General features: G+C 71.6%; 34 protein-coding genes and 1 pseudogene (1 of these 35 running past the window's edge). 25 read left to right on the top strand and 10 right to left on the bottom strand.

The features are described 5' to 3' along the window. The 4 genes and pseudogenes from ACFWV2_RS00175 to ACFWV2_RS00160 all read left to right on the top strand — a co-directional run. Window positions 1–304: the 3' end of a cell division protein FtsK gene (locus ACFWV2_RS00175; protein WP_384399311.1), read on the top strand. 1,109 nt of this gene lie to the left of the window's left edge; the window shows 304 of its 1,413 coding nt (coding positions 1,110–1,413); its start codon lies beyond the left edge, outside the window; its stop codon occupies window positions 302–304. Window positions 305–357: 53 nt separating this feature from the next. Further along, window positions 358–1,099, top strand: a pseudogene (locus ACFWV2_RS00170) (DUF2637 domain-containing protein). Window positions 1,100–1,233: 134 nt separating this feature from the next. Next, window positions 1,234–2,697 carry a replication initiator gene (locus ACFWV2_RS00165; RefSeq protein ID WP_384399309.1) on the top strand — a complete coding sequence of 488 codons (1,464 nt, stop codon included), beginning with the start codon at window positions 1,234–1,236 and terminating at the stop codon, window positions 2,695–2,697. Further along, window positions 2,694–2,861 carry a hypothetical protein gene (locus tag ACFWV2_RS00160; protein WP_384399306.1) on the top strand — a complete coding sequence of 56 codons (168 nt, stop codon included), beginning with the start codon at window positions 2,694–2,696 and terminating at the stop codon, window positions 2,859–2,861. The genes ACFWV2_RS00165 and ACFWV2_RS00160 overlap by 4 nt, the downstream gene beginning before the upstream one ends. A 121-nt stretch (window positions 2,862–2,982) precedes the next feature. On the opposite strand, the gene ACFWV2_RS00155 is transcribed toward ACFWV2_RS00160, so the two are convergent. From ACFWV2_RS00155 to ACFWV2_RS00145, 3 genes are all read right to left on the bottom strand, one after another. After that, complete coding sequence (locus ACFWV2_RS00155; protein ID WP_384399303.1) at window positions 2,983–5,208, bottom strand: UvrD-helicase domain-containing protein; 2,226 nt, start codon at window positions 5,206–5,208, stop codon at window positions 2,983–2,985. Further along, window positions 5,205–6,035, bottom strand: coding sequence for a hypothetical protein (locus ACFWV2_RS00150; RefSeq protein WP_384399300.1), 831 nt, complete (start codon window positions 6,033–6,035; stop codon window positions 5,205–5,207). Before ACFWV2_RS00150 ends, ACFWV2_RS00155 begins: the two co-directional genes overlap by 4 nt. Window positions 6,036–6,335: 300 nt before the next feature. Beyond that, window positions 6,336–7,841, bottom strand: coding sequence for a recombinase family protein (locus ACFWV2_RS00145; protein ID WP_384399297.1), 1,506 nt, complete (start codon window positions 7,839–7,841; stop codon window positions 6,336–6,338). A 111-nt stretch (window positions 7,842–7,952) separates the two neighbouring features. Between ACFWV2_RS00145 and ACFWV2_RS00140 the strand changes: the two genes are divergently transcribed. After that, window positions 7,953–8,108: a hypothetical protein gene (locus ACFWV2_RS00140; protein WP_384400341.1), complete on the top strand. Its 156-nt coding sequence runs from the start codon at window positions 7,953–7,955 to the stop codon at window positions 8,106–8,108. Window positions 8,109–8,191: 83 nt separating this feature from the next. Here the strand turns inward: ACFWV2_RS00140 and ACFWV2_RS00135 are convergent, their stop codons facing one another. The 3 genes from ACFWV2_RS00135 to ACFWV2_RS00125 form a co-directional block, all read right to left on the bottom strand. After that, a complete protein-coding gene (locus tag ACFWV2_RS00135; RefSeq protein WP_384399294.1) occupies window positions 8,192–8,854 on the bottom strand; it encodes a hypothetical protein in 663 nt (220 codons plus the stop codon). Between the two features lie 160 nt (window positions 8,855–9,014). Then, the gene (locus ACFWV2_RS00130; RefSeq protein ID WP_384399291.1) at window positions 9,015–10,475 is read right to left on the bottom strand and encodes a metallophosphoesterase; all 1,461 of its coding nucleotides are present in this window, start codon (window positions 10,473–10,475) and stop codon (window positions 9,015–9,017) included. A gap of 264 nt (window positions 10,476–10,739) precedes the next feature. Further along, window positions 10,740–11,846, bottom strand: coding sequence for a LacI family DNA-binding transcriptional regulator (locus ACFWV2_RS00125; protein WP_384399288.1), 1,107 nt, complete (start codon window positions 11,844–11,846; stop codon window positions 10,740–10,742). Window positions 11,847–12,238: 392 nt separating this feature from the next. Between ACFWV2_RS00125 and hisC the strand changes: the two genes are divergently transcribed. The 5 genes from hisC (at window position 12,239) to ACFWV2_RS00100 (ending at window position 21,483) form a co-directional block, all read left to right on the top strand. Next, window positions 12,239–13,336 carry a histidinol-phosphate transaminase gene (hisC, locus tag ACFWV2_RS00120; RefSeq protein WP_384399285.1) on the top strand — a complete coding sequence of 366 codons (1,098 nt, stop codon included), beginning with the start codon at window positions 12,239–12,241 and terminating at the stop codon, window positions 13,334–13,336. A gap of 212 nt (window positions 13,337–13,548) precedes the next feature. Next, entirely contained in the window at window positions 13,549–15,057 is a 1,509-nt protein-coding gene (locus ACFWV2_RS00115) for a cytochrome ubiquinol oxidase subunit I (RefSeq protein WP_384399282.1), read from the top strand. 18 nt (window positions 15,058–15,075) lie between these two features. Further along, window positions 15,076–16,080: a cytochrome d ubiquinol oxidase subunit II gene (cydB, locus tag ACFWV2_RS00110; protein ID WP_384399279.1), complete on the top strand. Its 1,005-nt coding sequence runs from the start codon at window positions 15,076–15,078 to the stop codon at window positions 16,078–16,080. A gap of 62 nt (window positions 16,081–16,142) precedes the next feature. Next, window positions 16,143–19,751 carry a thiol reductant ABC exporter subunit CydD gene (cydD, locus tag ACFWV2_RS00105; RefSeq protein ID WP_384399276.1) on the top strand — a complete coding sequence of 1,203 codons (3,609 nt, stop codon included), beginning with the start codon at window positions 16,143–16,145 and terminating at the stop codon, window positions 19,749–19,751. Window positions 19,752–19,770: 19 nt separating this feature from the next. Continuing rightward, window positions 19,771–21,483: a GAF domain-containing protein gene (locus ACFWV2_RS00100; RefSeq protein WP_384399273.1), complete on the top strand. Its 1,713-nt coding sequence runs from the start codon at window positions 19,771–19,773 to the stop codon at window positions 21,481–21,483. Between the two features lie 103 nt (window positions 21,484–21,586). Here the strand turns inward: ACFWV2_RS00100 and ACFWV2_RS00095 are convergent, their stop codons facing one another. Next, window positions 21,587–22,450, bottom strand: coding sequence for a Cof-type HAD-IIB family hydrolase (locus tag ACFWV2_RS00095; protein ID WP_384399270.1), 864 nt, complete (start codon window positions 22,448–22,450; stop codon window positions 21,587–21,589). A 230-nt stretch (window positions 22,451–22,680) separates the two neighbouring features. Here ACFWV2_RS00095 and ACFWV2_RS00090 point away from each other — a divergent pair, with 230 nt between their 5' ends. Beyond that, window positions 22,681–23,307: a DUF6083 domain-containing protein gene (locus ACFWV2_RS00090; RefSeq protein WP_384399268.1), complete on the top strand. Its 627-nt coding sequence runs from the start codon at window positions 22,681–22,683 to the stop codon at window positions 23,305–23,307. 105 nt (window positions 23,308–23,412) lie between these two features. Here ACFWV2_RS00090 and ACFWV2_RS00085 read toward each other — a convergent pair whose 3' ends face one another. Beyond that, window positions 23,413–23,559: a hypothetical protein gene (locus ACFWV2_RS00085; protein ID WP_384399265.1), complete on the bottom strand. Its 147-nt coding sequence runs from the start codon at window positions 23,557–23,559 to the stop codon at window positions 23,413–23,415. Window positions 23,560–23,690: 131 nt separating this feature from the next. Beyond that, a complete protein-coding gene (locus tag ACFWV2_RS00080; RefSeq protein ID WP_384399262.1) occupies window positions 23,691–23,867 on the bottom strand; it encodes a hypothetical protein in 177 nt (58 codons plus the stop codon). Between the two features lie 304 nt (window positions 23,868–24,171). Between ACFWV2_RS00080 and ACFWV2_RS00075 the strand changes: the two genes are divergently transcribed. The 3 genes from ACFWV2_RS00075 (at window position 24,172) to ACFWV2_RS00065 (ending at window position 26,443) form a co-directional block, all read left to right on the top strand. Next, entirely contained in the window at window positions 24,172–25,167 is a 996-nt protein-coding gene (locus tag ACFWV2_RS00075) for a helix-turn-helix domain-containing protein (RefSeq protein WP_384399259.1), read from the top strand. A 374-nt stretch (window positions 25,168–25,541) separates the two neighbouring features. After that, window positions 25,542–26,234, top strand: coding sequence for a response regulator transcription factor (locus tag ACFWV2_RS00070; protein ID WP_384399256.1), 693 nt, complete (start codon window positions 25,542–25,544; stop codon window positions 26,232–26,234). Then, window positions 26,231–26,443, top strand: coding sequence for an MbtH family protein (locus tag ACFWV2_RS00065; RefSeq protein ID WP_384399253.1), 213 nt, complete (start codon window positions 26,231–26,233; stop codon window positions 26,441–26,443). The genes ACFWV2_RS00070 and ACFWV2_RS00065 overlap by 4 nt, the downstream gene beginning before the upstream one ends. Here the strand turns inward: ACFWV2_RS00065 and ACFWV2_RS00060 are convergent. Continuing rightward, window positions 26,403–27,176, bottom strand: a complete 774-nt coding sequence (locus tag ACFWV2_RS00060) for a 4'-phosphopantetheinyl transferase family protein (RefSeq protein WP_384399250.1) — start codon at window positions 27,174–27,176, stop codon at window positions 26,403–26,405. The two genes, ACFWV2_RS00065 and ACFWV2_RS00060, sit on opposite strands and share 41 nt — an antisense overlap. Before the next feature lie 277 nt (window positions 27,177–27,453). Here ACFWV2_RS00060 and ACFWV2_RS00055 point away from each other — a divergent pair, with 277 nt between their 5' ends. The 11 genes from ACFWV2_RS00055 to ACFWV2_RS00005 all read left to right on the top strand — a co-directional run bounded on the left by ACFWV2_RS00055 (window position 27,454) and on the right by ACFWV2_RS00005 (window position 57,478). Next, a complete protein-coding gene (locus ACFWV2_RS00055) occupies window positions 27,454–28,326 on the top strand; it encodes a TauD/TfdA family dioxygenase (protein WP_384399247.1) in 873 nt (290 codons plus the stop codon). Window positions 28,327–28,408: 82 nt separating this feature from the next. After that, window positions 28,409–29,776 carry a serine hydroxymethyltransferase gene (gene glyA, locus ACFWV2_RS00050; protein ID WP_384399244.1) on the top strand — a complete coding sequence of 456 codons (1,368 nt, stop codon included), beginning with the start codon at window positions 28,409–28,411 and terminating at the stop codon, window positions 29,774–29,776. Between the two features lie 108 nt (window positions 29,777–29,884). Next, entirely contained in the window at window positions 29,885–44,731 is a 14,847-nt protein-coding gene (locus ACFWV2_RS00045) for an amino acid adenylation domain-containing protein (RefSeq protein WP_384399241.1), read from the top strand. Continuing rightward, on the top strand, window positions 44,728–49,404 hold the full coding sequence (locus tag ACFWV2_RS00040; protein WP_384399238.1) for an amino acid adenylation domain-containing protein: 4,677 nt from the start codon (window positions 44,728–44,730) through the stop codon (window positions 49,402–49,404). Before ACFWV2_RS00045 ends, ACFWV2_RS00040 begins: the two co-directional genes overlap by 4 nt. Next, on the top strand, window positions 49,401–50,774 hold the full coding sequence (locus ACFWV2_RS00035) for a diaminobutyrate--2-oxoglutarate transaminase (RefSeq protein ID WP_384399235.1): 1,374 nt from the start codon (window positions 49,401–49,403) through the stop codon (window positions 50,772–50,774). Before ACFWV2_RS00040 ends, ACFWV2_RS00035 begins: the two co-directional genes overlap by 4 nt. A gap of 72 nt (window positions 50,775–50,846) precedes the next feature. After that, window positions 50,847–51,896 carry a cupin-like domain-containing protein gene (locus tag ACFWV2_RS00030; protein ID WP_384399232.1) on the top strand — a complete coding sequence of 350 codons (1,050 nt, stop codon included), beginning with the start codon at window positions 50,847–50,849 and terminating at the stop codon, window positions 51,894–51,896. Window positions 51,897–51,898: 2 nt separating this feature from the next. After that, complete coding sequence (locus ACFWV2_RS00025) at window positions 51,899–53,179, top strand: MFS transporter (RefSeq protein WP_384399229.1); 1,281 nt, start codon at window positions 51,899–51,901, stop codon at window positions 53,177–53,179. After that, complete coding sequence (locus tag ACFWV2_RS00020) at window positions 53,176–53,367, top strand: MbtH family protein (protein ID WP_384399226.1); 192 nt, start codon at window positions 53,176–53,178, stop codon at window positions 53,365–53,367. The genes ACFWV2_RS00025 and ACFWV2_RS00020 overlap by 4 nt, the downstream gene beginning before the upstream one ends. A gap of 9 nt (window positions 53,368–53,376) precedes the next feature. Continuing rightward, entirely contained in the window at window positions 53,377–54,123 is a 747-nt protein-coding gene (locus ACFWV2_RS00015; RefSeq protein ID WP_384399223.1) for a thioesterase II family protein, read from the top strand. A gap of 2 nt (window positions 54,124–54,125) precedes the next feature. Beyond that, on the top strand, window positions 54,126–54,983 hold the full coding sequence (locus ACFWV2_RS00010; protein ID WP_384399220.1) for an alpha/beta fold hydrolase: 858 nt from the start codon (window positions 54,126–54,128) through the stop codon (window positions 54,981–54,983). 239 nt (window positions 54,984–55,222) lie between these two features. Beyond that, window positions 55,223–57,478, top strand: a complete 2,256-nt coding sequence (locus tag ACFWV2_RS00005; RefSeq protein WP_384399217.1) for a M28 family peptidase — start codon at window positions 55,223–55,225, stop codon at window positions 57,476–57,478. Window positions 57,479–57,671 lie beyond the last annotated feature (193 nt).

The following is a 57,671-nucleotide window of genomic DNA, read 5'->3' as shown; positions in this document are numbered from 1 at the left end:
GAAGACCGCCGACGCAGCCGTGGCAGCCCTCGGGGACGACATCCGCGAGTGGCCCGACGCCAATCCGACGACGTTGCAGGACCCCGCCTATGTCGGCGTCGCGGTCATGAACAGCCCTGGCAAGGCGGGCTTCACCCGCCTGCGTACCCCGTACGTCGAAGAGGAGGACGCGGCCCGCATCGCGGCCGAGACCGCCCACCTCACGGCCGACCCCGCCGACCTGCTCTCCGCCCGGCTCCCCGTTGGAATCGACCTGACCAAGTACGACGGCTACGACGGAGGTGAGGAGCCACTCGCCGCATAGCCGAGACGGCCAATCCGCTTATTCCTGCACACTGTTGAGAGGAGGTGAACACTGTGTCTGAGGACCGGATCACCCAGCGCACCGTGACCGTGGTCATGGGCGTCATTGCCACCCTGGCCTTCGTCTTCTCCTTCGGCAACGTCTGGGCACTCGCCCTGCGCCTCGGCATCCCCGAGCCCATCGCGCCGCTGATCGCTCCGATGGTGGACCTGTCCGTGGTCGGACTCCTGGTGGCCCTGCGCTACCTCTCGCTGCGCGGTGTCCCGCCGGAGCAGATGAAGGCCGCTACCCGGCTGATGCACTTCTCCGGCCTGCTGACCCTTGCCCTCAAACATCGCCGAGCCACTGGCCGCCGGCCACTACGGCCGCGCTGCCGTGGACGCCGTGGCCCCGCTCCTCCTCCTCGGCTGGGGAGCCGTTGGCCCCCAACTCCTCCGGGCCTTCCACGCCATCGGCACCCCCGCGCCCGACCCCGTCGTCACGGAGCCGAGACCGGAACCCCGGCCCGTTCCCGCGTCGGTCGTCCCGGCTGAGGAAGACGAGCCTGCCGCCACCCCGGCCCTTGCGGATCCGGCCCCCGTGCCCGATCCCGCACCCGTGACGGCCCCGCCCGTGCCCGCCCCGGCCGTGGTGCCTGCGGTCAAGGTGCCCGAGCCGCTGCTGAACGAAGCGCGCTCGATCGCGGACGCCCACCGCGTCCAGCACGGCGAGCCCATCACCACGGCCCAGCTCAAGGCGCGGCTCGGCGTCGGCCTGCCCATGGCCTCCGCCCTGCACTCGGCCCTGACGGCCTGACCTTCCCGCCGACCTTCCATCTCCCCTCCCGCACCCAGCCCCCCAAGGGGCTCGGTCCGCCATGCCCCGAGCAGCCCGCGCATCCGTCGGCCTGCTCGGGGCCCCAGCCCCAGCACGAAGGGAGAACCCGCCCCATGAAGCGCCCCCTCGACCTCCGCCACATCGTCAGCCCCGCCTTGCGGGACCTGATCGAGCTGGCCCACCTCGAAGACTTCGACCGCGTCACCGAACAGGTTCGCAACGTCCGCGGCTGCACCCGCCCGGTCAACCTCGTCGGCCACACCGCCACCCTCGACGCCGCTACCCGCACCGTGGTCCGTGCTTACTCGACCGCCGACGAACCCACCGGCCGACTCCTCACCACCTGCGGCAACCGCCGTGCCTCCCGCTGCCCGGCCTGCTCCCGCGTCTACGCCGCCGACACCTACCACCTGATCAAGGCGGGACTCTCCGGCGGCAAGACCGTCGCGGAAGACGTCCGCACCCACCCCCGCGTCTTCGCCACGCTCACCGCACCCTCCTTCGGCCCCGTCCACAACCGCCCCACCACTCCGTCGGGCAAGCCCCTGGACTGCCGCTGCGGCCAGCGCCACGCCGAGGACGCCCCTGCCCTTGGCACTCCGCTCGCTCCAGCCTCGTACGACTACACCGGGGCCGTGCTCTGGAACGCACATGCCGGGGCCCTCTGGGCACGCTTCACCATCTACCTCCGGCGCGAACTCGCTGCCCAACTCGGCATCACACAGACGGAGTTGAAGGCAGCTCTGCGAGTCTCCTTCGCCAAGGTCGCCGAGTACCAGAAGCGCGGCCTGGTCCACTTCCACGCCGTGATCCGCCTCGACGGCCCCAAGGGACACACCACCGCGCCCCCGCCCTGGGCCACCCTCGGCGCCCTGGATCATGCCGTACGCGCCGCTGTCCGACGCGCTCAGCTCACCATCGAGTCAGACGCCGTGGGCGAACGCGTCATCGCCTGGGGCGACCGCATCGACGTCCGTGAGATCAAAGCCCTGGGAGACGGCGAGCTCACTGACCAGAAGGTTGCGGCCTACGTCGCCAAGTACGCCACCAAGAGCGCCGAGGGCTCAGGCACGGTCGACCGCACCCTCATCTGCCGCCCCTGCTCCGGACGCGGATACACCAGCGGCCTGGACGGCTTCCGCGACCTGTGCGCCGACTGCGACGGCACCGGGCAGGCCGAACCCCTGCGCGACCTCCATGTGCAGCAGCACGTACGCCAGATGATCCGCACCGCCTGGGCCCTCGGCCACCTGCCGGAATTCGCGGACCTCAAGCTCTGGAAGTGGGCCCACATGCTCGGCTTCCGTGGCCACTTCTCCACCAAGTCCCGCGCCTACTCCACCACCCTCGGCGCTCTCCGCGACGTACGCCGCGCCTGGCGCACCGCCCAGGCCGATGCCGCCCGCACCCGCGCCGGCCACCCGACCCCCGACGCGAACACCACCCTCGTCACCGAAGTCTCCTGGGCCTACCTCGCCTCCGGCTATCGCCCCGGTGAGGAGCTACTTGCCAATCAGGTCCGCCACGACCTCGCCCACACCGAACGCCTCAAGACAGAAGGGAACCCCTGGCAGTGATCAAGGTCGCGGAGAAGCCGGTTCGTTCCCTGGCGGACGAGGCCAGGGAACGGTGGATCCGGAAGTGCGTGGACGAGGCCCCGCCGCTGAGTGATGCCCAGCTCAAGAGCATCGGCACGGTGCTGGGCATCGGCCTCACTCGGAAGTACGCCACACAGGCTTGAGTAGCTCTGCAAGCCGGTGATCCCGCTGGGTCCCCATCGGCCACTCACCGGGTAGTGGCGTAGATGGCGCCAGCAGGATCCGAACCCTGGCCGGAGCCGCGGTAAGGAGCGGTATCGAGGGTTAGAGGCGGCTTCCCTGGTTCGATTCCATCAGTTGGTTGTTGCATGCACGCAGAAGGACTTCCGGTGCTCCGCCATCGTCGTCCTCGTTGACAAAGACACGCACTTCCCTCTGTGCGCGGCTGAGCGCGAGGTAGAGGAGCGACAGGTACCGGATGCGTTCATTGGCGGTCGGCGTGGACGAGTTCAGATCCGGAATCCCCGCGACAAGCACTGCGTCGAACTGCAGCCCCGCCAGATGCTCTGCTGTTCCGACGACCAGCCCGCGACGCCGGTAGCCGAGACCCTCGATGTCGGATCGACCAGTGACGGTGGACACGTGGAACTTGCCCGAGTGCCCGATCCGTGAGGCGAGACTGCTGAACCTTGACCATTGGCGGAAGTCCACCACCGCGAGCGCTAGCCGGCCTGAGGGATACAAGTCCTGTACCGCGCGGACGATGTCATCCTCCTCGCCAACGCGAGAAGCGGCGGAGATCAGGTGTGGCGGGGAGCCGTCCGCCTGCGCAGACTCCACCCTGGAGAAGTCGATGTCCCACTCCTGGCCGAGGTCGAGGGTCGGGAACTCGTGATGTACGTGCTTGATGAGCTCGAGGATCTGTGGTGTGAATCTGTGAACGGTGGTGAGTTCGAAGTTCGTCACGTCGCCGAGGTCGTCGTCCTCGGGCACACCACTTGACGACCTGGTCCCGTCGGCAGCCAGACCGATGAATGCCTCGGACGGTGACTGCCGAGGATCCACGGCCATGAATACGCGGGGGTAGACCGACGTATCACGGGTGAGGTAGTGGAGCACCTGTCGCTCCAGTGGGTTGAATAGATGGAATTCGTCTACGAATACCAAGTCGTATCCTTGAACTCGGCGGGCGCGGTTCCAGGTATTCGTCGAAAGGTGGATCAGGAAGTCTGCAAGTACCTGATCGGATGTGGTGAGTGAGCGTTCGTCGAGGCTTGCCCAATATCGTGTGTACAACTCGAAGACGACCCGCTGGTCTTCACGGCTCAGGGGTAGCATCCATGACGCTCGTGGCAGCTGGAAGTACCGCAGATCGGCTCCAACGCCGGGGAAGATTGCCGCAGCGCCGATGACGGATCCGAACTCGATGAGTAGGTCCCAGGCGAGCGCGCGCCGTTCGTCATCGTCGTTCGAATCGAACCTCGCACGCAGCCCTTCGCTGACCTGCCCCCTATAGGTGATCCAGTCGCCGTTGATGAACTCATCCAGCACTTCCTGGATCTCGTCCAACTGGGCCTGCTTGCCGCTGAGGCTGTCCTCTCCAATCAGGCTGAAACCAGAGGATTCATCCTGCACGTACTGAGGGGAAATCATCGTTGCAAGTTCGAGCAGGGGAAATACATCGATTTCCTGCAAGAGCCCGAGTCCCATCGAGTCGATTGAGTCTGAGATCTGAGCTGCCAACGCCCAGCTATGGGTCACGATGAGAGCACGCACATCCTCTCCGGCTGCGCGGGCGTTAAGCACCTCCCGGATTGCCTTGAGTGTCAAGGCGAGCGTCTTGCCAGAGCCGGCAGGGCCTCGGAGGCGGATCGACTTTTCCGTCTCTGCCTCGATGAATGCGCGCTGCTCGTTGCTAATTTCCTCCAGCCATTGTTGATGTGACCAGCCCTTGGTCGTCGACTGTTCGAGGGCCGGAAGGCTCATCTCGACATCTGCGGGTTGGGAGCGTGCCTGGCTGAAGTATTCCTGAGAGGCTGCGACGGCCAGGGGCCAGTCTGCGTTGACGTCGGGTGCGGTAGGCCGCCTGGAGTCGAACTGCTCCAGCGTCGATTTGTTTTCCGCAGTAGTGGCCGTCCAGAAGATGATGTCGGCTCTTTTTCCAGGGATAACTTCCGTAATCCATCGACTTTCGTGGATATCCTTCTTTGATGTTGCCCTGAAAGCGATGTAGTTATTGTACTTATATTGGTGCCACTGTTTCGGAAGGGAAAGAGGCCCCGGAGTCCTAGCCCTTTCGGCGAAGCTCTTCATCCGGCTTAGGACTTCTCTTCTTAGGCTTACGAGATGCTCTGGAACGAATGGCTCTTTGTTGTTCTGCTCGCGCATGAGGACGACGCGCTGCGCTTCTTCGTCGTCATCCACAGAGAGGATGAAGTCGGCCGACTCGGTGCTGAATTCGAAGAGAACAGCTGACGAGGAGACGGCGTCGGGGGATAGTCCGGTAGCTAGCTCGCTCAGCGCGCGGACGGTCGTAACCAGCGGCTTCACGTGAGATCATCTCCAAGATAGTCAGCGTGCAGATCGCGAAGGTCTTCGTACTGCTTAGGGAGCCCGATCGACATGAACACCATGGCGAATTTCTGCACAAGGGCGTGAGCGAACCGGTCTTGCATACGCGAGATTCGGCGGTATGAGATATTTTGGCGCGACGGCCCAAGTGCAATCGCGGGCTCCCAGACCTGTTCGATGTGGCGGAGATAGGCGAAGTATCCCGAGTCCTGTCCGGGCCCGATTGCTGTCAAGAACAGTGCGTCGCCAGGGGGCTGGGAATAGGGTTCTCGCAGTTTCTCTTTCACCCGCTTGACTGCATTCTCCCGTTTTGGGGGGTTAATGCCGATGAGTTGAGCCTCCACGAACAGGCGCATGCTCTCCTTAAGGCTGTCCGCCTGTGTGTCCATCATGCGGATGGCTTCGAGAGCGGCTTTGGCCCTCTGTGCCTCTGCGGGCTGCAGGTTGAGCATGCTGACGATTTCCATGGGTTTTTGTTCGCTTGGCCACTCCCGAAGCCGGCGTTCGGTGATGGTGGGGGCCGCAGACTTCGTGAGGATCTGTCGCAGCTCTTTCACCTGAAGTTTGGCCAACTGCTCGCGGAGCTTGGGGATCTGCATCTCCGACAAGTACTCCTCTGCCGCGAGCATGGGAACGCAGGTGACGCGGCCTTGGTGCTTCGCATTGGCGAAGTCGCAGTCGGCCGTCACGACGAGTAGGTGCCGCTGCCACATCGTTGCTTCTGGGGCAACGGCTTCCAGGACATCACCCTGCCGCAATGGGTCTGTCACGCTGACCTCACGGAATTCAGCGAACGACTCGTCCACGGCACGCCCCTCCCACCCATCGGGTTCACATCGTGACGCCAACGTATCCGACTGCGGTACGGTGCGCGTGAGCTTCAGGGAACCGCGTAGAAGTGCCCGACCCCTCCTGCGAGACAGCAGGTGACGACGGCCTTCCGCCCCGGAAGAACTGCATAGCCTTTGAGTCGTCCCAAGCTGCCGCGTACCTCCGGCACTCGATGGACATGTGATGAGCTTCAGCGTGGCTTATGACCAGTCAGTTGATCGTCGGAACTAGGGGCCGCTCGCGAGTGGAGGGACGTAAGCAAGTGGTACATAGCTTCACTCGGAAGTGCGCCACACAGGCTTGAGTAGCTCGTAGTCGAATGCCTTGTTCCCCTTGCCGCCGGGGACGGCCACAACGGCTACGAGCGCATCCTTTATGGCCTTGCGCTTCTGAGTCAGTGTCTTGCCCTTGAAAGACGCGGCAATATCGGCCTCTGCCGCCTCGGCCTCCGCCTTCAACGCCTCGTGCTTCGCTTGTTCGGCACGCAGCTCCTTGATGCGGCGCTCGATCACCGGAAGGTTCCGGAAGAACGCCTCGTCGTCAATGTCGGTGTCATCGTCGTCGTGCCACCGGCGCTCCAGCTCCTTGCGGCGCCGGATGGCACGTTCGAGGGCTTCGGCCTTGTCCCAGTCGGGCACGTCGCGGGACTTGCTGGCGGCGTCCTTCTCCAGCTTGGCGATGACCACGTCCACCACGAAGCGGTCGGTCTCGTCGCCCCGCTTGTACGTCTTGTTGCAGCCTCCGTCGACGGTCTTCTTGCACATGTAGGCGTGCTTGTACTTCAACCAGTCGTTCGCCTTGATGCCGATCATCTTGTTGTTGCAGACGGTCCCGTCCTCCAGGACGTGGCCGCACCTGAGGATGCCGGTCAGCAGGTATTTGTGCACCAGACCGCCCGTCGGCACGCCCGACCCTCGCCCCCGCTCGCGAATCGTGTTGGTCACGGCGTACCAGTCCTTGGGAGTGACGATCGCCTCCCACTCGCCGACCACGGGCTTGTCGTCCCCGTCGCGGACGAGCTCGCCCTTGATCTCGCGGTAGCCGCAGAGTCGCGGGTTCATCAGCACCTGCTTGACGGTCTGGTACTGGAAGGGATTGCCCCGGCTTGTGATGAACTCGGCCTCCTTCCACTGCCGGGTGATCTCCGAGATGGACGCCCCCGCGATCAAGTCCTTGACGGCCTGGCGGACAGCATCCGCCTCCTTGGGGCGAAGGGTGACCTTGTCGTCCTCCCAGCCGAACGGCCGCCAGGCGGAGACGGCCAGGCCGCGAACCGCCCGGTTGCGGTGGCTGTTCCGTGAGCGGCGCTGCTTCTTCCTCGTCTCGCTGAGCGACATGGCCACGCCCACGAGGCCCTTGATCTCGAACCCCTCGGCGTAGAGGTCCTGGACGCCGTTCGAGTCGTGGTACACGCGGCCTTCGTGCGCCGTGAACGCCTTCAGGTACCGCTCCCAGTCGCTCGGCCGGCGGTAGAGGCGGTCGTCGTTCACGGCCATCACGCCATGAATGGGGTAGCCCTCGGGCGTGTGGCCGGCCTTCAGGTCGGTGATGAGCTGCTCGAAGTCGTCGCGAACGACGCTCTCCTTGCTCGCGCTCTTGTCGTTGTCGGTGTACCGGTAGACCACCAGCCAGTTGAACGCGCGGGCATGGTCGCCCATCTCGCGGTGCTGGTCCTCGATGCCGTGGGCGTCCTTGACTCGTCCGTCGAACGAGATGCGCGCGTAGCAGACGACGCACTTCAGCGTTGGGTCCGCGGCGAGCATCGCTCGAACCTCGTCCACGGATGGCGTGCCTTCGGGCACTCCGCGCAACCTGCTGACGAGCTGTTCGCGCTTCTCCACGGGCGGCCCCCTCGGGTCTCATGCTGCTGTCTGTCCACGACCCTAGACCATATGGATACTCTGCTAATGCTCTGTTCGATGAAGATCTCGCACGACATCCGTCGTGAGCACGGCGGTACGCAGCAGGAGATCGAGGCCGGGATGGCGGAGAAGTCCAAGGAGTTCGCCGCGAGCGGGAATCGCGTCTACCTGCCACTGGCGGACTGACGCCTTCCGGATCCGTTCCGGCGCGTGATCCGGCCCGCGACCCCGGGGGAGTCGCGGGCCGGTTGCGTGCCGGAGGGGTGGCCCTACGGGTTGACGGGCGGGCCGGTGGACGGGCCGGTGGGAGGTGCGGTGGCGGCGAGGACGTCGCGGAGGAAGGGGATGATGCCGCGCTCGAGAAGGGCGCGGCGCCAGGCCTCCCGGGCGCGGGACAGCTCGTCGTCCGGCGCGGCGCCCGTGCTGACCTCGGCCGGACTGTTGCGCAGGGCCGTCACGAGGAGCCCGGCGGCCGCGCAGAGCAGTCCGGCCGCGGCCACGGCGCCGAAGACCAGGCCGGCGGTCAGCAGCGTCGCCCCGAACACCAGCGAGGGGGCGAGGGCCCGCAGGACCGCGCCGACCAGCAGGAGTATGACGGCGGCCGCCCCGGCGAGGACGGGCACCAGGACGGTGAAGATCGCGACGACGCCCGCGCCGGGACCGGGACGGTCGGAGGGGACCGGTGACCGGGCCCCGAGGGTGGCGCGGTTCTGCTCGCGGACCTTCACGAAGTGGTCGTACTCGCTCGCCGCCGCGCTGGTGACCAGCGACGTCGCGTTCAGCGTCAGGGCGCGCAGTTGCGCGAGGGTGAGCCTGGTCCCGGCCCCGGCGAGGTCCGGGCGTGTGTGGGCGGTGCTCAGTGCGTCGTCGAGGATCCGCTCGTACTCGGCGCGGTCCTCGGTCAGCAGGTGCGGAGCCACGTTCATGTGCATCCCCCGATGCTCCGTAGGCCCGGATCAGCCGTGGAACACGGTGGGTCGGGCGGAAACGGAGGAGAGCCTGCTACGGATGCACCTGATGGTAGGACGGGGGTGCCACACGCTGACAGGGTGTTTCCGGAATTCGCCTTTCGCGGATGCGCAGGGTGATGCCTCAGCGGTCCAGGGGGAGTTGGACGACCAGAAGCTTTCCGGCCATGGTCACTCCGCCGTCCATGGCGATCGCCAGACCGTCCGCGTACACGTGCGGACCGTCGACGACCGGGCCGGCGCTGTCCTCGCCGTCCTCCGTGCCGACCTGGCCGAGGAGGTACGGGATCGGGCTGTGGCCGTGGACGATCCGGTGGCCGCCGTAGGTGGAGAGCAGCTCCTGGACGGCCTGCGGGCCGCCTTCGTCGCGGAAGGCGAAGCGCTTGGTGAACTTGCGGAAGACGTCCCAGACCTCGTCGGCGTCGTTGCGGTTGAGGATCTCGTGGACCGTGTCGTTGACGTCCTCGATGGTCTCGCCGTATTCGAGGTACGCGGTGGTGTCGGAGTGCAGGAGGAGGTGGTCGTCCTCGCGCACGACGGCGTCGAGCCGGGACATCCACTGGAGGTGGACGTCCTGGAGCCGGTCCATGTCGTGCTTCTGGCCGCCGTTGAGCAGCCAGGCGGCCTGGAAGGTCGCGGTGCCGGCGCCGGAGTTCACCGGCGTGTCGCCGAAGCGCTTGGCGCCGATGAGCAGCAGCTCGTGGTTGCCCATGAGGGCCTTGCAGTAGCCGCCGGCGGCGGCGGCCTCGGCGGAGAGCCGCATGACGAGGTCGATGACGCCGATGCCGTCGGGGCCGCGGTCGGTGAAGTCGCCGAGGAACCAGAGGCGGGCGTTGCCCGCGGCCCAGCCGCCGTTCTCGTCGATGAGGCCCTGGGCGTGCAGGGCGGCCAGGAGCTCGTCGAGGTAGCCGTGGACGTCGCCGACGACGAAGAGCGGTCCGGGTCCCTCGCCGCTCGCGGGGGCGGGCTCGGCGGGGGCGGACTCGGGGGGGACCGGGACCTGGACGGTGTCGCCGCGGTTGATGACCGGAAGGTCGCGCTCGGTCGGCGTGTAGCCCTCGGGCATCGCCTCGTCGGGGAAGGCGTTGCCGGGGTGGCCGGTGGCGACGGAGACGATGGAGGAACCGGCCGCGGCGGCGTACGCGGGGGCGGCACGGCGTCCCAGATGGAGGGTCGGCTCGGCGGGCATGGGCGCGGTGGGCGCGGGTGCGGGCGGCGGTGCCTGCGGGGGCGCGGGCGCGGCGGCGGGTGCCGGCGCGGTCGGCGGTGAGGCGGGTGCGGGGCCCGGTGAGGCGGGTGCGGGGCCCGGCGGTGCGGAGGCGGGCGCAGGCGGCGCGGGCTGCGGCGCCGGGGCCGTCCCTGGTGCGGTGGCCGGGTGCGTGGCCTCGGCCGGCGCGGGCGCATGGGGGCTCCCGGGCGGCGGGGGTGCGGCGGAGTTCCCGGTCGGCGCGGAGGCCGGCTGGGGGTCCGTCGCGGTCGGTTCGGTGGCATGGCCCTGTACGGGCACCCGGGCGTACGGCGGTACGCGGAAGTCACGCAATGTCGCCGTGCGCACCACGGGCTCCTGCCCGGCCCCCTGAGTCATGGACCCCTCCACCACCGTCGCGATGCCCTGCACATCGCGGACCGACCTGGTCGGGGAGGTCCGCGGTGTCGTGCGCCCATCATAGGAATGAGGTTCCTCCTGTGTGACGCACCAGGGGTGGTGAATCCGGGTCCACTCCGGGTTCATCGGTTGTTTCGCCCGAATTGAGAAGGTCCAGTCCAGGGTTGAGGCCGGTTCGGTGGCCGGTTTCGCCGTCCCCGTCCACGGGCAGGGGCGGGGACGGCGGAACCGGAGGGGCGGGATTCAGTCTTTCGCCGGTGAGCGCGGAGGACTGACCGTGGTGCGGGGCGGACGGCGCTGCGAGGAGGTGCGGACGATGAGTTCGGTCGGTATCACCTGCTCGACCGGGCCGTCGGCGTCGGTCCCCTCGATGGCGTCGATGAGGAGTTGGACGACGGCCGTGCCGATCCGGCGAGGCTTGAGCGAGAGGGTCGTGATGGGCGGTTCGGTGGTGGCGTAGACGGTCGACTCGCTGCAGCAGACCAGCAGCAGGTCGTCCGGGACGCGCAGTCCGTAGCGGCGTGCGGCCGCGAGGAGATCGGTTCCGTTGGGGTCGAAGAGGCCGTAGACGGCGTCCGGCCGGTCGGGTCGGGCGAGCAGCCGGTCGGCCGCGACGGCGCCCGCGCACGGATCGTGCGCCGGGTAGGCCTCGTAGACGGGGTCCTGGCCCACGCGCTCGCACCAGTCGAGGTAGGCGGTGGTGGACAGGCGGGTGTAGGTGTCGGTGGTGGTTCCGGTGAGGAGTCCGATGCGGCGGGCGCCGGCGTCGGCGAGGTGGTCGAGGAGGTCGAGGACGGCGGCTTCGTGGTCGTTGTCGACCCAGGCGGTCACCGGGAGGGTGCCGGCGGGGCGTCCGTCCGAGACGACGGGCAGGCCCTGGCGGACCAGTTCGGTGACGACCGGGTCGTGGTCGGAGGGGTCGATGACGACGGTGCCGTCGAGGGCGACGTTCGACCAGACGTCATGGCGGGAGGTGGCGGGGAGGATGACCAGGGCGTAGCCCCGGGCGAGCGCCGCCGATGTGGCTGCTCTGGCCATCTCCGCGAAGTACGCGAATTCGGTGAAGGTGAAAGGTTCATCCCCGTACGTGGTCACGGTCAGGCCGATGAGTCCCGACTTCCCGGTGCGGAGCGTGCGGGCCGCCGCGGACGGGCGGTAGCCCAGCCGGTCGGCGACCTCGCGCACGTGCCGGCGGGTGGCGTCGGGGAGTCGGCCCTTGCCGTTGAGCGCGTCGGAGACTGTCGTGATGGAGACCCCGGCGGCGGCGGCCACGTCCCGGATGCCCGCCCGGCCCTGCCGGCTTCCCCGGGTCTGTGCCCGGCTCACCTGGTGCTTCCCTGCTGCTGTCATGGCGAGCCGATAGTAGGGCGATGAGGGGCGGTTGAGGCGGTCGCATATGCACGCGTTGACAGACACGTTTCTGCATGATCGAAAGAGGTCAATCGGCAAAGAATCCAAGGCAGTTGTGGCCTTTCGCATGGGACCTGTGGTTGCCGAACGGTGTAGGCCTGGCGTGGGGGCGAGGTCTCGAAGAGGTCTCAACTCACCTCTACGGGGGATGCGCGCCACGGCGCTCGCCACCCGCGCGCGCCACCCCGATGCGCGCTCCCCCCTCTCCGGGCCGCTCGGGGCGGCCGTGTCCGCAGCGTGTCCCTCCTGTTGTCCGCAGCCCATTCGCAGCGGGGGCGAATCCTCTTAAGGTGAGGAGCATTGGCGGTACGGACGGTCGAGGAGGCCACACAGTGAGCGAGACCAGCGGGACGAGTACGGGCGGCCCCAAGCTGCGCGCCGAGCTGGACGGCGTCCCCACCTACAAGCCGGGCAGGCCGGCGGCGGCGGGCGGCACCGTGGCCTTCAAGCTGTCCTCCAACGAGAATCCGTACCCGCCGCTGCCGGGGGTCATGGAGAGCACGCTGGCCGCCGCGGCCAACTTCAACCGCTACCCCGACATGGCCTGCACGGGGCTGACGGAGGAGCTGGCCGACCGCTTCGGCGTGCCGGTCTCGCACCTGGCCACGGGCACCGGCTCGGTCGGCGTCGCCCAGTCGCTGCTCCAGGCGACCTCGGGCCCCGGGGACGAGGTCATCTACGCCTGGCGTTCCTTCGAGGCGTACCCGATCATCACGCAGATCAGCGGGGCCACCTCGGTGCAGGTGCCGCTGACCGACGGCGAGGTGCACGACCTCGACGCGATGGCCGAGGCGATCACCGACCGGACCCGGCTGATCTTCGTCTGCAACCCCAACAACCCCACGGGCACCGCGGTGCGCCGGGCCGAGCTCGAGCGCTTCCTCGACCGGGTGCCCTCCGACGTCCTGGTGGTGATCGACGAGGCGTACCGCGAGTTCGTCCGCGATGCCGAGATCCCCGACGGCATCGAGCTGTACCGTGACCGTCCGAACGTCGCCGTGCTGCGGACCTTCTCCAAGGCGTACGGCCTGGCGGGGCTGCGGGTCGGCTTCGCGGTCGCCCACGAGCCGGTTGCGGCCGCGCTGCGCAAGACAGCGGTGCCGTTCGGGGTGAGCCAGCTGGCGCAGGACGCGGCGGTGGCCTCGCTGCGGGCCGAGGACGAGCTGCTCGGCCGGGTCGGCTCGCTGGTGGCCGAGCGCGAGCGGGTCCGCGCGGGGCTCGTGGCCCAGGGCTGGACCGTGCCGGACACCCAGGCCAACTTCGTCTGGCTGCGGCTCGGCGAGCGGACGGTGGACTTCGCGGCGGAGTGCGAGCGGCACGGGGTGACGGTCCGGCCGTTCGCCGGCGAGGGCGTGCGCGTCACGATCGGTGAGACCGAGGCGAACGACCTCTTCCTGAAGGCGGCGGAGGGCTTCCGCGAGGAGAGCTGACCGGCCCCCTGTCGTCGTGACCGATCCCCGCGAGCGCTCTGCTTGTGGGGATCGTCTCTTTGTGGGGACCCGGGACACCATACGGATTTCGTATGAGCCATAATAGCTTGTGAATGTGAACGCGTTCACAAGCGCTCCGCTTTCTCCCCTTATGGGGGGGATCAACGGGGCGAACTGCCGATGTGACCGCGGCGATGTAAGGAGAGAACGACGTGGACCTCGCTCTGGCGCCAGAGACGTTGGCGCGCTGGCAGTTCGGCATCACCACCGTCTACCACTTCCTCTTCGTCCCCCTGACGATCTCCCTCGCCGCGCTCACCGCCGGGCTCCAGACGGCCTGGGTGCGGACGGAGAACGAGAAGTACCTCAAGGCGACGAAGTTCTGGGGCAAGCTCTTCCTGATCAACATCGCCATGGGTGTCGTCACGGGCATCGTCCAGGAGTTCCAGTTCGGCATGAACTGGTCCGACTACTCCCGGTTCGTCGGTGACATCTTCGGCGCACCGCTCGCCTTCGAGGCGCTCATCGCCTTCTTCTTCGAGTCGACCTTCATCGGTCTGTGGATCTTCGGCTGGGACAAGCTGCCGAAGCGCGTCCACCTCGCCTGCATATGGATGGTGTCGATCGGCACCATCCTCTCCGCGTACTTCATCCTCGCGGCCAACTCCTGGATGCAGCACCCGGTGGGCTACCGCATCAACGAGGAACGCGGCCGGGCGGAGCTCACCGACTTCTGGCAGGTGCTCACGCAGAACACCGCCGTCACCCAGTTCTTCCACACCATGACGGCGGCCTTCCTGGTCGGCGGCGCGTTCATGGTCGGCGTCTCCGCCTTCCACCTGGCCCGCAAGAAGCACGTCCCGGTGATGCGGACCTCACTGCGGCTCGGCCTGATCACCCTGATCATCGCCGGCCTCTCCACCGCCATCAGCGGTGACATGCTCGGCAAGGTCATGTTCAAGCAGCAGCCGATGAAGATGGCCGCCGCCGAGGCGCTCTGGGACGGCGAGGCGCCCGCGCCGTTCTCGATCTTCGCCTACGGCGATGTCGAGAAGGGCCACAACAAGGTCGCCGTCGAGGTCCCCGGCATCCTGTCCTACCTCGCCAACGGCGACTTCGACTCGTACGTCCCCGGGATCAACGACATCAACAAGGCCGAACAGGAGAGGTTCGGGCCCGGCGACTACCGGCCCAACATCCCCGTCGCCTACTGGGGCTTCCGCTGGATGATCGGCTTCGGCATGGCCTCCCTGACCCTCGGGATGCTCGGCCTGTGGCTGACCCGGAAGAAGTTCCTGCTGGCCCCGGGCCTGAGGACCGGTGAGGACGAGGTGCCGAACCTGGTCCTGTTCAAGCGGAAGGCGCTCAGCCCCCGCCTGGGCAAGTGGTACTGGATCATCGCCCTCTGGACCATGGCGTTCCCGCTCATCGCCAACTCCTGGGGCTGGATCTTCACCGAGATGGGCCGTCAGCCCTGGGTCGTCTACGGCGTACTGCGCACCCGGGACGCGGTCTCGCCCGGCACCACGACGGCCGAGGTGCTCACCTCGATGATCGTCTTCACCGCGCTCTACGCGGTCCTCGCCGTCATCGAGGTCAAGCTCCTCGTGAAGTACATCAAGGCGGGACCGCCCGAGCTCACCGAGGACGACCTCAACCCGCCCACCAAGATCGGCGGGGACTCTCGGGACCCCGACCGCCCCATGGCCTTCTCGTACTGAGGCTGAGGAGATCGAGGCATGGAACTCCACGACATCTGGTTCGTACTCATCGCCGTCCTCTGGATCGGCTACTTCTTCCTCGAGGGCTTCGACTTCGGGGTCGGCGTCCTGACCAAGCTGCTCGCCCGAGACCGGGCCGAGAAGCGGGTCCTCATCAACACCATCGGACCCGTCTGGGACGGCAACGAGGTGTGGCTGCTCACCGCGGGCGGCGCGACCTTCGCCGCGTTCCCCGAGTGGTACGCGACCCTCTTCTCCGGCTTCTACCTGCCGCTGCTGATCATCCTGGTCTGTCTGATCATCCGGGGTGTCGCCTTCGAGTACCGGGTGAAACGGCCCGAGGAGAACTGGCAGCGCAACTGGGAGCGGGCGATCTTCTGGACCTCGCTGATCCCCGCGTTCCTCTGGGGTGTGGCCTTCGGCAACATCGTCCGGGGCGTGAAGATCGACGCGGACATGGAGTACGTCGGCGGTTTCTGGGAGCTGCTCAACCCCTACGCGCTCCTCGGCGGCCTGGTCACCCTGACCCTCTTCACCTTCCACGGTGCGGTCTTCGCCTCGCTCAAGACGGTCGGTGACATCCGGGTCCGGGCGCGGGCGCTCGCGCTCAAGCTCGGTCCGGTCACGGCGGTGCTCGCGCTGGGCTTCCTGACCTGGACCCAGGTCCACACCGGGGACAGCTGGAGCCTCGGGGCGATGCTGGTGGCCGTGGCGGCCCTGGTCGGCGCGATCGGCGCGATCAAGGCGGGCCGCGAGGGCTGGTCGTTCGCGCTCTCGGGCGTGACCATCGCCGCCGCCGTGGCGATGCTCTTCCTCGCGCTCTTCCCGGACGTCATGCCGTCGTCGCTCGACCCCGCGTGGAGCCTCACCGTGACGAACGCGTCGTCGAGCCCGTACACGCTCAAGATCATGACCTGGTGCGCGGCCATCGCGACCCCGCTGGTGCTGCTCTACCAGAGCTGGACCTACTGGGTGTTCCGCAAGCGGATCGGTACGCAGCACATCGCCGCCGACGCCCACTAGTCGTCCCGCCGCCACGTAGTCGTCCCACCCGTCGCGCCCGCGAGTCGGCCCTTCCAGGGAGCATGTTTCACGTGAAACCGATCGATCCGCGTCTGCTCCGGTACGCCAGGGCCACCCGAGTCTTCCTGATCGCGGTGGTGCTCCTCGGCCTCGTCGGGGCGGGGCTGGTCATCGCCCAGGCGATGCTCATCGCCGAGATCGTGGTGGGGGCCTTCCAGAAGGGCCGGTCGGCCTCCGACCTGACCACCGCCCTGCTGCTGCTCGTGGGCGTCGCGGCGGCCCGGGCCCTGGTCTCCTGGCTGACCGAACTCGCCGCCCACCGGGCGAGCGCTGCGGTCAAGTCCGAACTCCGCGGCCGGCTCCTCGACCGGGCGGCCGCGCTCGGTCCGGGCTGGTTGAGCGGGCAGAAGGCCGGTTCGCTCATCGCCCTCGCGACGCGGGGCGTGGACGCCCTCGACGACTACTTCGCCCGCTATCTGCCGCAGCTCGGCCTGGCGGTGGTCGTGCCGGTGGCGGTCCTGGCCCGGATCGTCACCGAGGACTGGGTCTCGGCGGCGATCATCGTCGCCACCCTGCCGCTCATCCCGGTCTTCATGATCCTCATCGGCTGGTACACCCAGGCCCGGATGGACCGGCAGTGGAAGCTGCTCTCGCGGCTCTCCGGTCACTTCCTGGACGTGGTGGCCGGGCTTCCCACCCTCAAGATCTTCGGCCGCGCCAAGGCGCAGGCCGAGTCGATCCGCGAGATCACCTCGGAGTACCGGCGGGCGACGATGCGCACGCTGCGGATCGCCTTCCTCTCGTCCTTCGCCCTGGAACTCCTCGCGACCCTGTCGGTCGCGCTCGTCGCCGTGACGATCGGCATGCGGCTCGTCCACGGTGAACTCGATCTGTACGTCGGGCTCGTCATCCTCATCCTGGCCCCCGAGGCGTATCTGCCGCTGCGGCAGGTGGGGGCGCAGTTCCACGCGGCGGCGGAGGGGCTCGCCGCCGCGGAGGAGATCTTCGAGGTCCTGGAGCAGCCGGTGCCGGGGGGAGGGGGTGCGGATGTCGCCGTACCGCAGTCCGTCCGGCTGGAGCTCGACCGGGTGACGGTACGTCACGCCGGGCGGGCCGAGCCCTCGCTGGACGCGGCGACGCTGACGGTCGAGCCGGGCGAGACGGTGGCCCTGGTGGGCCCGAGCGGGATCGGGAAGTCGACGCTGCTCGATGTCGTGCTCGGGTTCGCCGTGCCGGAGGAGGGTGGATCGGTACGGGTCGGGGGCGTCGACCTGGGATCGCTCGACCTGGAGGAGTGGCGGTCCCGGATCGCCTGGGTGCCGCAGCGGCCGTACCTCTTCGCCGGGACGATCGCCGAGAACGTCCGCCTGGCCCGCACGGACGCCTCCGACGAGGCGGTACGGGAGGCGCTGCGGGACGCCGGTGCGGACGGGTTCGTCGCGGGGCTCCCGCAGGGGCTCGACACGGTGCTCGGCGAGGACGGGGCCGGGCTCTCGGCGGGGCAGCGGCAGCGGCTCTCGCTGGCCCGCGCGTTTCTGGCGGACCGGCCGTTGTTGCTGCTCGACGAGCCGACGGCGGCGTTGGACGGGGAGACCGAGGCGGGGGTCGTGGACGCGGTCCGTCGGCTCGCCGCCGGCCGTACCGTGCTGTTGGTCGTGCACCGGCCGGCGCTGCTCGCCGTCGCGGACCGGGTGGTGACCTTGTCCAGGGCCGGGGCCGGGGCCGGGGCGTTGCGGGGCGCGGGCGCTGTCCTCGCGGAGGCGCGGGGGGTGGGCCGAGGGGCGGGGGGCGTCGAATCCGACACGGGTGCGGCGTTGTGCCCACCCGTTCCGCCCCCTGCGGAACGGATGCCCACACCACGTGCGGGTGTGGGCACCGCGCCGGAGGCCGTGCTTCGGCGGGTGCGGGACATGGCGGGGGAGCTCAAGGGGCGGATGGGGCTCGCGCTGTTGCTCGCGAGCCTTGCCCTCGGGTCCGCCGTGGGGCTCATGGCGGTGTCCGGGTGGCTCATCTCCCGGGCCTCCGAGCAGCCGCCCGTACTGCATCTGATGGTGGCCGTCACCGCCACGCGTGCCTTCGGTATCGGGCGGGCCGTGTTCCGGTACGCCGAGCGGCTCGTCTCGCACGACGCCGTGCTCCGGATGCTCGCCGAACTCCGGGTCTCCGTCTACCGGCGCCTGGAGCGGATCGCCCCGGCCGGGCTGCGCCGCACCCGCCGCGGGGACCTGCTCTCCCGGCTCGTCCAGGACGTCGACGCGCTCCAGGACTACTGGCTCCGCTGGCTGCTCCCCGCGGGCGCCGCGCTCGTCGTCGGGGTCGCGTCCGTCGGGTTCACCGCCTGGCTGCTGCCCGAGGCCGGTGCCGTCCTCGCGGTGGGCCTCCTCGTCGCGGGCGTCCTCGTCCCCGCGGCCGGCGGGGCGCTGGCCCGCCGGGCCGAACGGCGGCTCGCCCCCGCGCGCGGCGCCCTGGCCACCGCCGTGGCCGACCTGCTGCGCGGCTGCGCCGAGCTGACGGTGGCCGGGGCCCTGCGGAGCCGTATCGAACGGGCGCGGGCCGCCGACCGCACCCTCACCGGCATCGCCTCCCGGCAGGCCGCCGCCACGGCGCTCGGGTCCGGGCTCTCCGCCCTGGTGTGCGGGCTCACGGTCGTGGCCGCCGCGTTCGTCGGCGTCCAGGCCGTACGGGACGGGCGTCTCGACGGAGTGGCCCTCGCCGTGGTCGTGCTCACCCCGCTCGCCGCCTTCGAGGCCGTCACCGGACTGCCGCTCGCCGTGCGGTACCGCCAGCGTGTCCGGCACAGTGCCGAGCGGGTCTTCGAGGTGCTCGACGCCCCCGTCCCCGTACACGAGCCGGCTCAGCCGCACACCCCCCCGACGGGTCCGTTCCCGCTGGAACTGGCCGGGCTGTCCGCCCGGTACGCGGGGCAGGAGCGGGCCGCGCTCTCCGACTTCCGGCTCACCCTGGAGGCCGGGCGCCGGGTCGCCGTCGTCGGCACCTCCGGCTCCGGCAAGACCACGCTCGCCCAGGTGCTGCTGCGGTTCCTGGACGCGGAGCAGGGCGTGTACCGGCTCGGCGGGGTGCCCGCGCGGGAGCTCGAAGGCGACGCGGTCCGGCGGCTCGTCGGCCTCTGCGCCCAGGACGCGCACTTCTTCGACAGCTCCGTCCGGGAGAACCTGCGACTCGCCCGCACCGGGGCGAGCGACGAGGAGCTGCACGAGGCACTGCGCAGGGCGCGGCTGCTCGACTGGGTGGACGGACTCCCGGACGGGCTCGACACCCTCGTGGGCGAGCACGGCTCCCGGCTCTCCGGCGGCCAGCGGCAGCGCCTTGCCCTCGCCCGCGCCCTGCTCGCCGACTTCCCGGTCCTCGTCCTCGACGAGCCGGCCGAGCACCTGGACCTGGCCACGGCCGACGCGCTCACCGACGACCTGCTCCGGGCCACCGAGGGCCGGACGACCGTCCTCATCACCCACCGGCTGCACGGCCTCGACGCGGTCGACGAGGTCCTCGTCCTGGACGAGGGCCGGACCGTGCAGCGCGGCCCGTACGCGGAACTCGCGGAGACGGACGGCCCGCTGCGCCGGATGCTGGCACAGGAGCGGGCGACCGACCTGCTCGCCGTCGGCGCGGGAGCGGGCGAGGAGGGCCGGCCGACTTTTCTCGCCAAATAGGACTTACTAGGCTCACGTCATGACCGCCGCAGCGTCCGACGCCTCGGACCCCCTGGAAGCCACCACACAGGCCACCCGCAGCCTCCAGGGGCTGTCCACCGAGCTCACCGCCCGCGTACCGCAGCTCCTCGAGGCGATGCGCTCGGTCGGCACCGGGCTGGAACTCCACTCCACCCTCGACCGCATCTGCGAGACCGCCGCCGAACTCGCCGACGCCCGCTACGCCGCGATCGGCGTCGTCGACGAGGAGGGCAAGGGCCTCTCCGACTTCGTCACCTTCGGTGTCGGCGAGGACGTGGCCCGCCGGATCGGGAGGCGTCCCGACGGTCACGCGGGGCTGCTCGGCGCGCTGATCCGCGAGCCCCAGACGATCCGCCTCGCCGATCTGTCCACCGATCCGCGCTCCGCGGGCTTCCCGGCCGGACATCCCCCGATGGCGAGCTTCCTCGGCGTCCCCATCCGGGTCCAGGGCGAGATCTTCGGCAACCTGTACCTCGCGGAGAAGCGCGGGGACGGCGAGTTCAACGACTACGACGTGCACATGGTCCGGGTCCTGGCCACCGAGGCCGGCATCGCCATCGGCAACGCCCGGCTGTACGAGGCCGCCCGGCAGCGCGAGCGGTGGATCGACGGCTCGGTCGCCGTGACGACCGCGCTGCTCTCCGGCGGTGACGCGGACGACGCCCTCACGGTCGTCGCCGAGCAGGCCCGCAGGCTCGCCGACGCGGACGCCGGGATCGTGCTGCTGCCCGCCGAGGACGGCGGTCTGGAGATCGTCGCCGTCTCCTCGCCCCGGTCCACGAAGTCCCTCGGCGTGGTGATCCCGCCCGAGAGCGCGGTGGTGCGGCGGCTCCTGGACGGCGAGGCGGTCTTCGTGGCGGACGCGTCGACGGACCCGCTGATGATCAGCCGGCTGACCTCCTCGTACGGGCCGAGCATGATGCTGCCGCTGCAGAGCGGCGGGCGGGTGCTCGGCGCGCTCGCCACGCCCCGGGTGCGGGGGGCCCGCCCGTTCACGGAGGCGGAACGGACGCTCGCCACCCAGTTCGCCTCGCAGGCGGCGCTCGCCCTGATGATGGCCGAGGCGCAGCGCGACCGGGAACGCCTCGCCGTGTACGAGGACCGCGACCGGATCGCCCGTGACCTGCACGATCTGGTGATCCAGCGGCTCTTCGCCACCGGCATGATGCTGGAGAGCGCCCAGCGCAGGTCGATCGTGCCGGCGGTGCGGGACGGCGTCGGCAAGGCGGTGGACGAACTCGACGTCACCATCCAGGAGATCCGTACGGCGATCTTCGCGCTCCAGCAGGGGCCCGCCGAGGCGCCGTCGGGGCTGCGCACCCGGGTCCTGCGGGAGATCAACATGGCCGCCGTGCCGCTCGGCTTCAAGCCCGCGCACCGCTTTCTCGGCGCGATCGACTCGACAGTCGGCGAACTCACCGGCAAGAACCTCATCGCCGCCCTGCGCGAGGCGCTCTCCAACGCGTTCCGGCACGCGGAGGCGAGCAGGATCGAGGTGGTCGTCGACGCGGGTGTCACCCTGCCCGACGGCTCGGCGGGGGTACGGCTCTCGGTCGCGGACGACGGCATCGGCCTCCCCGCGGGCGGTCGCCGCAGCGGCCTGCGCAACCTGGCGCGGCGGGCCGAGGCACTGGGCGGCGCGAGCTGGTGCGGACCGGGGGTCGGGGAGGACGGCGGCGGTACGACGGTGGTGTGGGAGGCCCCGCTCTGACGTCGGTGGGACGGTGGTGCGGTGGGTCCCGCTCTGACGGCGGCGGTACGACGGTGGTGCGGTGGGCCCCGCTCCTGATGTCGGTGGGGCCGTCGGCCCCGTTCTAACGCCGGTCCTGCCGTGCCTCGGTGATCAGCTGTTCGATGACGACGGCCACGCCGTCCTCGTTGTTGCCGACCGTACGGCCGGAGGCGGCGCCGAACACGTCCGGGTGGGCGTTGCCCATCGCGTACGAGCGGCCGGCCCAGCTCAGCATCTCGATGTCGTTCGGCATGTCGCCGAAGGCGACGACCTCATCGGCAGTGATGCCGCGCTCGGCGCAGCACAGGGCCAGGGTGGAGGCCTTGGAGACACCGAGCGCGCTGATCTCGATGAGGGCGGTGGGACTCGACCGGGTGAACGAGGCCCGCTCCCCCGCGGCCGCCCTGGCCGTCGCGAGGAACACGTCGGGGTCGAGCTCCGGGTGCTGGGCGAGCAGCTTGAGGACCGGGGCCGCGGCGCCGGACGTCTCCTCGTAGAGGAGCTTCTCCGCGGTGGCGACGGTCGCCCCGGGGTCGAGGAAGAACGGCGGGTACTGCGGCTCGTAGTGGATGCCGGTGGTGAGCTCGACCGCGAAGGACGTCCCGGGGGCGGCGGCGCGCAGGGCCCGGACGACGTCGAGGGCGATCGCCCGCTCCAGCGGGTGCACGTCGAGGAAGGTGCCTCCCGCGTGGAGGTCGACGACGGCGGCGCCGTTGGCGCAGATCGCGAGGCCGTGGCCGTGGACGTGGGCGCTGACGACGTCCATCCAGCGGGCCGGGCGGCCGGTGACGAAGAAGACCTCGATCCCGGCCCGCTCGGCCGCGGCGAGGGCGGCGACCGTGCGTGCGGAGACGGACTTGTCGTCGCGCAGCAGCGTGCCGTCGAGGTCGGTGGCGATCAGCCGGGGCGCCGGGGCGGGAGTGCGCGGGGCACGGGGAGAGGTCACCGCGCCATTCTTCCGCACCGGGCGCACGGGCGTGCGGGGAGCCGCACATATGAGTGCCCTGGAGGTGGCCGGCCGCCGGGGCCGGGGTCGGGCGGGCTCGGGGGTGTCGGGCTGGGGGCCCGGCCCGCGCGGCCGACGGGTACGACCCGACATGGCCGTAAACATCCGTTCGTTCTCGGTGCTGAGGGGGAATGTCCCTGACAGCTGATGGCGTCTCAGGGGGGCGGGACATGGGCTCGGAGCGGCGGAGTGACGCGTGCGACTCCTGCGGTGCGCCGTACGGGACGTGGGTCCCGAGCCTCGGCCTGGCGCTCTGCCCGGAGTGCGAGGGTCCCGGGGCGGCGGCTGCCACACGGGACCCGGTCCTCGTGGGCGACGTCCTGGCCGGTCTGATCGACGCCGCCGCGTTCGCGGTCCGGCCGGGCAATGCCGTACCGGAAACCCGCTCCGCCGCGTCCGCGTCCGCGTCCGCGTCCCGGCCCCGGCCCCGGGGGCACGTGCCGGAACCGCGCTCCGGGGGGTTCGGGCCGGACACGGCCGGTGCCGCCTTCGGGGAGTGCGCGTGGTGCGGAGCGCGGGTCGAGTGGCGCCGTACGGCCCTGGGGCACTGGCTCATGATCGAGCCGGGGGCGCTGAGGGCCGGGGTCGTCCCCGCGCGCAGCCGGCGGCGCGTCGCCGACGACGGGACCGTGGGCGATCCGGGTGCCGTCGGTGCTGTCCTGCCGTCCGGCACCTGCCGGGTCGCTCATGCCGACGTCTGCGGGGCGCACCCGGAGCCCGTCGGCTTCCCCGTCCTGTCGGCCCTGTGGCGGGGCCACGTCCGGCGATCGGCCGTGGGCGCCGACCGTCACGCCTGAAAAGCCGAGACGGCATCGAAGACCCGTGTCCTCGATGCCGTGCTCATCCTGGAAGGGCGGTCAGGGCGCCCTCGTCCCGCGTCTCGGGTGACGCCGTGGCGGATGTCAGCCCCAGATCATGTCGTCCGGCGCGGGTGCGCCCACGACGACGGACTCCGTGATGTCGCCGGTCAGGGCGAACGTCGGGGTCAGGAGGGCGAAGGCCGTCAGGAGAACCGCAGCCCAGCGGTGGGCGGGACGAAAACGCTGCAAGGGATGAATCCCTTCCGAAGTCGGTGAGTTGTTCCTTCTGTGCGACAAAGCTTCGCGAAGCAGAAAGACCTTCGGAAGAGGAATCCGGTGGACGGAACGGGCCCTGGACCGAAGCGGTCAGCGGGCCCGGCTCAGGGTTCAGGGCTCAGCCACAGGCCTTCGAGCCCGGCCGGCGCAAGCAGCGGCGCCTCGGAGCGCCCGACCCGCCAGCCCGGCAGCGGACCGATCGCGTCCACCGCGCGTCCGCACAGTCTCGCCGCCGTCTCCTCCGCGTCCCGGAGGCGTTCGGTCAGAAGGTAGACACCCACGGTCACACCGTGCCCGGGGCGGGGGTGGATGACCACATGTTCCACCCTGTCGTCGGGGTGCGCCAGGGCGCGAAGGAGATCCGCGAGGTTCTGAGGGATACACAAGTCCACCTTCCTGTTCAGGAGTTCGGTGTGAACGAGATACACACTCGCACTTTCCCAAAAGGGCGAACAAGGGAGAAGAGCACCAGAAGTCCCATTCCGGCAATGGCCGGTACAGTCCACACCGCCATCTGTAGAAATCCGGCCACACGTGTGATGATGGAGCGCCTATACAGCGAGACCTCCGGGGGGAGATGTTTCCGTGCTCACGTCGCTCGGCCTCGATGCCGTTGCCGAGGCCGTCTACCGGGGCCTCCTTGCACAGCCGCAGGACGGCGTGAAGGACCTCGCCGAGCGACTGGGACTCACCACCGACCAGGTGCGCCACGCCCTCGACACCCTGAGCGAACTGGCACTGCTGAGACCCTCCTACGACCGCGAGGGCGAACTGTGGCCCGTATCGCCCGAGGTCGGCCTGCAACTGCTCATGACACGTCAGCAGGAGCAACTCGCGGCACACCAGAGACAGCTGGAGGACTCGCGGGCGGCCGCGGCCCGGCTGATCGCGGAGTTCGCGGAGGCACGGCCGGCCGACACCCGCTCCCACAGTGAGCGCCTGACCGGGATCGACCAGATCCGCGACCGGCTCGCGGCCCTCACCCGGGACACACGGGAGGAGGTCATGACCTTCGCCCCCGACGGGCCCCAGCGGCCGGAGCACATCGAGGCCGCGAAGCCGCTCAACCGGGAGCTGCTGGAGCGCGGTGTCCGGATGCGGACGGTCTACCTCAACAGCGCGAGCAACAGCCCGCACACCCTCCAGTACGTGAGCTGGCTTTCCCAACTGGGCGGCGAGGTGCGCACGGTGCCGACGCTGCCGACCCGGATGATCGTCGTCGACCGCAAGGCCGCCGTCATCCCCGTGAACAGCGACAACAGCTCCGAGGGCGCCCTCGTCCTCACCGGCCACGGCACGCTGACCGCACTGTGCGCGCTGTTCGACAGCGTCTGGAGCGGCGCCCGGCCGCTGAGCGAGGAGAGCAGGGCCGACGACCAGGGGCTCACCGACCAGCAGGCCATGGTCGTGGTCCTGCTGGCCGAGGGCCACACGGACGAGACCATCGCCAAGCGGCTCGGCGTGTCGCCGCGTACCGCGCGGCGGCTGGCCTCCGAGCTGATGACGCGGCTCGGGGCGCGCAGCCGGTTCGAGGCGGGCGTCCGCGCCGTGCAGAACGGCTGGATCTCGGAGCAGCGCTGACCGTCCCGCGTGTCCCGCGTGTTCTGCGTGTTCTGCGTTCGCGCGTGTTCTGCGTGTTCTGCGTGTCCCGTGTGTCGCACGCGTCCCGCGCGTCTGCGTCTCGTCGGCCATCCGGGTCGCCCCGTAGCGGGGCGGCCCTTTCGTCGTGGCTCCCGTGACTCGCGCCCCCCCCGTGACTCGCGGCACCCCCCGTGACTCGCGCCCCCGTGACCCGCCCCCTCCCTGGTCCGTCCCCCCGTGCCCGCGTCCCGGTGGCCCTTTCTGTCCAGGACCCGAAGGGGCCACCGGAGTTGTCTTCCCTGGCGTCCGCCGATCGAGAAGATTTGGCCCCGACAGCCGGGACACACCGGAACCGGCGCAGACGGGGAGTCGACATGGTGCGTGCCGGGATCTTCGTCCGGAACCCGCTCGCCCTGCTGGGCATCCGCTATCTGCTCGACGCCGAGGACGACATCCAGGTCGCCTTCGCGACCGGCACGCCCTTCGCGGTGGCGGCCGGCACGGTCGACTGCCTGGTCCTCGACCTGGGCCTGCTCGACGAACTGCCCGACCCTCCGCACGGCACGACCGGTGTGCCCGCCGCCCGTACGGTCCTGCTGACGGCCGACGGGACGGTCCACGGAACGGCCGATGGGACGGCAGGCGGATCGGTCGGCGGGTCGGCCCACGGAACGGCCGGCGGAACGGTCGGCGGGCGGCGCACCGTCTCCGGGCGGACGGGTGCGACGCATCCCTTCGACGATGCCCCGCTGCTGCTCGTGGACGCCGTCCGGCGGGTGGCGGGTCCCGGTCCGGCTCCGGCCGGCGCCGTCGTCCGGCAGGGTGTCGCCACGCTCTCCCCGCGGGAGCGCGAGGTGCTCAGGCATCTCGTCGAGGGCTGCACCCACGACCAGGCGGCCCGGCGGATCGGGATCAGCCAGCACACGGTCGACACGTACGTGAAGCGCATCCGCTCCAAGCTCGGCGCGCACAACAAGGCGCAACTCGTCCGCGCCGCCCTGACCGCCCCGCGCGCCCCGTACGCGCACATCGAACCCCGACAACGACAGCAGGTGGAGACGACATGACGTCCGAGGACAACGGCACCCATCTCGTGGTCCGCAACCACGAACTGCGGTACTCGCTCTGGCCCGCCGACCGTGACCTGCCGGCCGGCTGGGAGCCGGACGGGTTCCGCGGCGACCGGCAGCAGTGCCTCGACCACATCGAGGAGGTGTGGACGGACATGAGGCCGCTCAGCGCACGGGCGCCGGAGCCCGCGGCGGCCCCGCGCTGAAGGCGACGGCCGAGGGGTGGCTCCGGGAGTAGGCGGTGAAGGTCAGCGGTCCGCCGCCGATCACGGCGACCGCGGCCGCACATCCCGCGCCCGGCTCCAGGTCGGCCAGGACGAAGTCCTCGGCGGGCCTCGCGGCCGGACCGCCCAGGAACAGCACCCTCGGGTCCTCCTCCGGGGCCGACACGCCGATCTCGGACAGCGGGACCCGCAGCCCCAGACCCGTCGCCTTGAGCACGGCCTCCTTCCGGGTCCACATCCGGTGGAAGCCGCTCGCGGTGGCGTGGGCGGGGGTGCGTGGCTCCGCGGGCCCGATGACATGGGGGAGCAGTTCCGTGGGCGACACGGACGCGCCGATCTCCTCCACGTCGATGCCGACCGCGCCGGCCCGGGTGACGGCCACCGCCACCCGGTCGCCCGAGTGCGAGACCGACACCTGGAGTCCGGTGCCCGGCAGTTCGGGCTTGCCGTGGTTCCGGTCGCAGTCGGGGCAGTGGGCGACCACCTCGACACGTCGGGGCGCGCGTCCGAGATAGCCGGCCGCGGCGGTGCGCAGCAGGGCCCGTCCCGCGATGAACCGTCTGCGGTCCTCCGCTCTGCGCAGGAGGGGGATCCGCTCCTGCTCGACGCTGTCGAGCAGGGCCAGGCAGTCGTCGGTGACCGTGGCCGGATCGGTCCACCAGATGTGGCAGTCGGCCGGACCGAGCACCGGGACGGCCGGGGTTTCGACTTCCACCGCTTCGCCTTCCACATCGCCTTCCACTGCCGGGACGGAGAGGTACCGCGTGTACCGACCGGCCTCCCATGGTGGCGGCAGGACGGCGTGGGCGCACGCCCCCGAAAGCCGTGACACCTGTTTGGGGGACATGGCCTCATCCGCGCCTTGGACGGAATTCCACGGCCCCTTCATTGACCGGATCCGTCCAGGGTTCCGATATTGCCCGCGCTCTTGGCGCCCCTCTAATGTCACCGTCGTGATCGATTGACAGGGCCTCTCCCCACTAGGAATTCTCATGGTTATCACCCCCTTCAAAACCGTTCCCCTTTCCGATCACCACGGTCTGGTGATCGAGAGCGCGGATCTCCCGCTCGCCGAACTCCCGCACTCCGAGATAGCCGAACTCTTCAAGGAGCACGGCACTCTGATGTTCCGCGGGTTCGGGGCCACCGCCGACGATTTCCGTGAACTCGTCCAGAAGTTCTCGTCGAAGCTCTTCTTCCACCAGAACCCGAACCGCGAGACGATTTCCGACGACGGCGCCGTGCTGCTCGTCGACGCGCACCGGAATCCCATTCCGGCGCACTCCGAGATGAGCTACTGCCCGCTGCACCCAGGCCTCCAGTGGTTCTACTGCGTGCGGCCGGCCGACGAGGACGGTGAGACGACGGTCTACGACGGCGTCGAGGCGTACAAGCGGCTCGCCCCGGAGACCCGCGACCTGTTCGACAGGCTCCGGCTGACCTGGCGCCTGCCGTTCCCGACCGCGCCCGAGCACCAGGAGCGCGTGTTCGGCACGGCCGACCGCGCCGAGCTCGAGGCACTGTTCGCCACCTTCGACGACTTCGCCTACGACTTCGACGACGCCGGCAACCTCAACTGGAAGTGGACCGTCTCCGCGGTCCCGCAGGCGCCCTACGTGGACGCGCCCACGCTGTGCAACAGCTACCTGGGCTCGGGCGCGATCGTGTCGTTCGAGGACGGCTCGACCATTCCGCAGCACGTCCGCTGGGACGCCCTCGACGCCACCGAGCAGGTGCGGGTCGACCTCCAGTGGCAGGCCGGCGACATCGTCATGATCGACAACAAGCGCGTGATGCACGGCCGGCGCGGCTTCGAGGACCCCGACCGCAAGGTCGCGGCGATGCTCTCGACGCCGAACTTCTGACCAGCCCCTCACCCCGTCTGTCGCCCGCCGCCCGTCGACCGCCGCCCGTCGACCGCCGCCCTCACAGTTTGGATGCGACTCCATGACCCACGCCGTCGGTCTGCCCACGCTCACCCCGCCGACCGCTCCGCTGTCGTCCTTCTACGAGAACGCCCTGCACGCCATGGAGCTCGGTGACCCGGCCCTGTACGGGCTCATGGACGACGAGCTCCGCCGGCAGCACGAGACCCTCGCCCTCGTCGCCTCGTGCAGCCCGGTGACGCCCGCGGCGCTGCTCGCCGAGGGCAGTTTCTTCGCCAACGTCACGGCCGAGGGGTACCCGGGCCGCAGGTTCCACGCCGGCTGCGTGAACGTCGACAAGGTCGAGCGGCTCGCGGTCGAACGCGCCAAGCAGGCCTTCGGCGCCCGCTACGCGAACGTCCAGCCCCACTCGGCGAGCACCGCCAACCAGGTGGTCATGAACGCCCTGCTGAAGCCGGGCGACCCGATCCTGGGCCTCGACCTGGACGCGGGCGGCCACCTCAGCCACGGCGCCTCGGTCAACATCTCGGGCCGGATCTTCGACGCCCGCAGCTACGGCCTCGGGCCCGACGGCCTCATCGACTACGCGGAGGTCCGGGCCCAGGCCCTGCGGCACCGGCCGCGCCTGATCGTGGCGGGCACCACCGCCTACCCCCGTACGCTCGACTGGGCCGCGTTCCGCGCCATCGCCGACGATGTGGGGGCGTACCTGCTCGCCGACATCACCCACATCGCCGGGCTCGTGGTGGCCGGGCTGCACCCGTCGCCCCTTGCGCACGCCCATGTGGTGACCACCTGCACGCACAAGCAGCTCTACGGTCCGCGCGGCGGTCTGATCCTGCTCGGCGACTCCGCCGACATGGTGCTCCCCACCGGCCGCACGCTTCGGCAGACTCTGCAGAGCGGCCTCTTCCCGCTGATCCAGGGCGCGCCGGTGGTGAACAGCATCGCCGCCAAGGCCTACGCCCTGGGGGCGGCGACCACACCGGAGTTCACCGCCCGCATCCACCGGGTGCGCGACCTCGCGGCCGCGCTCGCCGAGCAGCTCATGGGCCGCGGAGTACGGGTCATCTCCGGCGGCACCGACAACCACATCGTCGTGGCCGACGTCCTCACGTCGTACGGCGTCACGGGCGTCAACGCCGAGAAGGCGCTGGAGCAGTGCGGCATCCTCGTCAACAAGAACCGGATCGTCGGCGACACCCACTCCGCCATGGTGACGTCCGGCGTGCGTTTCGGCAGCAACAGCATGGCGGCGCGCGGTCTCGACCTCGCCGACGTCGCGGAGGTCGCCGACCTCGTCCACGAGGTGCTGACCGCCACGGAGAACACGGCGAACACCACGTACGCGCTCGACCCCGCGCTGCAGGCACGGGTCCAGGAGCGGATCCGCTCCCTCTGCCACCGCCGGCCCGTCGCCGGTTACTGACCGCCGCGGCCTCCCCGCGGGCCGGCGCCCCCATGACGCCGGCCCGCCCCCGCGGTGCGCCCTCACCCGTCCGGGCTCCAGAACTCCACGCCGATGCGAGAACGGTCTATGTACGCACACACCTCTGTCGTTGATGTCATCCGCCGCAATGTCTCCGAGCACGGTGCCACCGCACGCTACGAATTCCTCGCCGACGCCGGTGGCGTCGACTCCGAACTCAGCATGCTCGAGATAGACAGGCGGGCGCGGGCCATAGCCGTCTCGCTCCTGGAGCGCGCCAAGCCGGGTGCGCGGGTCATGCTGCTGTATCCGCCGGGCGAGCACTTCGTGGTGGGCTTCGTGGCCACGCTGTACGCCGGCATGGTCGCGGTCCCCGTGTACCCGCCGGACCCGATGCGGATCGCCCGTACGCTGCCCCGGCTGCGCGCGGTCGTGCAGAGCTCCCGTGCCGAGATCGTCCTCTCGGACAGCCTCGTGCTGGCCTTCACCCACGAGTTGTTCGAGCAGCAGGCGCCCGAGGTGGCGCGGCTGCCGTGGGTGGTCACCGAGGACGCGATGCTGGAGGGCGCGGACGACTGGCGCCACCCGGACCTGCGGCCCGACTCGATCGCCCTGCTCCAGTACACGTCCGGTTCCACCGGCACCCCGCGCGGCGTCGTGGTGACCCACGGGAACCTGCTGTCCAACGGCTCAGCGATCGCGGCCGGCTTCGGCATCACCGAGGGCGACGTCGTCGCCTCGTGGCTGCCCTTCTACCACGACATGGGTCTGCTGGGCGGTGTGCTCCAGCCGATGCTGTCCGGTCTTTCCAACGTCCTGATGTCTCCGCTGGAGTTCATGCGCCGTCCCATGCGCTGGCTGGAGGCCATCTCCTCCCGTGGCGCGACCGTCAGCGGCGGCCCGAACTTCGCCTTCGACCTCTGCGTCAACAAGAGCACCCCCGCCGAGCGGGAGGCCCTCGACCTGTCGTCCTGGCGGGTCGCGTTCTGCGGCGCCGAGCCGGTGCGGCACCGCACCCTGGAGCGCTTCGCCGAGGCGTTCGCCCCCAGCGGCTTCGACAGGTCCGCGCTGCTGCCCTGCTACGGCCTCGCCGAAGCCACCCTCTTCGTCGCCGGCAGCGGCCGCGGCAACGGCGCCCACACCACCCGTGTCGACCGCGCCGCCCTGGAGCGGGGCCACGGCGAGCAGCGCGCCGACGGCGACCGTCTCGTCTCCTCCGGTGTCGTCGCGGAGAACCACGAACTCGCCGTCGTCGACCCGGAGACCGGCGCCCGCGTCGCCCCCGGCGCCGTGGGCGAGCTGTGGGTGCGCGGCACGTCCGTCGCCTCCGGCTACTGGGAGGACGAGGCCGCGACCGAGGCCGCCTTCGGCGCCCGGCTCGCCGACGACCCGCTGCCCTATCTGCGCACCGGCGACCTCGGTTTCGTCCTGGACGGCCAGATCCACGTCACCGGCCGCCTCAAGGAGATGATGGTCGTCCGCGGCCGCAACCTCTACGCGCACGACCTGGAGGAGACCGCCGTCGCGGCGTCCCCGTGGGCCCGCCCCGGCTGCGGCGCGGCGTTCTCGGTGGAGACCGGGGACGGCGAGGAGTGCGTCGTCCTCCACGAGGTCGCCGTCGGCACCCCCGAGGAGGAACTGCCCCGGATCGCCGACGCGATCGCCGCCGCCGTCCAGCACGAGCACGGCATCGCCCTGCTCGACGTGGTCCTGCTCGCCGCCCGCAGCCTCGCCAAGACCTCCAGCGGCAAGATCCAGCGCCTGGCCGGCCGGACGGCGTACACCTCCGGGCAGGTCGAGGGCGAGCTGCACCGCCGCTCCGCCTCCGCCCCGGCCCGCGGCGAGAAGCGACAGCTCACGCTCCCCACCCGCGCCGAACTCCTGGCGCTTCCCCGCGAGCAGCGCGTCGACACCATCGAGCGCGCCCTGAGCCTGGTCGGCCGGGGTGAGGGCGACGCGCCCGCCACCATGGTCGCCGAGCTGGACCTCGACTCCCTCGCCGCCGTCGACCTGGCCTTCCGGATCGAGGAGCAGCTCGGTGTCGAAACCGACCCGGGCCTGCTGCTCCAGCCCACGAGCCTGCGCGAGGTGGCCACGGCGATCGAGGAGCGCGCGCACACCGCGCCCGATGCGCCGGTGCGGCAGGAGCCCGGCCGGCGCGGCGGAGCCGTACCGCTGTCCGCCGGTCAGCAGTCGCTGCTGTTCATGCGCGACCTCGAAGGCCCGGACTGCCTGCAGAACGTCTCGGTGGCCGTCCGGCTGCACGAGCCGGTCGACACGGGCGTGCTGTCCGCCGCCGTGCGCCACATCGGCGCCCGCCACCCCGTCCTGACCGCCCGCTTCGGCACCGACGGCAGCCGTCGGACGCAGCTGATCGACCCCGCCGTCCCGTTCGTGCTCGACGTCGTCGACCTGACGGGCGAGGCGGAGGAGGTGCTGAGGGCCCGGGTCGACGCGTGTGCCCTCGACCCCTTCGACATCGAGGGAGGCGACGTCGCCCGCGCCAGGCTGTTCACCGGCTGCGGCGCACCGGTCCTGGTCCTCGCGCAGCACCACGCCATCACGGACTTCTGGTCGGTGGTGACCCTGCTCGACGAGCTGACCACCGTCTACGGCGACCTCCTGCGCGAGCGCACCCCCGACCTCCCGGCGGCCGTCGGCTACGAGGAGTTCGTCCGCTGGCAGCAGGACTACGAGCGCTCCCCGCAGTGGGGGGCCGACGAGCGCTACTGGCTCGACCTGCTGGCCGGTGACGTCCAGGCGCCGACGCTGCCGGTACGGGAGCGTCCGCGGCCGGAGAAGGGCGTCGCGTGCCACCGGGTGACCGTGGACGCCGCGCTGCTCGCCGACCTGGAGCGGGTCGCGGGCGACAGCGGCACGACGGTGTTCTCGGTCCTGATGGCGGCCTTCGAGGTCCTCGTCGCCGCGCACAGCGGCACCCGGGACTTCATCGTCGGCGCCACCACGGCCGGCCGCCCGCAGGCACGTTTCCGCAACACGCTCGGCTACTTCGTCAACACCATTCCCGTACGCGCCGAGCCCGGTGCCCACGCCAGCGTCACCGAGCTGATCCGCAGCACCGGACAGCAACTGCGGGAGTCGCTCGGCCACCAGCACTTCCCGGTCAGCCGACTGGTCGAGCTGCTGCGGGCCCGGGGCAACACCTCGGCCGCGATCAACACGGCGGTCGTCTTCGAGCGGCCGCACAACGCGATCGCCGACGACGTCACCTCGGTCCTCTTCGGCGCCGGCCGCGACAGCGCCGTCCTCGGCGACCTCACCCTCGAACCGTTCCCGGCCGGCGAGCTGGCCACCCAGTTCGACATCACCCTGCACGCCGTACCCGCCGACGGCGGTCTCCTCGCGCACATGCTGGTCCGCGCGGACCGCTTCGACGAGGGCCTCGCCGCCTCGCTGGGCGGGCAGTTCCTCGAACTGCTCGGCCAGATCGTCACCCACGGCGACTCCCCGGTCTCTGCGCTGCGCCTCACCGGCGCGACCGAGTCCCTCACCCGCGCCGACGTCCCGGCCCGCACCCTGCCCGGTGTCACCTCCGTGCACGAGCTGTTCGAGGCGACGGCCGACCGCACCCCCGACGCGGTCGCCCTCACGGCCGGAGCGGCGGAGCTGACGTACGCCCAGGTGGAACGCGCGGCGAACCGGCTCGCGCACCGCCTCCGCCAGGACGGCCTCGGGCCCGAGGACACCGTCGGCCTCTGCCTGGAGCGCTCCTCCGAGCTGATCGTCGCGATGCTCGCCGTCATGAAGTCCGGGGCCGCCTTCGTGCCCCTGGACCCGACGCTGCCGCAGAGCCGTCTCGCCGACATGGTCGGCGACGCGCGCTGCGCCCGGATCCTCTGCCACGGCGCGACCGCGAACCTCGCGGGCTCCCTGGGCACCGCGACCCGCGTCGACGAGGAGTCCGGCGCGGACCTCCCCGAGGACCGCCCCGCGCTCGCCGTCACCGGCGACAGCCTGGCGTACGTCATCTTCACCTCCGGCTCGACCGGACGCCCCAAGGGCGTGCAGATCGAACACCGGTCGCTGTTGAGCTACCTGCTGTCCTTCCTCGACGCCTTCGACGTCGAGGAGGGCGACCGGGTGCTGCAGTTCGCGCCGCTCACCTTCGACCCCTGCCTGGAGGAGATCTTCTCCGCCTGGACCCGGGGCGCGACCCTCGTGCTCCGCGACGAGTCGGTGCTCGGCTCGCCCGAGCGCTTCTGGGCCTGGTGCGAGGACCAGCGGTTGACCCTGGTCGACATCCCCACCGCCTTCTTCCACGTGCTCGTCACCGCCCTCGAAACGGGTGTGCGGGTGCCGTCCGCGCTGCGCTCGATCCTCATCGGCGGCGAGGCCGCGCACCCCGACAAGCTCGCGCAGTGGTTCGCCGCCGACCGCGGCCACGTCGAGCTGTACAACCGCTGGGGCACCACCGAGACGACGGTGTGCTCGACCGTCGCCCACCTCGGCCCTGAGTCGGGCCGGGTCTCCCGCGCCCGCGACGTGTCCATCGGCGCCGACATGACCGACGCGGTGATCCACGTCCTCGACGCCGAGCTGCGGCCCGTCGCCGACGGCGTCGTGGGGGAGGCGTACATCGGCGGCGTGGGTGTCGGACGCGGCTACGCGTCGGCGCCCCGCAAGACCGCCGAACGGTTCGTCCCCGACCCGTTCGCGACCGGGCCCGGACGGCGTCTGTACGCCACCGGCGACCTGGTGCGCCGGTCCGCCGACGGCGAGCTGCGCTACGTCGGCCGCGCCGACCAGCAGGTGAAGGTACGCGGCTACCGCATCGAGCTCGGTGAGGTCGACGTGGCGCTGCGACGGCACCCCGACGTCGCCGAGGCGGCCGTGGTCGCCTCGCGCGGCACCGGCGAGACGGAACTCATCGCCGCCGTCACCGGCGAGGGCGTCGGTGCCGACGGACTGCGCGACTGGCTGAACCGCGAGCTGCCCAGCTACATGGTCCCCAGCCGGCTGCTGGTCCTGGACGCGATCCCGCTCACCTCGAACGGCAAGGTGGACGCGCACGCCCTGCGCGAGCTGGCCCTCGACGCGTCCCGCTCGGCCGGGGCGGCGGACATGTCGCCGCTCGAGAGCAGACTCGCCGCGGTCTGGTGCCAGGTCCTCGAAGTCGCCGGGGTCGGTCCCGACGAGGACTTCTTCGCCCTCGGCGGGCACTCGCTGCGCGCGGCGGACCTCAACACCCGGGTACGCCGGGAGTTCGGCGTCCAGCCGCCGCTGCGGATGTTCTTCGAGTCGGTGACCGTACGCGCCCAGGCGGCGCGGATCGCCGAACTCGCCGCCGCGGACACCGTCTCCACCGGGACGGACGCGACGGAGGCGGCCGCCTCCGCGTCCGCCGCCGTCGAACCCTCCCTCTCGCTCGGCCAGCGCCGGCTGTGGTTCCTGGAGAAGTTCGCCCCCGGCTCCCGCGCCTACGTCGTGCCCGGCGTGCTGCGGCTGTACGGGGAGCTCGACCCGGCCGTCCTGCGCGGCGCCCTCGACGCGATCGTCGAGCGGCACCCCGCCCTGCGCACCGGCTTCACGGACGAGGGCGGCCGGCCCGTGCCCTTCGTGCACACCGCTCTCCCCTGCCCCTTCGAGGTCGTCGACCGGACCGCGGTCACGCCCGCACAACGCGAGGCGGAGCTCGCCGGACTCGTCGACGACCACGTCCGGCAGCTCTTCCGGCTGGACGCGCCGCCGCTGATGCGCGCCGCCCTGGTGTCGTTCGGCCCCGACGAGCACGCCCTGCTCCTGGCCTTCCACCACATCGTCTCCGACGGCCGCTCCATGGAGATCATCGCCGGGGAGCTGGCCGAGCTGTACGCGCACGGCTCCGGCGCCGGTCACGGCGAACCGCCCGCGGTCGTCCACGAGTACGCCCGGTGGGCGCTCGACGAGACCGCCCGTCTGGAGTCGGCCGAGGGCCGGCGCGGTCTGGAGTTCTGGACCGGGCACCTCGCCGGTGCGCCGCTCGCCCTCGACCTGCCCCTCGACCGGCCCCGGCCGGCCGTGCAGACCTTCGACGGCGCGCGGGTGCCGCTGACGCTGAGCCAGACCGACTCCGACCTGCTGCGCTCCCTCGCCAGGGACCAGCGGGCCACCGTCTTCATGACGCTCGCCGCGTGCGTGTCCTCCACCCTGTCCCGGCTGACCGGGCAGGAGCGGGTGGTCGTCGGTGTGCCCGACGCCAACCGCACGGGCGACGGCGCGTACGACGACGTCGTCGGCTTCTTCGTGAACACCGTCCCGCTCTGCTTCGAGGTGCCGGGCGCCGCCACCGGCCGTGACCTCGTCGACCTTGCCAGGGCCACCGCCCTGGAGACGATGCCGTACCAGTGGGTCCCGTTCTCCGCGATCGTGGAGGCGACCGGCCAGGACCGCGACCCGAGCCGCAGCCCGCTCTTCCAGGCGATCCTCGACGTCCGCAACGGCGCGCTGCCGACGCCGGCCCTGCCCGGTCTGCGGGTCGAGACGGCGCCGCTGTACACCGGCACCGCCAAGACCGACCTGACCTTCGAGATCACCGACGACGGCGGCCCGCTGACGGGCTGGCTGGAGTTCAACTCGGACCTGTTCCTGCCCGGGACCGCCCAGCTCGTCGCCCGGCTGTTCGGCGAGACGGCCCGCGCCATGGCGCAGCGGCCGGACGAGCGCGTCGAGACCCCGTCGGCGACGGCGACCCTCACCCGCTGGCCGTCCGAACCGTCTGGGGGGGCCGAGCCTTCCGCTCCCGACACCTTCTGGGCGCAGTTCGAGCAGGTCGCGGACAGCCGCACCGACGCCGTCGCCGTCGAAGGACCCGACAGCGCGCTGACCTACGGCGAGCTGCGCACCCGGGTGGACCGGGTCGCCGGGGTGATCGCGCGGCGGTTCGCCGTGCGCCCCGGGGACGTCGTCGCCGTGTCGGTCGAACCGTCCGTCGAGGCCGTCGTCGCCGTCCTGGCGGCCCAGCGCTGCGGAGCGGCGTACCTGCCGATCGACCCCGCCTACCCGGCCGAGCGCAAGGAGTTCATGCTCGCCGACTCGGGGGCGCGCGGTCTGGTGACCCGCGACCTCGTCGAGGAGGCGCTGCGGGAGGCCGTGGCCCCGGCAGAGGCCGCGGCCCTGCCGACGGCCGACGCCGACGCGCCCGCGTACCTCCTGTACACCTCGGGCTCCACCGGTCGCCCCAAGGGCGTACTCGTCTCCCACCGCGCGCTCGCCAACCTCACGGCGTACCAGGCGGGTGTCTTCGGGATCGACGCCGACGCCCGCATGCTCCAGTTCGCGAGCCTGAGCTTCGACGCCTCCGTCTGGGAGATCTTCTCCACGCTCGCCGCGGGGGGCACCCTGGTCGTCGCCGGCCGTGAGCACGCCCTCGTCGGCGAGGCCCTCGCCGACGTCCTCGCCGAGCGTGCGGTCAGCGTGTGCCTGCTGCCGCCGTCGGTGATCGCGTCCCTGCCCGCCCGCGAACTGCCGCGGCTCACGACCCTGGTGTCGGGCGGCGAGGCCTGCCGTGCCGAGCTGGTCGAGCGGTGGCAGCCGGGCCGGCGCTTCGTCAACGCGTACGGTCCCACCGAGTGCACCGTCGTCATCACGGCCGCCGTGTGCGAGCCGGGTCGTCCCGCCTCGCTGGGCGCGGTGCTGCCGGGAGGCACGGCGTACGTCCTGGACGCGGAGCTGCGGCCGGTGGTCGCCGGCGCGGTCGGCGAACTGTACGTCGGCGGCGCGGGCCTGGCCCTCGGCTACCACGGCCGGCCCGCACTGACCGCCGGGCACTTCCTGCCCGACCCGTTCTCCACCGCCGCCGGTGCCCTGATGTACCGCACGGGCGACCTCGTCCGGCTGCGCGCCGACGGGACCCTGGACTACTGCGGCCGTCGGGACAGCCAGATCAAGCTGCGCGGCTACCGGATCGAGCCGGCCGAGATCGAGGCGGTGCTCGTGGCCCTCCCCGGGGTGACACGGGCCGTGGTCCAGGGCGTCGACGGGGTCCTCGTCGCCCATGTCGAGTCGTCCGACACCGCGTCGACCCCGCAGGCGCTGGCGAAGCTGTGCGCGGCCGGACTGCCGCCGCACATGGTCCCGGCCGCCTTCGTGGTCCGCGAGGAGCTGCCGCGGCTGCCCGGGGGCAAGATCGACCCGAACCGCCTCGGGCGTCCCGGCCGCGCCGACTTCGCGCTCGCCGAGTTCGCCGCCCTGGAGACGGAGACCGAGCGGACCGTCGGCCGTGTCTGGGCCCAGGTCCTGGACGTCGACGTGGTCGGCGCCGGTGACGACTTCTTCACCATCGGCGGCCACTCCCTGCTCGCCACCGTGATCACCTCGCAGGTGAGCGAGGAGCTGGGCCGCGCGGTCCCGCTGCGGGCCCTGTTCGAGGCGCCCGTGCTCCGGGACTACGCCGCGCTGTGCGACGCCGCCTCCGCCCGGGACACCTCCGGCGGGATCGCCGCCCACGCCAACGGCGGGAGCGACGCTCCGCTGTCGGTGATGCAGGAGCGGCTGTGGCTGCTTGAGGAGATCGAGAACGGCTCCGGCGAGAACGCGTCCACCGGGCGCTACCACCTGGCCGGCGCGATCCGGCTCACCGGTGACCTCGACGAGGCCGCCCTCCAGCGGGCCGTCACCCGTCTGGTGGACCGGCACACCACGCTCCGCACGGTCGTCACCCACCGGGAGGGCGAACTGACGCAGACCGTCCTGGACGGCGCCGACGTCACCCTGACGCGCACCGAACTGACCGGCGCGACCGCCGAGGAGCGCGCCTCCGAGGCCCGTGCCCTGGTGGCCCGCGAGGCGGCGGAGCCGATGGACCTGGCCGGCGGCCCGCTGCTGCGGGTCCGGCTGCTCAGGATCGGCCACGACGACGCGGTCCTCGTCCTGACCCTGCACCACATCGTGGGCGACGGCTGGTCGATGGAGATCCTCAAGCGGGACCTGACCCACTTCTACGCCGAGGAGACCGGCCACGAGCCGGCCTCCCCCCTGCCCCCGCTCAGGGCCACCTACGAGCAGTTCTCCCGCTGGCAGCGCCACCAGCTCGACTCCGGCGCACTCGACGCCTCCGTCGCGTACTGGTGCGAGCAGCTCGACGCGCTGCCCTCGCTCAGCCTGCCCGTCTCGCGCGGCACGTCCGACGCCGACGCCGAGGCCGACCAGGGCCACCGGGCCAGGGCGACCGTCACGCCGGAGCTGCGCCAGGCGATGGAGCGGCTCGCCGCCGAGTCCGGGGCGACGCTGTTCATGGTGCTCGCGGCGACCCTCCAGCTCACCCTGGGCCGCCTCGCGGGCCAGCGTGACTTCGCGATCGGCGTGCCCATCGCGGGACGCCGGCACCGCGAGGTGGAGGACCTCATCGGCTTCTTCATCAACTCGCTCGTGCTGCGCGCCGACCTCTCCGGCGACCCGACCTTCGACGAACTCCTCCAACGGGTCCGCGCCACCACCCTCGACGCGTACGAGCACCAGGACGTGCCGTTCGAGACGCTGGTCGGCAGGCTCGCCCCCGAGCGCGACCTGAACACCACCCCGCTGTTCCAGGTCTATCTGAACCTGCTCAACATCCCGCCGCGCCAGGGCGACCTGCCGGGCCTCACCGTCGACACCTTCGCCGTCCCCGACCTGGGCGCCAAGTTCGACCTGACCTTCTACGTCGACCCCGGGCAGGCGGGTCTGGCGCTCGACCTGATGTACGCCGCCGACCGCTTCGACCGGACGACGGTGGACGAGCTGCTCGCCCAGTGGATCAGGGTCATCGAGCAGGCGGTCGCCGACAGCGGCGGCCACGTCGACTCGCTGCGGCTCGACACCCCGCTGGCGCGCCGCGCGCTGCCCGACCCGGCCGCCCCCCTGGACACCACCTGGTACGGGTCGGTGGTCGAGCAGTTCGAACGCAGGGCCGCCCGGGAACCGCACCGGATCGCGATCACCGAACCGGGCCAGGAGCTGACCTACGGCGAGCTGGCCTGGGCGACCGCCGCCATGTCGGGCCTGCTCAACCAGCAGGGCGTCGCCAAGGGCGACGTGGTCGCCATCTACGGCGAGCGCAGTGCCTCGCTGGTCTGGGCGATCCTGTCCGTGATGCGCGCCGGAGCCTCGTTCGCCATCCTCGACCCGAGCTACCCGGCGGACCGCATCGCCGACTGCCTCGCGGTGGCCCGCCCGACCGCCTTCCTCCAGCTGGAGGGCGCGGGAGCCGTGCCGCTCGCCGTGGACACCGCGCTCCAGGAGGCGTCGCTGCGCTGCCGCTTCGAACTGCCGTCGAAGCTGTCGGACGCCCGGCACCTGGTGCCGCGGGGCGCGGAGCCGGCCGGTGCCGTGGAGGTGGGACCCCGGGACTGCGCGTACATCGCGTTCACCTCGGGTTCCACCGGCAAGCCGAAGGGCATCCGGGGCGCGCACGGCTCCCTCACCCACTTCGTGCCCTGGATGGTGGAGACCTTCGGTCTCCGTGAGACCGACCGCTACAGCCTGCTCTCCGGCATCAGCCACGACCCGCTGCACCGCGAGGTGTTCACGCCGCTGGTCACGGGCGCCACGATCTGCGTGCCCGACCGGCTCGACATCGAGACCCCGGGCCGGCTCGCGCAGTGGTTCCGTACCGCGCAGGTCTCGGTCAGCCACATGACGCCGCCGATGGCGCGGCTGTTCGACCAGCTGTCGGTCGCGCCCGGCACCCTGCCGCTCCTGGAGCGGGTCTTCTTCCTCGGTGACACGCTGACCAGCCGTGACGTGCGGGCCATCACCCGCATGGCGGGCTCGGCGACCTGCGTCAACCTGTACGGCTCGACCGAGACACAGCGCGCGGTCGGCTACCACGTGGTGCCCGCGGCCCACGGTGTCGCCGACACCGACCCGGGTGTCACGTACCCGCTCGGCCGCGGCATGAAGGACGTCCAGCTCCTCGTCCTCAACGAGGCGGGGCAGCAGGCCGGAGTCGGAGAGCCGGGCGAGATCGTCATCCGCTCCCCGCACCTCTCGCTGGGCTACGCCCATGACGAGGTGCTCACCGCCGCCAGGTTCGTGCGCAGCCCGTTCGGGGACACCGAGGGCGACCGCATGTACCGCACCGGCGACCTCGGCCGGCATCTGCCCGACGGCTCCGTCACCCCGCTCGGCCGCGCCGACACCCAGGTCAAGATCCGCGGCTACCGCGTGGAGACGGACGAGGTGCAGCACGTGATCTGCGCCGCGCCGGACGTCCAGGACGCCCTCGTCATGGCGCGTACGGACGCCGCCGGGGAGAACGCGCTGGTCGCGTACGTGGTGTCGAGGCCCGGCACCAGGGCCGCCGGCAACGAGGTGAGGGCCTTCGTCCGCAAGCGGCTGCCGGATTACATGGTCCCGGCGTTCGTCGTCGCCCTCGACGCCTTCCCGCTGACCCCGAACCGCAAGATCGACCGTGCCGCGCTGCCCGAGCCGTCCTCGGTGACCGGCGGCCACGAGGACGGCCCGCGCACCCCGCTGACCCCCACCGAGGAACTGGTGGCCGGCCTGTGGCAGGACGTGCTCGGCGCGCCCGCGGTGGGCCCCGAGGACAACTTCTTCAACCTCGGCGGGCACTCCCTCATGGCCACCCAGGTCGTGTCCCGGATCCGCCGGGTGTTCGGCTGCGAGATCGCGCTGCGCACCCTGTTCGAGAAGCAGACCGTACGGGACCTCGCGGCGCACATCGACGGCGTCGCCGGCGGCGGGAGCACCACCGCACCGGTCGTCGCCCTGCCCCGCACCGGCCCGCTGCCCGCCTCCTACGGCCAGGAACGCCTCTGGTTCCTCGACCAGCTGGAGGGCGACACCGGCGCCTACAACAGCGCCACGGTCGTGCGCATGCGCGGCCCGCTGGACACCGGTGCCCTGTCGGCGACGCTCGATGATCTGGTCGCCCGGCACGAGGTGCTCCGCACCCGTCTGGTCATGGACGACGGCCGGGTGAGCCAGATCGTCGAACCGGCCGGATCAATCACCATGCCGCTCACGGTCGTCGACCTCAGCGGCGAGCCCGAGGACACCGCCGAACAGCGCTGGCCGCAGCTCGTCGACGAGGCCGCGCGGCACCGCTTCGACCTGGCGGAGGCACCGCTCGAACAGGCGACCCTGATCCGGCTCTCCGACGAGGACCACGTCTTCGTCCTCGCCGTGCACCACGTCGTCGCCGACGGCTGGGGCCTGCAGATCGTCGTCCGCGACTTCGCGACCCTGTACCAGGCGCACCGCCAGGGCACGGCCTCCCCGCTGCCCGAACTCGACGTGCAGTACGCCGACTGGTCGAGCTGGCAGCGCGAGCGGGTCGAGGGCGGCGACCACCAGGCGCAGCTCGACTTCTGGTGCGAGACGCTGGCGAAGCCGGCGCCGCTCCTGGAGTTCCCCGCGCAGCGGCCCAGGCCGGCGGCGATGACCAACCGGGGCCTGACGATCCGCCGGGTGCTCGACGCCGAACTGGTCGGCGGGGTACGGCAGGTGGGCCGCGAGCACAACGCGACCCTGTTCATGACGCTGCTCGCGGCGTTCAACTGCCAGCTGCACCGCTACAGCGGAGCCGCGGACATCGCGGTCGCCACCCCGGTGGGGACCCGCTCGGTCGAGATCGAGGACGTGGTCGGGTTCTTCGTGAACACGATCGTCTTCCGCAACACGCTCTCCGCCGAGGAGTCCTTCAGCGGACTGCTCGAACGCGTCCGGTCCACGACGCTCTCCGCCTACGCCAACCAGGACGTCCCCTTCGACCGTGTGGTGGACGCGCTCCAGCCGAGCAGGGACCTGAGCACCAGCCCGCTGTTCCAGGTCATGTTCACCCTGCACAACGCGCCCTACTCGGAGATCGACCTCGGCGACCTCAGGCTGGAGCGGCTGCACGCCCCGGTCGGCACCGCCAAGTTCGACCTCAGCCTGGACCTGGCCGAGGAGAAGGAGGGCCTGCGCGCCACCCTCGAACTGAACGCCGACCTCTTCGACGAGGAGACCGGCCAGACGCTCCTGGACCACTTCGAGGCCCTGCTCGGCAGCATCGCCGCCGCCCCGAAGCGGCCCGTCGCCGAACTGGAACTGCGCCCGGCCGCCGAGGCCGCCGCCCAGGACGCCCTGAGCGCGGGACCGGAGGCCTACACGCCGGCGACCACGACCGAGTCCCTCGAACACTGGGCGCGGCACACCCCGGACGCCCCCGCCGTCATCGACGGCGACACCGTCTGGACCTACCGCGAACTGCGGGACCGGGTCGCGGCCCTCGCCGGACGGCTGTCCACGGCGGCCACCGGCCCCGAGCCGGCCGTGGTGGTGTGCGCCGGGCGCTCGGCCCGGCACATCGCCGCCGCCCTCGCCTGCGACGCGGCCGGCGCGACGTACGTACCGGTCAGCCCGGCCGTACCGGACCGGAGGATCACCTCCGTGCTCGACCGGCTCGGCGCGGTCGTCGCGGTCACCGACGACGAGCAGGCGGACCGCATCGCCGCCCTGCTCGGCGAGGACCGCGGCAGCCACCTCGTGCTCGACGACTCCCTGTCGGACCGTCCGCTCGACCCGCGCGGGACCCACCCGGCCCGCCGCTCCTACGTCATCTTCACCTCCGGTACGACCGGTGAGCCCAAGGGCGTGGAGATCGAACAGGCCGGACTGCTCAACCACCTGGAGCTGATGGCCCACGACCTGGAGCTGACCTCGGGCGACGTCATCGCCCAGACCGCCTCCCAGTCGTTCGACATCTCCGTCTGGCAGATGCTCGTCGCGGTGACGCGCGGCGCGACCACCGTGGTCGGCGACGACGACACCAGCCGGGACGCCGAGGCGCTGCTCGCTCTCGTCCGGGACCGCGGAGTCAGCGTGCTCCAGCTGGTGCCCGGCATGATCAGGGCGCTGCTCGACCACGCCGAGGACGGTGATCTGGGGAGCCTGCGGTACCTGATCGCCACCGGGGAGGCCCTGCCGCCGGACCTCGCGGCCGACTGGCTGCGCCGCTTCCCGGGGATCCCGATGGTCAACGCCTACGGGCCCGCCGAGTGCGCGGACGACACCCACCTCGCGGTCCTCACGACCCCGCCGCCGACCGACCGGGCGGTCCCGCTCGGCACCCCCGTCGCCGGTGTGACGTCCTACGTCCTCGACGCGCAGGGACGGCGGCTGCCGTTCGGCGTGCCGGGCGAGCTCGCCATCGGCGGCCGGGTGGTCGGCCGCGGCTACCTCGGGGACCCGAAGGCCACCGCGGAACGGTTCGTCCCCGACCCGTACGCCACGGAGCCCGGCGCCCGGCTGTACCGCACCGGCGACCGGGTCAGGCTCCACGGCGACGGGCGCCTGGAGTTCCTCGGACGGCTCGACGACCAGCTCAAGATCCGGGGCTTCCGCATCGAGGCCGGTGAGGTCGAGACGGCCCTGTGCGAGCTGCCCGCCGTACGGGAGGCGGCGGTCGTCCTGCGCGACTGCGACGGCGAACCCACCCTGGTCGCCTGCGTGGTCGGCACCGAGCACGACCCGGCCGTCCTGGCCGCCGCGGTCGGCACCCGCCTGCCGCGCTACATGGTCCCGACCGGTTACGTGTTCGCCGACCGGCTGCCGCGCACCCCGAACGGCAAGGTCGACCGGGCCGCGCTCCAGCGGGACGACGTGACCGTCGAGCGGGTCCGCCGGCGCTTCGAGGAGCTGTCGGGACCGACCGAGCGGCTCGTGGCCTCGGTGTTCGAGGAGCTGCTCCGCACCCCGGCGGTCGGCGCGCTCGACGACTTCTTCACCCTGGGCGGCCACTCGCTGCTCGCCACCCGTCTCGTGGCCGAACTGGCCGCGCGGACCGACATCGAACTGCCGCTGCGCGCGGTCTTCGAGCAGCCCACCGTGCGCGGTGTCGCACAGGCCCTGGAGGAACTCCAGCTGGCCGGGCTCAGCGAGACCGAGCTCCTCGAACTCGAGGCGCTGCTCGACGGAGTCACCGACGACCAGGCCCGCGAGCTGCTCGCGGCCGGCGAGGAGAGGGACGCATGATCCGGGAAGCCGCCACCGAGCGGGAGAGCAAGGAGAGCCTGTCCGCGGCCAAGCGGGAGCTGATGGCCTCGCTGCTGCTGGCCCGCGGCAGGCAGCGGGCGACCGCCCGCACCATCCGCCGACGCGACCCCGCGCGGCCCGGCCCGCTGTCCCGGGGCCAGGAGCAGCTGTGGGTGGCCGAGTCCCTCGCGGACGGCAGGCCGCTGTACAACGTCCCCTACGGCGTGCGGCTGCGCGGTGCGCTCGACGTCACCGCGCTCGGCGCCGCGCTCGACGGGCTCGTCGCCCGGCACGCGGTCCTGCGCACCGTCTACCGGCAGCTCCCGGACGGCGGCCTCGAACAGGTCGTCCTGCCGGCCGCGCCGGTGGCGCTGCCGGTCGAGGAGGCCGCCGACGAGGAGGCCGCCGTGGCCGCCGCGCAGCGCGAGGCGGCCCGGCCGATCGACCTGACGGACGGGCCCGTGATCCACGGGCGGCTGTTCCGGATCGCCGCCGACGACCACCTCCTGGCCCTGGTCGTGCACCACATCGCGACCGACGCCTGGTCGGTGGGCGTCCTCCTGGAGGACCTCGCGGAGCTGTACGACGCGGCCCGCGAGGGCCGCCCGCCCCGGCTGCCCGCGCTCGGCATCGACTACGCCGACGCGGCCGCCCACGAGCGGGCCCAGGAGCCCGACGACTACGACCGGCTGGTCGCGCGGTGGCGCGAGCAGCTGGCCTGGGCCCAGCCGCTCGGCCTCTCGCCGAACGGGGACCGGGGCACGGCCCGTACCGGCCGGCGTATCCGCTGCCAGTGGGACGGGCAGTTCGGCCGCGACCTCCAGCGCACCGCGGAGGCGCACCGCACGACCGTCTTCAACGTGATGCTCACCGCGTTCGCGGTGCTGCTCAACCGGTACACGGGCACCTCCCGGTTCGCCATCGGCACGGTCATGGCCAACCGGAACCGGCAGACCGAGCGCCTGGTCGGCTACTTCGCGAACACCGTCCCCGTGGTGGCCGACCTGTCCGCGGGCGCCGGCAGCCTCGGTGACGTCCTCGCCGGGATCAGCCGCGAGTCGCTGTGGGCGCAGGAGCACCAGATCCCGTTCGACGTCCTCGTCGACAAGGTCGCGCCCCGTCGCACACTGGCCGAGAGCCCGCTGTTCGAGGCCATGTTCGTCTTCAACAACGGCCCCGGCCACGAGATGCGGCTGCGCGACCTGTCCCTGACCCCCACCCATCTGCACTCCGGCACGTCCAAGTTCCCCCTCGACCTGTCCTGCGCGGTGACGGACGACGAGGTCATGGTGTCGCTGGAGTTCGACGAGTCGGTGCTGGACACCGCCGCCGCCGAACGCCTCCTCGGCCACTACCGGCGGCTCCTCACGGGCCTGTGCGAGAACCCGGACGTCCACGTCGACAACGCGGACCTGCTCACCCGGGCCGAGCGGGAACTCGTCGTCGACGAGTGGAACCGTACGGGCGAGGAGTTCCCCGCCCACGCCACCGCCCACGGCCTGTTCGAGGAGTGGACGGACCTGGAGCCGGACGCCGTCGCCGTGACCTGCGGCGAGGAGGCGGTGAGCTACGCCGAGCTCGACGCGCGGGCCAACCGGCTCGCCCACCTGCTCCTCGCGGAGGGCTGCGGCCGCCACCAGCGCGTCGGCGTCTGCCTGGAGCGCGGCATCGACCTGGTCGTCGCCCAGCTGGCCATCGCCAAGACGGGCGCGGGCTATGTGCCGCTCGACCCGGGCTATCCGGCCGAGCGCCTCCAGTGGATGCTGGCGGACTCCGGCGCCCGGCTCGTCGTCACCCGCGACGAGCGGCTCGGCGGCGGCGGCGTGACGGCCGTCGACCCCGCAGCCGCCGCCTCCCACCCGGCGACCCGGCCCGAGCGGGACGTCCGCCCGGACGACCTGCTCTACCTGATCTACACCTCGGGCTCGACCGGTCTGCCCAAGGGTGTGCTGCTCGACCACCGGGGCCGCGTCAACAACTTCACCGACTTCAACCGGCGCTTCCTCGTCGGCCCCGGCGACAAGGTCTTCGGCGTCTCGGCGCTCGCCTTCGACATGAGCGCGTACGACGTGTTCGGCACGCTCATGGCCGGCGCGACCGTGGTGTTCCCCGCGGCCGAGGACGAGCGTGCGCCGCACCGCTGGATCGAGACGATCGAGCGCGAGGCCGTCACCGTGTGGCACTCGGTCCCCGCCCTGTTCGGGCTGCTCGTCGAGGAGTGCGAGATACGCGGCGGGGAACCGCTGCCGATCCGGCTGGTGCTCCTCGGCGGCGACTGGATCCCGCTGGCGCTCCCGCAGCGGGGCGCGGCGCAGCTGATCCCCTCGGCACAGCTGGTCAGCATGGGCGGCGCCACCGAGGTCTCCATGGACTCGACGATCCACCTGATCGGCGAGGTCCTGCCGGAGCAGCGCAGCATCCCGTACGGCGCCCCGATGGCCAACCAGACCGCGTACGTCCTCGACGCGGCCCTGTCACCGCTGCCCGTGGGCGTGCCCGGCGAGCTGTACCTCGGCGGCGTCGGTGTGGGCTGGGGCTACCACAACCGGGCCAGGCTGACCGGCGAGCGCTTCGTGCCCGACCCGTTCAGCGCGGCGCCCGGGGCCCGGCTGTACCGCACCGGCGACCGCGCCCGCTGGATGCCGGACGGCAACCTCGAACTGCTCGGCCGCATCGACTTCCAGATCAAGATCAACGGTTACCGGGTGGAGACCGGCGAGATCGAGGCGGCCCTGCGGGAGGTGCTCGGCGGCGGTTCCTGCCTGGTCGCGGCGCACGGCCCGCGCGACGGCGCGAAGACGCTCGTGGCCTATCTGGTGGCGCCCCCCGCCGGGGAGGTCCCCGACGACGCCGAGCTCAAGCGGCAGCTGTCGGCGCGCCTGCCCCAGCACATGGTGCCGGCCTCCTTCGTCCGCATGGAGTCCTTCCCGCTGACCCACAACGGCAAGGTCGACCGGCGCGAGCTGCCGGCGCCCACGGCCGCGGCCGTCACGGGGCGCGCCGCGGGCACCGGGACCGAGCGGGCCCTGGTGACGCTGTGGCGCGAGGCCCTGGGCCGCGACGACGTCCCGGTCGACATCGGCTTCTTCACCCTCGGCGGCAACTCCATCGCGGTCATCCGCATGGTAAGCGCAGCCCGCCGCGCGGGGATCGAGATGACGCCCCGCATGGTGTTCGCCCACCAGACGATCGAGGCCCTGGCGAAGGCGGTCGACGAGCACGAGGCCGCCGCCCCGGTCACGGGAGCGAGCCGCACCCGCTCCGCCGGGCCCGTGGTGACGCCCGGACAGCACCACATGCTCGACGTTCTCGACAGCGCCTGGGTGCCCGGCCTGTACCAGATGCAGTCCACGACGGAGCTGCCGTTCCCGATCGACCCCGACTGCTTCCGGATCGCCTGGCAGCAGCTCAACGCCCGCCACGCCGTCCTGCGCACCGGCTTCCGGCGCGCCGACGCCCGGCCCGCCGGCGACGGCGACACCCCGCCCGCAGGAGACACCGGCACCGGCACCGGCACCGTCACCGCCACCGGCACCGACGGCTCCGGCGGCGGGCACGGCGGCTCCTGGACCCCCGTCGTCGCCGAGCACCTCGACCCGGAGATCGAGGTGCTCGACTGGAGCGACCACGCCCCGGCCGCGGTCGCCGACGAGCTCATCGCCCTCCTCGAAACCGAGCGCACCACGCCCTTCGACGTGTCCCGGCCGCCCCTGTGGCGGGTGTGGCTGGTGCGCGGCCCGTCCACCTGGTGGCTGGGCCAGATCCAGAGCTACCTCGTCGCCGACGGCTGGTCGAACCTGGTGCTGCTCGACGAGCTCCTCGCGCTGTACCTCGCCGCACTCGAAGGCCGCGACGCCGGGCTCCCGCCGGTCCCCGCACTCGACGCCGAGGCCACCGACCCCGAGGCGGACGGCGCCTTCTGGCGGGGCCGGCTGGCCGGGGCGCTCCCCTCGCGCCTCGCCGCCGAGCCGGGCCGCCTCGGTCCGTCCCGCTTCAGCCGCACGGCGGGTCGGCTGGACCCCGCGGTCGCCGAGACGCTGCGCGAGCGGGCCGCCGAGCACGGGCACACCTTCTCGACACTGGCCTGCGCGGGCTGGGCCCTGCTCGCCGCCTCGCGCCTGGAGCGCGCCGACGTCACCGTCGGCGTGGTCTCGGCGGGCCGCGACCGGGCCGTCGAAGGCCTGGAACGCGCGGTCGGCCTGTTCATCGCCGCCCTGCCGGTCCGGGTCGAGGTGAACCGGGACGACACCCTGACCTCCCTGTTCGACCGTTTCCAGCTGGCCCGCGTCGAGGGCGCCGAGCACACCTCGGTCCCCACCGGCGTCCTCCAGCGGATGGGGTCGGGCGAAGGACCGCTGTTCGACTCGGTCGTCGTCGTCGCCAACTACCCGGTGTCCTCAGGACTGCGCGCCCAGCAGTCCGCGAGCGTCCAGCGCGGCACCGAGAGCGACGGCACCCGGAACCAGACCGAGTACGCCCTCCGCCTGGACATCACCGACGACGCCGAACCCCGTATCGCCCTCTCCTACTACGGCGACCGCGTCGCCGACACCGAGGCGACGAGGCTGCTCGACGACTACCTCGCGCTGCTCACCGCGGTCGCCCGTACACCTGCCGCCACCGTCGGCCAGGTACTCCCGCTCTCCCCCCTCCCGATTGGAGATCCCCGATGACGGTCCTGGCAGATCTGACCACGTCCCCGCAGGTGCTCGAAGGCGCCTCCCCCCAGGTGCTCGGCGCCCCGTCCCGCCAGGTGTTCGAGACGACGTCGCCGCGGGTGCTCGAAGCCGGCTCCACCGAGGTGTTCGAGACCCGTGAGTCCGCCGTCCGCTCGTACTGCCGGGCGTTCCCCGTCCTCCTCAGCTCGGCCCACGGGACCACCCTGGTCGCCGAGGACGGCACGGAGTACGTCGACTTCTTCTCCGGTGCCGGGGCCCTCAACTACGGTCACAACCACGCCCACATCAAGCGCCAGGTCGTCGCCCACCTGGAAGGTGACGGGCTGCTGCACGCGCTCGACTTCCACACGGCGGCCAAGCGCGAGTTCCTGGAGCGCTTCGGCCGGGAGATCCTGGAGCCGCGCGGTCTGGACCACCGGGTCCAGTTCTGCGGCAGCACCGGCACCGACGCCGTCGAGGCGGCACTGAAGCTGGCCCGCAAGCACACCGGCAGGTCCCAGGTCATCGCCTTCTCCGGCGCCTACCACGGCGTCAGCCGCGGCAGCCTCGCCGCGACCGCGGACCTCTCGCTGCGCAAGGTGGCCGGGATGCCCCTCGGCGAGGTCACCCACCTGCCGTTCCCCGTCGGCCCGCGCGGCTCGTTCCCGACCATGGACCTCCTGGAGCAGTACCTCACCGACGACCTGTCCGGCGTCGAACTGCCCGCGGCGGTCATCCTCGAGGTCGTCCAGATGGAGGGCGGGGTCTACCGCATCCCCGACGCCGACCTGCGGCGACTGCGCGCCCTGTGCGACCGGTACGGCATCGTCCTCATCGCCGACGAGATCCAGGCCGGCTGCGGCCGGACCGGCGGCTTCTTCTCCTTCGAGCAGGCCGGGGTCGTCCCCGACCTCATCACCGTCTCCAAGTCGATCGGCGGCCTCGGCCTGCCGATGTCGATCCTCCTCATCCGCGAAGGCCTCGACTCGTGGGCGGCCGGTGACCACCCGGGCACCTTCCGCGGCAACCAGCTGGCGTTCGTCGCCGCCTGCGGCGCCCTCGACCTCTGGCAGAGCCAGGCCTTCCTCGACCAGGCGCGCGACGGCGCCGAACTGCTGCGCGCCTTCTGGGAGACCCACCCGCTGCCCGGCGTCGAGATCCGCGCCGAGGGCCACGCCATCGGCATCGACCTGACCCACGCGGGCGGCCGCCGAGCCGCGGACGACGTGGTGGCCTGGTGCTTCGAACGCGGCCTGATCGTGGAGTCGACCGGCCGTGACAAGGCCGTCCTCAAGCTGCTGCCCGCGCTGACCATGGAGAACGACGTGCTCCGGTACGGCTGCGAGCTGATCCACGAGGCCCTGCGCACGGCGCTGTCCCGCTAGACGGCGCCCCGGGCGCCCGCCCTCCCCGCATTCCCACCCCACAGGACACCGGAACAGGAACAGGACCCCACGATGACCCTCCACTCGACCGAGAAGGACGAGAGCGTCGCCGGCACGATCTTCCCCGAGGCCACGGTGAAGCTCGACGCGATCGACCGGATCCACGCGCCCTCCCGCGAGGAGTTCACCCGCGACTACGTCTACCAGCGCAAGCCCGCCGTCATCACCGGCCTGATGGACTCCTGGCCCGCCATGGAGCGCTGGAGCCTGGACTACTTCCGCGAGCACTTCGGCGACCTGGACATCCACGCCAACCTCCAGCGGCTCGACAACGAGCTGATCCTGGGCAACGTCGGCGGCTTCCGCGGGATGAAGCTGGCCGCCCTGCTCGACGAGATCGAGAAGAACACCGATCCGAACCGCGCCTTCTACCTGCGGGCCTACCCGGTCCACCGGATGGTCGAGCACTTCCCGGGCCTCGCCGACGACTACGACCTGCCCGACCTGGCCCCGAACTGGGCCGACATCCGCTTCAAGGCGAACTGGCGGACCGGCACGGTCAACCCCGCCAAGCTCCTCGGCCTGTACCTCGCCAAGACCTTCCTCAACCGGGGCGGCGGCAAGGGCGCCCCGCGCGAGACCGTGTCCTCCCGCGTCGCGGCCGTGATGTTCGTCGGCAGCAAGGGCACCGTCACTCCGTTCCACAGCGACGGTATGCAGACCGCGGCCTACCTGAGCCAGGTCGTCGGCCGCAAGCGCTGCTACTTCGTCTCCCCCGACCAGCACGAGAAGCTGTACCCGCGCCGTTTCCGCCGCCAGTTCGGCATGGCGCAGGTCGACTACCGGCGTCCCGACCTGACGCGCCACCCGCGCTTCAAGGACGTGGTCGTCGAGGAGACCGTCCTGAACCCGGGCGAGACGCTGTACGTGCCCAGCGGCTACTGGCACGCCATCGAGTCCATGGACACCTCCATCTCGTACAGCCACCAGATCGTGGGCGAGGACAACGCCCTCGGCTGGCTGACCTGCATCCCCGAGCGCTACCTGGCCCAGATGTACTTCAAGTCCCAGGGCGGTCTGCGCAACGTGACCGGCGCCAAGGACTGGGACGACTGGGCCTGACGGTGAGCACACCAGCGAGCACGGCCGCTCCCGCCGGCCAGAACCTGCTGCGGGACCGCGACTTCCTCCTGTTCGCGGGCGGCCAGGGCGCGTCGGCACTCGGCGACGCGCTGAGCAAGACCGCCCTGCCGCTGCTGGTCCTCGCCCTCACCGGCTCCGGACTGCACATGGGCCTCATCGCCATGCTGACGACGCTGCCCATGATGCTGCTCGGCGTCCCCGCGGGTGCCTGGGCCGACCGTTTCGACCGGCGGCGGATGATGCTGTGGGCGGACGTCGGCCGGGCCGTGCTGGTCGGCGCGGTGCCCCTGGCCGCGCTGCTCGACCTGCCGATGCTGCCGGTGCTGTACGCGATCGCCGTGCCGGTCGGCGCGCTGTACGCCGTCTTCGAGGCGGCCTGCCTGTCCTGTGTGCCGTCGCTCGTCGGCCGCGGCCGGCTCGGCGAGGCCAACTCGCTGCTGTCGATCGGCAACGCGCTCGGCTACATCGCGGGGCCCGCGCTCGCCGGTGTCCTGGTGACGGGCATCGGCGGGGCCGGCACCCTGGGCGTCGACGCGTTGACGTTCGCGGTCTCGGCGGTCTCCCTGATGCTGATCCGCCGCCCGCTCCAGACGGCGCGGGAGCACCCGCCGGCCCCGATGCGCCGACAGGTCCTGGAGGGCTTCCGGTTCATCGCCGGGCACCGGCTGCTGCGGGCGGCGCTGCTCTACTGGGCGGCGATCACCTTCTTCACCGCGCCGATCATCATCTGCGCCACGTACTTCATCCGTGAGGACCTCGGCTGGTCACCCGGCGTCCTGGGGTCGATCATCGCGGTCTACGCCGTCGGGGCGATCGGCGGCGCGGTGCTCGCCTCGCGCATCAAGGAGGCGTCCGTCGCGGTCATGTGCGCCGGCACGGTCCTCGGCAGCGTCGGACTGCTCGTCCTGAGCGGCACCGCCTCACTGCCGCTGGCCCTCGGCGTCGTCCTCCTCGCGGGCGCCGGTGAGTCGCTCTCCGCGATCCTCTACAGCACCCTGCGCGCCCGCCTCACCCCGGACGAGCTCCTCGGCCGGGTGACGACCACCGCGCAGGTCGCCGCGTTCAGCCTGAAACCCCTGTCCGTCCTGGCGGCCGGCATCGCCCTCGAGGCGACTTCCGGCTCCCTGACCCTGGCCGTGATCGCCGTCTCCTGCATCACGATCAGCGTCGCCTTCGCCGTCTACAGCCGCCGGCTCCCGACGGCGGCGGCCCCCGAGATCCTCCTCCCCCCGACCCTGACACCCCAAGAGGTAGTGCGATGACTGTGACCACCCTGGAGCCCGAGTACGTCGTCGTCGTCAACGACGAGGAGCAGTACTCCATCTGGCGGAGCGACCGCGAGCTGCCCGCCGGCTGGGCGGCCGACGGGCCGACCGGCACCAAGGACGAGTGCCTCGACCACATCGAGACGGTGTGGACCGACATGCGTCCGCGCTGCGTGCGGGGCTGATCGGCCGTCATGACACTGCTCAGGAAGCTCAGCGCCGGTGACGGGACCAGCCGGATCGTCTGCCTGCCCTACGCGGGCGGAAACGGGACGGTCTACGAGAGCTGGGCCGCGTGGCTCCCCTCCGACGTGGAGCTGTGGGCCCCCGACCTGCCCGCACGCGAACAGCGGATGCTCGAAGCGCCCGTGGAGGACATGGAGCTGCTCGTCGCCGCCCTGGCCGACGAACTCCGCTCCGACGAGCGGCCGACCAGCCTGTTCGGCCACAGCTTCGGCTCGCTCGTCGCGTTCGAGGTGGCCCGGCGGCTCCAGCGGCGGGCCCTGCCGGTGAACTGCCTGGTCGTCTCCGGGATGGCGGCGCCCCAGGTGCTGCCCGACCGGCACCCGCCCACGGACGCCGAGATCCTCGCCAACCTCCGTTCGCACGGGGTGGCACCGCCGGAGTTCTTCGAGCAGCCGGACCTGCTGGAGCTGGTCATGCCGGGCCTGCGCGCCGACTACCGGATGGCGATGGGCTACCGGTACCGGGACGGCGAGAAGCTCTCGGCGCGGGTGTGCGCCCTGGGGGGCACCGACGACCCCGGCGTGCCCGCAGAAGGACTCGCGGCCTGGGCGGAGCAGTCCGACAGCGGCTGCCCGACACGGATGTGGCCGGGTGGACACATGTATCTGCTGAGTCATGCCGAGGAAGTCGCCGCATTCGTGATCGGCTGCCACATGCGGTCGATCGGCTGCTCCCTGCAGTCACTGGAAGGATGAACATGGAAACGCGCACGATCACGGTCCCCGGCGGCTCGCTCCACACCGAGAGCAGCGGCGCACCGGCCGCCCCCGCCGCCGTCATGGTCCACTCGGGCATCGCCCACGGCGAGATGTGGTCCCCGCTGCTGCGGGCCCTCGACGACGAGGTGTTCGGCGTCGCCTACGACTGCCGCTGTTTCGGCCGGTCCACGACGACGCTCGACGGCGAGTTCTCGGACATCGACGATCTCGCGAGCGTGCTCGACGCGTACGGGCTGGAGTCCGCCGTCCTGGTGGGCGAGTCACGGGGGGCGCGGCTCGCGATCGACTTCGCGCTGGCCCACCCGGGGCGGGTCGACGGGCTCTTCCTGCTCGCGCCCGACGTCTCGGGCTTCGACGGCCCGGTCGCGGACGACGAGCGGCCTCTGCTCGACGCGGTCGAGGCGGCCGAGGAGGCCTGGGACACCGCCGACGCGGCCGACACCGCGCGGACGGTCGAGGAGCTGATCACGCAGGAGGTACGGCTGTTCGTCGACGGACCCGGCCGGGAGCCGGAGCCCGCGCGTGCCTCCGTACGGGAGACGGTCGCCGACATGCTGCGGCTCAACTACACGCAGCAGAAGGACACCCCGGACTTCGTGAAGCCGAAGCCCGCCGCCGGCCGACTCGCGGAGCTGGGCTGCCCGGTCCGGGTCCTCGTCGGGGACGCGGACACCGCCGGCATGCGGGCCGCGGCGGAGGAGATCGAGAGCGCCACCGCGCAGGCCTCGCTCGTACGCGTCCCGGACGCGGCGCACGCCCTCACCCTGGAGCACCCCGAGACGGTCGAACGTGAACTGCGCGCGTGGTTGCGGGAGATCGGGGGCGCGGGTTCATGACCGGGGGAGAGGGCCGCACAGCGGGCCCGCTGAAGTCCCGCCCGCGCGACGCGGTACGCCCGGAGACCGACGAGGCGTCGTCGGGGCGGGGCGGGGCGGACGAGGCGTCGTCGGTACGGGACGCGGCCGCGGCGGCGTCGAGCTTGCGCGGCGGGGCCGGCCCGGCGCCGAACTTGCACGGCGGGGCCGGTGACGTGAGGCCCGGCGCCGACGACGTTTCACGTGAAACATCGCGCCTCGTGGGTGTCGCGGGACGGCCCGGTACGGCGCGGTTCTTCGGTACCTGGGCGGTCCTGGGCGTGTTCCTGGTCGTCGCCTTCGGCCTCGCGCACTGGGCGACCCGCCCGGCGCCCGACGGGGAGGCCGGCCAGGCCGCGCTCGCCACCACCCAGCGTCTGGAGGACCTCGGCCCGCACGTCGCGGGGAGCGCGAAGGTCACCGAGGCACTGGACATCGTCGCCGGTGAGCTGAAGGCGGTCCCGGGTCTCGAAGTGGAACGGCAGCGCGCCTCCGGCACGTACCGCTTCCACGACCGGGCCGTCGACTACCGCGTCGAGAACGTGATCGCCCGCCAGCCGGGCGACTCCGACGACGCCCTCCTGGTGAACGTCCACGTCGACTCCGCGATGGAGGGGCCCGGCGCCGCCGACGACGGCGTCAACGTCGGCGCGCTGATCCAGGCCGCGCGGCAGCTGGCCGGCCAGGACCACCACCGTACGGTCATCTACCTGTTCAACGGCGGCGAAGAGGTCGGCCTCACCGGCGCGGACGCCTTCACCCGGCACCCGTGGGCGGCGGACGTCCGCTGGTTCCTGAACCTGGAGGCCGTCGGCTCCGGCGGTCTGCCCATCCTGTTCCAGGCGGGCGAGGACGACGGCCGGCTGGTCGAGCTGGCCGGCAACACCGAACGGCCCTACGGCTCCGTCCTCGGCCAGTGGCTGTTCCAGGCGGGCCTCATCAACTCCGACACCGACGCCCGGGTCTGGCGCGCCCAGGGCTGGTCCGGTCTCGACTACGCCCTCTTCGAGGACGGCTACCGCTACCACACGCCGAACGACCGGGTCGTGGGGATCGGCTCCGGATCGGCGCAGGCGGTCACCGACATGACCGTCCGGTTCGCCTCCGACGTGGCCGGGTCCGCCGACCTGAGCGACCGGAAGCCCGCCCCCTACTACTTCGACGTGCTGTCACGCGGGTGGGTGACGCTCGACCCGCTGCGGACGAGGATCGGCACGCTCGCGCTCCTGCTCGTCCTGGCCGCGCTGACCTGGCGGGCCTGCCGGGTCTGGGATCTCCGGCCCGGCCGGGTGGCCGCCACCGCGGGCGCCGCGCTCCTCGCCCTCCCGGCGGCCGTGCTCGCCGGCCTGGTCCTCGGCGCCGCCCAGTCCCTCGTCGGACCGCACTCCTGGTTCGCGCACCCGTGGCTGGTCCACCTGGTGACGCTGCCCCTCGTCGTCCTCGGCGCGCTCGCTCCCCAGCTGCTTCTGGAGCGCCGGCGCCGTCGCCGCGCCCCGGACGCCCCCCGGCGCCCCGCGGCCCGTACCGCCCTGCTCGGCAACGCCTGGGCGGTCGGCCTGCTCGGGGTGGTCGCCGCCTGGCTCGGCATCGGACCCGGCTATCTGCTGTGGATCGCCTCCGCCCTGCTCGTCGTGTCGATCGGCGGCTTCCTGGTGCTGCCGGGCCGCTGGCGGGGGGTGCCGCTGCTGGTGAGCGCGTTCGTGTCGTTCGTGCTGATCGCCCAGTTCACCTGGAACCTGTTCGAGCTCGCCGTCCCGATGATGGGCCGGCTGCCGACCGCCCTTCCCCTGGACGCGGCCCTCGCCTTGGCATCCGTCCTGGTCGCCGTACCGCTGGCGCTGATCCTGGCGCCGTTCGCCGTCTACGCGGGACGGCCGCCGCGCCGGTCCTGGCTCGTCCCGGCGGCGTTCACCGTCTGCGGACTCCTCGTCGTCGGTCTCGTCTCGCCGTACGACAGCGCCCACCCCAAGCTGGTGGAGCTGTTCCAGGAGCAGGGCGAGGGCGAGGACGCGCGGATCGTGCTGGAGGGCCGTGACTACCTCACGCCCCAGAAGCTGGGCGTCGTCGACCAGGTCGCCCGCGACACCGGGCTGCGGGCCCGCGACGGCGCGCTGACCGCGCGGAAGGTGCCGGTACCGGAGGGGACCGTCTCCTTCTCCACGGCCGGTACGACCGCGCCCGTCCGGATCACCCTCGGCGCGAACCGCGCGGAGCTGATCAGGATCACGGTGACGGGCCCCGGGCTCTCCGTCGGCGGCCGGTCCTTCGACGGCGGCGAGGCGGTCGTGGACGTCGTCGGCCGCTTCGACGGCCACACGGTGACGGTGGAACGCTCGGGTCCCGTCGAGATCCAGGTCGACCAGGTGTTCCTGAAGACCGGAGAGGACGCGAAGCGGGCCCTCGCGGCCCTGCCGCCCTGGACGGTGGGTCACGCGCAGACGGTCGTCCAGCGCACCTGGGCGGACGACCGCCGCTGAACGGGCCGTGAGGCCGTGACCGCTGAGGCGCCGACGGAGGTGGTACGCCCACCGCCATCGGCGCCCTCGGTGTCTGTCGGCTCCGGCGGCCCGGACCTCGGGGGGGGGGGGGCGCCGGGGGGGGGGCCCGCTGGGGCTGGGGTGGAGGGGCCGTGGTGGGCCGCTCAGACGGTGGTGTGGAGGCGCAGGGTCC

Source organism: Streptomyces sp. NPDC058671 (genome assembly GCF_042716475.1).
Classification (GTDB): domain Bacteria; phylum Actinomycetota; class Actinomycetes; order Streptomycetales; family Streptomycetaceae; genus Streptomyces.
This window is presented reverse-complemented; position numbering and strand designations above follow the sequence as displayed.

What these genes read in the sequence shown, in the direction of transcription:
- glyA (WP_384399244.1), top strand. Translation starts at nt 28,409, where the DNA reads ATGACCCACGCCGTCGGTCTGCCCACGCTCACCCCGCCGACCGCTCCG.
- ACFWV2_RS00100 (WP_384399273.1), top strand. Translation starts at nt 19,771, where the DNA reads ATGACCGCCGCAGCGTCCGACGCCTCGGACCCCCTGGAAGCCACCACA.
- cydB (WP_384399279.1), top strand. Translation starts at nt 15,076, where the DNA reads ATGGAACTCCACGACATCTGGTTCGTACTCATCGCCGTCCTCTGGATC.
- ACFWV2_RS00030 (WP_384399232.1), top strand. Translation starts at nt 50,847, where the DNA reads ATGACCCTCCACTCGACCGAGAAGGACGAGAGCGTCGCCGGCACGATC.
- ACFWV2_RS00125 (WP_384399288.1), bottom strand. Translation starts at nt 11,846, where the DNA reads ATGACAGCAGCAGGGAAGCACCAGGTGAGCCGGGCACAGACCCGGGGA.
- ACFWV2_RS00045 (WP_384399241.1), top strand. Translation starts at nt 29,885, where the DNA reads ATGTACGCACACACCTCTGTCGTTGATGTCATCCGCCGCAATGTCTCC.
- ACFWV2_RS00130 (WP_384399291.1), bottom strand. Translation starts at nt 10,475, where the DNA reads ATGACTCAGGGGGCCGGGCAGGAGCCCGTGGTGCGCACGGCGACATTG.
- ACFWV2_RS00015 (WP_384399223.1), top strand. Translation starts at nt 53,377, where the DNA reads ATGACACTGCTCAGGAAGCTCAGCGCCGGTGACGGGACCAGCCGGATC.
- ACFWV2_RS00065 (WP_384399253.1), top strand. Translation starts at nt 26,231, where the DNA reads ATGACGTCCGAGGACAACGGCACCCATCTCGTGGTCCGCAACCACGAA.
- ACFWV2_RS00090 (WP_384399268.1), top strand. Translation starts at nt 22,681, where the DNA reads ATGGGCTCGGAGCGGCGGAGTGACGCGTGCGACTCCTGCGGTGCGCCG.
- ACFWV2_RS00070 (WP_384399256.1), top strand. Translation starts at nt 25,542, where the DNA reads ATGGTGCGTGCCGGGATCTTCGTCCGGAACCCGCTCGCCCTGCTGGGC.
- ACFWV2_RS00020 (WP_384399226.1), top strand. Translation starts at nt 53,176, where the DNA reads ATGACTGTGACCACCCTGGAGCCCGAGTACGTCGTCGTCGTCAACGAC.
- ACFWV2_RS00040 (WP_384399238.1), top strand. Translation starts at nt 44,728, where the DNA reads ATGATCCGGGAAGCCGCCACCGAGCGGGAGAGCAAGGAGAGCCTGTCC.
- cydD (WP_384399276.1), top strand. Translation starts at nt 16,143, where the DNA reads ATGTTTCACGTGAAACCGATCGATCCGCGTCTGCTCCGGTACGCCAGG.
- ACFWV2_RS00140 (WP_384400341.1), top strand. Translation starts at nt 7,953, where the DNA reads ATGGATACTCTGCTAATGCTCTGTTCGATGAAGATCTCGCACGACATC.
- ACFWV2_RS00010 (WP_384399220.1), top strand. Translation starts at nt 54,126, where the DNA reads ATGGAAACGCGCACGATCACGGTCCCCGGCGGCTCGCTCCACACCGAG.
- ACFWV2_RS00165 (WP_384399309.1), top strand. Translation starts at nt 1,234, where the DNA reads ATGAAGCGCCCCCTCGACCTCCGCCACATCGTCAGCCCCGCCTTGCGG.
- ACFWV2_RS00135 (WP_384399294.1), bottom strand. Translation starts at nt 8,854, where the DNA reads ATGCACATGAACGTGGCTCCGCACCTGCTGACCGAGGACCGCGCCGAG.
- ACFWV2_RS00035 (WP_384399235.1), top strand. Translation starts at nt 49,401, where the DNA reads ATGACGGTCCTGGCAGATCTGACCACGTCCCCGCAGGTGCTCGAAGGC.
- ACFWV2_RS00055 (WP_384399247.1), top strand. Translation starts at nt 27,454, where the DNA reads ATGGTTATCACCCCCTTCAAAACCGTTCCCCTTTCCGATCACCACGGT.